Consider the following 57,671-nt stretch of genomic DNA (forward strand, 5'->3'; position numbering starts at 1 on the left):
CCAATATCGGCTGGCATCAAATTCACCGCTTGCATATACCGGGCGATAATTAGGGTAGTTATCTAGCGTTGTAATGCTTAGTGCGGGTAATAGCCGACGTTCTTCAAAATCGGCGAGCAGTACCTTTTTTTGATCTGCGCGCTGCAACTGCCAGAAACCAAGACTCACTAACACTGGCAGTATCAAGATAATAGCGAGGGCCGACTTCCAATCTAGCTGCCATTGAAATCTAGTCCGCTGCGCCACCATTTATGAAATCCTATTGTGTATAATTCGGCAAACACTTTAGAGGCTCACCAATATGTGGTTAAAGATTGTCATAATCGTGCTGTTTATCGCACTCGTCATCAGCCTATTTAGTGGGCTGTTCTTCTTAATACAAGATCGTGGTACTACCATGCGAACGTGGCAATCGCTAAAGGTTCGCTTGATTATCGCAGCACTGTTGATGAGTTTTCTGTTTTACGGCGTGTTTACTGGAAAACTCGGATCTAAGGCGCCTTGGGATCAACGTCATCTAGACTCAGGGGAAACTAGCCAGCAAACACCATAGCCTTTCAATAAAGAACTTGGCCGGTATCATCCACTTACAAAGTAAGCAGATGTACCGGCCAAATTTAGTGAGCTAATAGCTGTGTACGTTTAAATAATATAAACGAACAAGAACAAGAACACCCATACCACGTCGACAAAGTGCCAGTACCAAGATGATGCTTCAAAACCGAACTGATCTTCAGCAGAGAAGTGGCCCTTGGTTTTGGAACGCAACCACTGCACTAATAACATGAAGGTACCCATTGCCACGTGAAAGCCGTGGAAACCGGTCAACATGAAGAAAGTGGTGCCGTAAACACCGCTGTTCAGGCGAATACCATATTCAAAAAGCGCTTCGTGGTATTCCAAGTACTGTACGTACAAGAAGATACAACCTAGGGCTACAGTCACAAACAACCACAAATTGAATTTCTTGCGATCATTCTGCTTGATGCCCATGTGGGCAATATGACACGTGAAACTAGATGTCAGCAGAATGAGGGTATTGTACAAAGGTAACCAGTGGAAAATATTGGCAAAACCAGGGAAGGACAGACCATTTTCAGCACCAACAAACTCGCCGTTGTTCGCTAAATGTCCCGCTGCAGCCTGCGCCTTTACACCGCCAATCGCGTCTTGCGGTGTCTCTAAAAGGGGCCAAGTGTATTCAAAACCAGGCCACAATAACGCATTCATAGCGCCATCACCTTCACCGGCCAACCACGGCGCGGACAAATTACGGATATAGAACAAGGCACCAAAGAAGGCCGCAAAAAACATCACTTCGGAGAAAATAAACCACTGCATACCAATCACGTAGGATCGCTTAAGCTGGGCACTGTTCATGCCTGCACGGTTTTCACGAATCGCCGTGCTAAACCAAACCCACAGAGTCACTGCAAGCCACGCTAAACCAGCAAATAAAACAAAGCTGGAATTAGTCTCCTCGCCTGCGCGATAAGTGCTGTCATTAATGACACTTGCCGCACCATAAACGATGGTTGTCATGCCTATCGAAGCACTGATAGCAAGCTTACTACTGTCGGGCACATAGTATGTTTCGTGCCCTGTATTGCTTTGACCCGCCATTATTAAATCTCCATTTTCTCGGGAGAGAAAAATCTATTTTCTATTTCGATGACGACGCCACAGAATCCTGTTTTGCGGCCATCTCGGTTACGTCAAAAATTGTGTACGATAAGGTAATAACGTGGATATCTTCGGGTAAGTCACGATCTATTATAAATTGTAGCGGCAGATCGGCGTCTTTGCCCGCAGCCAAGGGCTGCTGATTAAAACAAAAACACTCCGTTTTATGAAAATACTGGGCCGCGCGAGAAGGAACAATACTTGGAATAGCCTGCGACACCATAAACCGGTTTTGCGTATTTTTCGCAAAAAAGGTGACATGGCTGGACGCGCCAGGATGGACTTCAACCTGGCTGGTATTCGGCGCAAATTCCCAAGGCATCTGCTCGTTGTTTTGCGCGACAAATTGCACTTTCACAATTCGGCTTGTATCGATCTGGCTATCTATAACGGTGTATTGATCACCAGTCGTCTTACCGTTAATGCCCAACACTTCACACAAAGCATCGTAAAGCGGGGGCATTACCCACATGGCGAACACAAACATAATAATAGCCAAGCCCAACAATTTAATGCTGAGTATCGTGGTCTTTTTATCTGCTTGATTCGCCATAATTACCTAACTCCTCACTTCAATTCTGGAGGCGTTGTAAAGGTGTGGTATGGCGCAGGCGTTGGCACTGTCCACTCCAAAGTTGTACCACCTTCCCAGACTTTCGGATCGCTGACCGGCTTGCCGTGAGTAATTGTTCTAACGATATTGAACAAGAACAACAGCTGGCTACCACCGTAAATAAACGCACCAATGGATGACATCATATTGAAGTCAGCAAACATCAGATTGTAATCAGGAATACGACGCGGCATACCTGCTAGACCCACAAAGTGCTGCGGGAAGAAAGTCAGGTTAAAACCAACGAACGAGATCCAGAAATGGGCTTTACCCATGGTCTCGTTGTACATTTTGCCAGTCCACTTTGGAATCCAGTAGTACACAGCAGCAGACAGCGCAAAGATCGCACCCGCAACCATGGTGTAGTGGAAATGGGCTACAACAAAGTAACTATCGTGGTATTGGAAATCCGCAGGCGCAATAGCAAGCATCAAGCCGGAGAAACCACCGATGGTGAACAAGAACACCTTAGCAATCGCAAATAGCATTGGCGTTTCCAAGGTAATAGAGCCCTTGAACATGGTGGTGATCCAGTTGAACACCTTGGCCGCCGTTGGCACTGCAATTAACATGGTGGCGTACATAAAGAACAGTTCGCCTGCAATCGGCATACCTACCGTGTACATATGGTGAGCCCATACGATAAACGACAAGAAAGCGATTGACGATGTTGCGTAAACCATTGAGTCGTAACCGAACAAAGGTTTGCGAGAGAAGGTTGGAATAACCTCTGACACGACCCCAAATGCTGGCAGAATGATGATATACACTTCTGGGTGACCAAAGAACCAGAACACGTGCTGGAACAATACTGGGTCGCCACCACCGGCAGCATTAAAGAAGCTGGTACCGAAGTGAATATCCATCAACATCATGGTTACTGCACCCGCCAGTACCGGCATTACCGCCACTAACAAGAACGCAGTAATCAACCAAGTCCATACAAACATCGGCATTTTCATGTAAGTCATGCCAGGCGCGCGCATGTTTACTACAGTAGCAATGATGTTAATCGAACCCATGATCGACGATATACCCATGGCGTGAACCGCAAATATAAAGAAGGTCACACTTGGTGGTGCATACGTTGTCGACAACGGTGCATAGAACGTCCAGCCAAAGTTTGGACCACCACCTTCCATAAAGAGGGTAGAAGCCAGCAACAAAAACGTTGGTGGCAGAATCCAGAATGACCAGTTGTTCATGCGCGGCAACGCCATATCAGGCGCGCCAATCATCAATGGAATCATCCAGTTAGCCAAGCCAACAAAGGCCGGCATAATGGCACCGAAAACCATGACTAAACCATGCATGGTCGTCATTTGGTTAAAGAACTCAGGCTGTACTATTTGTAAGCCTGGCTGAAACAATTCAGCGCGAATGATCATGGCGAACGAGCCGCCAAGCAAAAACATCGCAAAGCTGAACCACAGATACATCGTACCGATGTCTTTGTGGTTGGTGGTAAATAACCACCTAGTTAAACCTTTAGCAGGTCCGTGATGAGCACCCATGGTGTAATCCCCCTACTGACCTTTCTTGAAATTGTAAATATCAACCGGCTGCAACATGTCACCCATGTTGTTGCCGAACGCGTTGCGCTGGTAGGTAATAACCGCAGCTATATCCACTTCATTTAGCTGGCTACCAAATGCCGGCATCGCTGTGCCAGCTACACCGTTTACGATGCGGTCGATATGATCTTTTATTGGCCCAGTCGCAATAGCACTGCCAGCAATAGCATTACCTATGCCACCCTCACCATTCGCGCCATGACATGCCGCGCAAGCAGTGGTGTAAACCGACTTACCGCGCTCAACCAACTCATCCAAAGAGAAGTCTTTCGCCATCAATGCTTTAACCTCAGCTGAGGCCGCTTGCTTCTCGGCTAACCACGCTTTGTACTCAGGCTCTTCAACAACGTTAACCACAATGGGCATAAAGCCGTGGTTGCGACCGCAAAGCTCAGCACACTGACCGCGGAAAACGCCGGTTTCAGTCGCTTTAGTCCACGATTCGTTGATGAAACCAGGAATAGCATCGCGCTTCACAGCCAGTGCCGGCACCCACCAAGCGTGCAATACGTCGTTGGCTGTAACAAGAAAGCGTACTTTCTTGTTAACTGGAATAACGACGGGCTCATCAACTTCTAACAAATAGTTAGAGCCTTTGGCCTCTGTATTTGCAATTTCGGCGCCGTCGGTCGACAAGTTAGAAAAGAAACTTATATTGTCGCCTTCAGGATTGATATATTCATATTTCCACTTCCACTGGTAGCCGGTGATCAGGATGTCGAGATCAGCGTCATCGGTGTCGTAGATTTCGATCAGTGTTTTTGTAGCTGGAACAGCCATAAACAACAGGATCAGAAATGGAACTATGGTCCAAGCAATTTCCACGCGGGTATTTTCGTGAAAAGTTGCCGGCTCCTGGTGACGCTCTTTACGGTATGCAAATACCGAATAAAACATCACGCCAAAAACCACTATGCCTGTTACGACGCAAATGTAGAAAACCCACATATGCAAATCGTAAATTTGATGACCAACCTCGGTAATACCTGGGGTCATATTGGTTTGCCAACGCTCAACCTGCTCGGCCCATGCGCCGGTACTGAACAGACTTAGCAGCATTAGCACAGGACTAAGCGCCAGCTTAAGCAGCCGTTTCGCTTCTAAATACATCTCCCGTGTCTCCATTTACGTTAATAAAGCCCCAACACCACACAAAGACTGCCATGTACAAGTTTTCAATCTGCCTGGGGAACACAATCGTTAAATTGGACTCTTAGACAGATGCAAACAAACCCCGGTGCGAATTTATTTTAAATTCGCATTGAGATTTATTCGTAATTTGCACATCACAAACCCATAGACGCTGCTTTGGGTGCGACAAAACGCCGCAATTATAAACCCGTTGAATGCGCCAGCGCTACTCTGCTGCAGAGGAATAAGCAGTAACTTATACAATAAATTCAGCTCGTCCCGGCCGCCCACACTAATTAAAGTGTTGATCTAAATCAAAAACCACTAGATATAGGGTAAAATCTATTTTAATTCCGATATCCAGATCGGTTTAAATCCGCTCTAATTCTGTGCAGGCACACTACGCACTCAGCTATTTACGCGATATATTTGCGCAATGACCCCTATGCAACACGCCAGCCGCCGTATCCGAGCACTTTCCGGGCCAATGATCCTTGCGAATCTGTCTGTGCCACTACTGGGTATTGTAGATACGGCTATTCTTGGTCACCTGAATGATAGTCGCTATTTAAGCGCGGTCGCCATCAGTAGCAGCTTGCTTGCCTTTTTATACTGGGGCTTTGGGTTTTTACGAATGGGCACCACGGGTGCCAGCGCACAAGCACATAACCACAACGAGAGCGCTGGCCTGCTAATAAAGGCACTGGCGTTTAGCTGGGTAATCGCAATATTTATATTATTTGCGGGTCACTCGCTAAGCCATATCGGCCTGTCGCTAATGAACGCCAACGACTCCTTAATGCCCCTAGCTCAAAGCTATCTGCACATCCGCCTATACAGTGCACCCGCCGTTTTGGGAACCTATGTGGTGGTTGGCTGGCAAATCGGCCAGCAGCAAACTCGCTGGCCGCTGGCGATTGCACTCACCAGCAACATCATCAATATCGCCCTAGACTATGTCTTTGTCATCAAACTCAATCTCTACAGCGATGGCGCGGCAGTCGCCAGCGCCATCAGCGAATATTGTGGCTTTGGCTTGGCACTTTGGTCGGTGCGCTCGCCACTGAAACACATCAGCAAACTCGGCATTAGCCATGCATGGCTACAAGGCCCGAAGCTTAAACAGCTACTTACTAGCAATTTTCAACTTTTCATTCGCACCGCGGCTCTATTATTTAGCTTTGCTTTTTTCACGGCCCAAAGTGCAACACTGGGCCAGAATCAACTCGCCGCGAACGCGATACTGATCCAATTAATGATGATTAGCGCCTACGGCTTGGATGGCTTTGCCCACGCGGCAGAAGCCTTGGTAGGGGAGGCCTATAGACGACGTGATAGGGCACTACTAATCACCACCTGCCTGGCCTGCGCTAAGTACTGCGCAGTAACCGCGGTAATGGCAAGCGCTGCGCTATTCATATTCAAGTCTGCCATTATCGGCGTCATGACAGATTTGCCAGTCGTCGGCCAACTAGTGCGCCAGTATTATTACTGGATAATCTGGCTGCCATTACTATGCGCACCCAGCTACCTCCTAGACGGCATATATATCGGCTCGCTAAAAACCCAGACCATGCAATGGTGCATGTTATTTTGCGTCAGCGCGGTGTACCTGCCGCTTTGGGCTGCCACCCAGAACTGGGGCAACCAAGGGCTCTGGCTTGCCTTTAGCGCATTCAATTTAGCTCGCGGCCTAAGCTTAGCCCTGTTGTTTCCCTACAGTATTCTTAAAAATATACCATCTCGGTAATCCGACCACCGCTACTATACGTAACATCCTCGGTCTCAGAAAAATCGTTCTTAACAGCACCTAACTGTGACGCCGCTCTAGTTCCTTGATGATAGGCATTGATTAAGGCATACAGCTAGGTAACAATATTTGTGTATATCGGTATCAAAATTGATTGCCCTGTTTTTACACCCGATTTTCACGTCATTTTTTGAAGAGGTATGACCAATGAAAAAGTCCACATATTTACTCCTAGGCTTGTTACTTAGCCTGATAAGTAGCAGCGTATTTGCTCAGTGTGCTGCACGCGCCGTGTTCCGCGCTCCTGATATTCCTGAATTACGCGATACCAGCTTTGAACAGGTCGCTCAACTTGAAGAGGCGGTCAGAAACTATCTTGCGGACGCTGAACAGAAACTGGAAGAGTGTGGCAATAGAGTGTCCCCACTTAGCTATAACCTTGCCGTCGATCGCATGGAGCGAGTCGCCAAGGGTTACAACGAGCTAGCCGAATTTTATAACCGGACCAATGGTGTCACAGAAGTGAAGGTCGCGATTAACTAAGCTTTTCTCAAGGAGTGGCCTGTCTTAGAAGACAGTGCCTAAACCCACAGCCTAGCCAAAATACAGGTTGTGGGGCCTATCTTTTTTTGTACCTAAAACATGCAAACCGTTTGCTGCACCGACGCTACTATTCGGCCACGCTCAGCACGCCAAATTTTTAGCTGCCGTCTTTAATAACTGCTCACAGCGCAGCGCAGCGGAGCCCGCAATATCCCGATTTGGTATAATCAAAAACAAATCGGCATAGCGCTCCCCGCCTTCATTTAATGGCAAGGGCAGAATTTCTCCACTCTCCAATTCCGCCCGCACCGCTATTTCGGGCAGCCACGCAAACCCCAAACCACGCGCCACCGCGCTTATCGATATATCCATACGACTTACCGTTAGACGCTGGGCGGCGTCCAGCCAGCCCGAATCTCGCTTTTTGCGAACCCCAGAATCCATTACCACCACTTGTCGAAATGGCCGTAAATCCCGATAGTCTAAGCTGCGCTCCAGCATATGTAAGGCATGATGGCGGTGCGCCACCGCAATAAACTTCACTCTCAACAAGTGATCGCCAAGAAAACCCGGTGGCACGATACCAGTAATCGCAACATCGCAGCGCCTCTCAAGCAGAGCCTCTTCAGCACCACTCAACACCGTTTCAACGCATTCAATACGAGTATTCGGACAGCTTTCGCTGAGCTCATGCAAACAATCTAACATTGCATGACCGGGGAAAAGGGCATCACACACAATTCTTAGCTGAGGCTCCCAACCTGCCGCGACGGACTTGGCGGACTGCTCTAGACGCAGGGCTTCATCAATTAAGCCCCGCCCACGGCGGTAGAGCACTTGGCCAACTTCTGTCAGCTCAGACTTCCTGCCACGAATTTTAAAAACCTTAACACCTAGCTGCTCTTCCATTTTCTGGATGTTATACGTCACCGCAGACTGACTTTTGTGTAAAACCTCCGCAGCGCGGGCATAACTACCCTCATCCACCACCGCCAAAAAACAGTGCCACTGCTCAAGATTCGTTTTAGGGCCCAACATACATCAATTTTCCTGATCATTATTAGCAATAAATTGCGCTTTTTAAACAACTTTATCAATAGTTTAATGGGCCCAGCTAGTAACGTAAGACATTAATCCCGGAGCACCTTATGACTAACATTCTTCATATCAATAGCAGCGTATTTGGCCAAGGCGGCACATCCAGTCAAATGAGCCAAGAATTTATTCAGGCTTTGCGCAATAAACAGGACGACTCCACCCTGATTTTTCGCGACTTACACGAAAACCCACTGCCGCATTTAGACGGCGAGCGATTCACCGCCTTTGTCACACCGGCAGAACAACGAAGTCCTGCCCAGCACGCCATAGTCGCGGAATCAGATATCCTGATAAATGAACTGCGCGATGCCGACATTATTGTGCTCGGGATGCCACTCTACAATCTTGGCGTGCCATCCACATTTAAAGCCTATATCGACCATATTGCCCGCGCCGGTGAGACCTTTCGCTACACCGCTAATGGTCCACAGGGTCTATTAAGCGATAAAAAAGTATATGTTTTTGCAGCCCGCGGTGGCCAATACCTCGACACGCCAATGGATACGCAAACCCCGTATCTGCGGCATATTTTAGGCTTGATGGGTATCAGTGATATCGAATTTATTTACGCGGAAGGCTTAAATATGGGGCCCGAGCTTGCCAAGCAAGCATTGACTAACGCCCGCAAGCAACTGCTTGACAGTGTCGCCTGAAGCCACGCGCCAGAATACACTAGGGAGAATGATCATGACGATTCGCACAGTAACTCGTATTATTCCAGCCCGCGCCACCTCTGACGGTGCAGGCGTGAAATTAAAGCGCAGTATCGGGCAATCTAACGCCGCAAGGCACGATCCGTTTTTGATGCTTGACGAATTTTTTTCTGACGAGCCCGCCGACTATCTGGCAGGATTCCCCTCGCATCCCCACCGTGGCTTTGAGACCGTGACCTATATGCTAGAAGGTCATATGCTCCACGAAGATCATCTTGGTAACAAAGGCCATCTTCGTGACGGCGGCGTGCAATGGATGACGGCGGGGCGCGGTGTTATTCACTCGGAAATGCCGCAGCAAGAAGCAGGTCGGATGCGCGGTTTTCAACTGTGGATTAATTTGCCCGCCGCGGAGAAAATGCAAGCAGCAAGTTATCAGGACATCCCGGCTGCAAATATCCCTCAGTTAACACTCAGCGAACATAGCAAGGCCACCCTCATTGCCGGTCGCAGTAAAATCAACGGTATCGACGCCATCGGCTACATAAATGGCGAAGACGGCAAAGAACTAAGTACCGACCCTGTTTATATCGACTTGCGGCTCAGCGCGGGCGAGGGCGCAGACGTCATGCTAGCTAAAGCCCACAATGCATTTGTATATGTGTATGAGGGCAGTGTAATCATCGGCGATGAGCATATCGCCAACAATTGCAGCGCCTTGCTAAGCCCGGGCGAACAGCTAAAAGTCAGTTCACCTAAGGGGGCACGCCTTCTTATTCTAGCGGCTAAACCCATTGGCGAAGCCGTAGTGCAATACGGGCCATTTGTAATGAACTCCAGCGAAGAAATTGAGCAAGCCCTTCAAGATTACCGAGACGGGGTTCTCGCCATCGCCTAGCGCTACGTAGCAAAGCCGCCTATAACGTGGATACTGGAGAAAGTATCTGCGCAAGCGAATCCAGGCCGGAAATATCTCGCCTCTCCTTGTAATCGGCAACACCAAAAAGCACTAAGAAAAACAACTAAATAGCTAAAACTCATCGAAGCTAATTTTTTGCTGACTAAAACCTACGGGCACTATCAACAACATTGTATTTACGCTTTTGATTCAAGCGCGATATAGTAGGGGCTTGGCTCTAAAGGAGTATATTTTATGACGACATCAATGTTGGTACGCGACGTAATGACCTCACCGTCGCCAATGGTAAAACAAGGCAGTGACTTGGGCGAGGTCGTAAAAACCTTACTTAAACACGGCGTGTTTGGCCTTCCCGTCGTCAATGACCTTCATGAACTTGTCGGCTTTGTTTCGGAGCAAGATTGTATCCACTCGGTGTTAGTCAGTAGCTACCACTGCGAAGGCTCACCCAGCGTCGACGATGTAATGAGTCGCGAAGTATTGGCCGTAGAAGCGAACTCTTCTATTATCGACCTTGCCCAGCAAATGGGTAAAAACAAGCCCAAGTCCTACCCTGTAACCGAGGACGGCAAGTTAATAGGTCTTGTCACCCGCAGCGCTATCCTAGAATCACTCTGGGATAACCGCACCAGCTGTGACTTGCCCAACAGCAAACTTTAATTCCTCACGTCACCACAATTCGCTGCCAGCGACAATGCTGCAGCGATATCCTTGGAACGACGCTTTAAAGGAATAGCGGTATGAAAAGCCTACCTTGGCGCGCTTTGATTTTCAGCCTATTATTCTTTTGCACACTCTTCGCGACGACATCATTCGCAACGACACTGACTGACATTCCTTATGGCACCGCCAAGGAACAAAAACTCGATATCTATCTACCAGACAAGGCCGCAAATAGCCCCATTATATTTATGGTTCACGGCGGCGCATGGCGCTTCGGCGACAAACAAAATCGAGGCCTAGTAAAATCCAAGGTAGCGCGCTGGGTTAGTAGGGGATGGGCTTTCGTTTCTATAAATTATCGCATGCTGCCAAATACCGCCCCAGACCAACAGGCAGTTGATGTGGCAAAGGCCTTAGCTTATGTGCAGACCCACAGCGCAAAATGGGCCGCCGATAGCTCGAAAATAATTGTCATGGGACACTCAGCAGGCGCCCATCTAGTATCACTATTGGTAACGGATCCCAGCTTGTCAGACAGCAAGACCTTAGCGCCGATTCAAGGCGCCATTCTATTAGACACCGCAGCCTTAGATGTCAGCCGCCTCATGACTCAAAAACATGCTCGTCTCTACGACCGAGCTTTTGGTGACAATCCCATTTATTGGCGCAAAGTCTCCGCAATAGAACACCTCCATAACAAAGTAAAACCGGTGTTATTGGTCTGCTCAACACAGCGCGAAGACAGCTGTGAACAAGCTAATTATTTCGTCAACAAAGCACTTAAACTGGGCGTGAAAGCACAGCAATTACGCATCGACTTGTCCCATAGTAAAATCAATACCTCACTCGGTGATAACAACCTCTACACTGATCAAATTGAAGATTTTATTCGCACCTTAGATCCATACTTCAATGCCTATTTACAAACGCGCGCCAGGTGACCGAGACCATTTATGCAAGGAACGCTCAATATTATTCTACTTACCGCCGCCGCCGGTGCCTGCATTCCTATTGGCGGCCTGATAGCCAGTCAGACACGGATTCAACAGAAGTGGTTGGATGAAGAATTTCGCCACTCAGTCATCGCCCTAGGCGCAGGAATTTTACTTGGCGCCGTCGCCATCGTCTTAGTGCCAGACGCTTTGGAACACCTTAATCATTCTCCCTGGGCCATCGCATTGATGCTAAGTGGCGGCTTGATATTCTATTGGCTGGAAAAGTATCTGGATATTCACCGCCGCTCAGCACCGCAATTTACCGGCATGTTACTAGACTACGTCCCCGAGTCACTGGCTCTTGGCGGTATTGCCGCCAGTGGTGCAGACACGACTATGCTACTTGCGGTACTCATCGGCCTGCAGAATTTACCAGAGGGCTTCAACGCCTACAAAGAGCTCACTGACACCGGTCGATCATCGAATAAAGTTTTACTATTAATGCTAGCGCTGGTGCCACTTGGCCCACTCGTTGGCTTAGCCGGTTATGCAGCCCTTGGCGATCAACACGAAATTCTTGGCAGCATTATGCTGGTCGCCAGCGGGGGTATTCTCTATCTCATATTCCAAGACATTGCACCGCAAATACCAATCCGCAAACACCGAGGCCCACCGCTCGGTGCCGTTATCGGGTTTAGTATTGCCATGCTAGGTTTAGTTCTTAACCAATACTAGAGCGGGGTTTATTTACATACCACGGCGGTATACGCTCAGTGATACTTTACCTACCGCCGTTTATTCAAAGGGTTTTTATGCGACTTCTGCTCATGGTCACCATCTCAGTCTTACTCTGCGCTTGCGGGCTTTCATCCTATGATCAATCTCGCGAATGGCGCCTGCAAGAGTGCGAGAAAGTACTAGACAACACTGACCGCGCCAACTGTAAAACTAATACCCCGGACTATAAATAAAGAGGTACTTTGGCCCACTTTCGCCGATTTCTTAACACCCGTAAATACCACTTTATAAGCAATGGCTGCGGCCTACAGCTAGCTCAACATCCATGCAATCCAAAACCGCCAAAGTATCGTCGCAAGGGATACCCAGCATTCTCAGAATCAATGTTTACAGTGAATAAATAGTGTTAAGCTTCCGCGATATTAAATAATCATTGCTTAAAATTGTATGGCTGCCCAAGTCACAATTTCGGCTAAATAGGGGGAGACCTATGACACAACACAAATATGACATCGTTATTTTCGGCGCCAGCAGCTTTGTCGGCGAGATCCTGTGCCAGTACTTGAGCAAAAATCGAGAAGAGCCTGCTTTGCGCTGGGCGATTGCCGGTCGCTCCGCTGCAAAACTTGAGGCGGTTAAAGCCAAACTAGATAAAGCAGATTTAGATATCATTATCGCCGATGCGGCTGATGAAGAATCATTGCGGGCACTCTGCGCCCAAACAAGCGTTGTCACCACCACCGTCGGCCCCTACGCACTTTACGGCGAGCCCTTAGTGAAAGTCTGCGCAGAAACAGGCACCGACTACTGCGATCTAACCGGCGAAGCACAGTGGATACGCCAAATGGTAGAACGCTACGACGCAACGGCAAAGGCCTCTGGCGCACGCATTGTAAATTGCTGTGGTTTTGATTCTATTCCCTCTGATTTAGGCGTGTATTACACCCAGCAACAAAGCCAAAATCTATTTAAAGAAAATTGTAACGACATCAGCATGCGCGTAAAAGCGGCCAAAGGCGGATTATCTGGTGGCACCTTTGCCAGCCTAATAAATGTCATGAAGGAGGCATCGAATAACCCGGCTCTGCGCAAGGAACTGAGTGACCCGTATTCGCTCTGCGTCGACGACACCACCAAAACACGTCAAGTTAATACCGGGCTAGCGCAGTTCGATAAGCTCTCAGGCAGCTGGACAATTCCTTTCATCATGGCGGCCATCAATACTCGGGTCGTGCATCGCACTAATGCTTTGCTAAAAGAAGCTTATGCGAAGCCATTTTTATACGACGAGGCAATGATGGTCGGCAAAGGTTTTGGCGGGCGGCTGCGCGCGGGCGCTATGGGTGGCGGACTGGCCGGATTTGTGGCGGCTGCGAGCCTTAAGCCTGGACGCTGGATTCTTTCACGGGTGCTGCCTTCACCCGGCGAAGGTCCCAGCCCAACCGACCAAGAAAATGGCTTTTACGATTTGATTTTTTATGGCAAAACCGCATCGGGCAAAAAGCTACAATGTCGCGTAACCGGAGATAGAGACCCGGGTTATGGCTCAACCGCAAAAATGCTTGGCCAAGCCAGCATTTGCCTGGCCCGCGACATTGATAAAACCGAAGTTGGCGGCGGTTTGCTCACACCCGCGAGTTGCTTTGGAAACGCCTTGATTGAACGTTTAAAATCCTATTCAGGTCTCACCTTTAGCCTTATTAAATAGGTGTTTTAAAGACTGCCAGTAATCTCCGTGGTTACTGGCAGTCATCTTTTCAAAACAACAACGAAACTAACAAGCACTATGCAGACTAGCCACATCTAAAATGGCCTCATCAGCAATAAGGCTGCTATCCGAACGTCGCGACATCACGCTCGCTCACCCAAATTAAGGCCTCATCTTTTTGCAAAGGAATAAAGTGCTCAACTTCAATATTAGGAAAGGCACGTTTAATGAGCCTAGATCCCCGCGTAAACCAGCGCGCCTCACCAAGAATAGCTGTGCGTGTAAAACGATTTATATACTTAGCTAAAAACTGCATTTCTTTGAGCCAAGCTCGTATCGTAAAGCCGTCAAAATGATCAAGTTCGATAAAAATATTTAAATTATCTTCGTCAATCAGCTTGCGCTCAAGCTCCGTCAAAATAATTTCTATATCGGTATGATTAATCTTGCCAGAAACCCTAACACCTACAACGTGGGGGAAAGGAAGGGTTAACAACTCCAGCATGGAATTTCCTCCGCAAATATTTTATTAAAAGTATAGGCAAGTTCATCGCATTTGCGTTCCCTACAAACGCGAAATGCCTATTATTTTTCAATGATCGCTTCGATTTCTGCCGTCTCGAGGATCAATTAAAGTTACAATCCGAACTTCATCCTCATGAGCAAGCACCTCTTCGCCGGGTCGGGGCTGATTAACTCGTGTTGGTGGCTCTTCAATTTTACCCGTGTCATCGCGTATAGATTCTTTAAAGCCACAGCGGACGCACTCACGAATTTGCTCTAAATCAGAAACCCGATACATCACAGTTTTGTCCATCTCGGCGCACTTTGGGCAAACCGCACCTGCGATAAAACGACGTTGATTGAATACCGTAGCCATAACTATACTCCCTTTGCTACAGCGATACCGGCGTGTCGCAGCAAGGCGTCATTCGCTGGCGCGCGGCCACGAAAATTCCTAAACAACACATCCGCGTCTTCTGAACCACCGCGCTCAAGAATCTCTGTCCGGAATTTTTTGCCTACCTCAACATTCATAACGCCCTGTTCTTCAAATAGCGAAAATGCATCTGCCGACAAAACCTCGGCCCACTTATAACTGTAGTATCCCGCCGCGTAACCGCCAGCAAAAATATGCGAAAAACTATTTTGAAAACGATTAAATGCCGGCGGCTGAAATACCGACACTTGCTGACGCACGTCATTAATCAATGCATCAATATCAGCCTCGTCACTTATTTCGGATTGCATATGTAATTTAAAATCAAACAGGGAAAATTCAATTTGTCTGAGCATTTGCATGCCAGACTGAAAGTTCTTAGCGGCTAATAACTTATCAAGCAAGACTAGCGGCAATGGCTCTCCGGTTTGATAATGTGCCGATATATCTGGAATGACCGACTTTTCCCAACACCAATTTTCTAGAAACTGACTGGGTAACTCCACTGCGTCCCAGGCAACACCGCTAATACCCGCCACGCTTAAGCAATCTATCTTGGTAAGCATATGATGTAAGCCATGACCAAACTCATGGAATAAAGTGGTGACCTCGTTGTGCGTTAACAGCGAAGGGCGCTCGCTGGTTGGCGGTGAGAAATTACACACCAAAAAAGCCACCGGTTGCTGCACACCATCATCATCTAATATACGACGACCACGGGCATTGGCCATCCAAGCACCACCGCGTTTATTACTTCTAGCATATAAATCTAAATAGAAATGCGCGAGCACCTCACCGTGGCGTGATATGCGATAGCAATGCGCATCGTTATGCCAAAAATCGACATCATCAAGGGCGCTTATCTCGATATCAAACAACTGCCCCGTGATCTTGAACAAGCCACTCATTACCTTTTCAGCTGGGAAGTATGGCCGCAATTCCTCTTGGGAAAGCGTAAATGAGGCCTCTTTTAATTTTTCACTAAAGTAGGGCACATCCCATGCTTTTAATTCAGTAACACCATTTTCAGCAGCAAAAGCGCTCAACTCTGCAAACTCGCGAGTCGCTACCGGCTTGCTAGCTCGCGCTAACTCCTCAAGGAAGTCGATAACCTGCTTGCTAGTGTCGGCCATTTTGCTGGCGAGAGAATAGTCAGAGTAATGCTTAAATCCAAGCAGTTCTGACATTTCTTGACGAAGCTGCAAAATTTCGACCATCAGGGGGCCGTTATCCCACTGACCTGCCTGCGGCCCCTGTGCCGATGCACGCGTGGCGTACGCCGTGTAAATTTCTTGGCGCAATTTGCGGTTTTCAGCATACTGAATGATCGATAAATAGGTGGGAACGTCCAAGCTCAAACGGTAGCCGTCTAAGTCCTTGGTCTTAGCGGATTCACGCAAATTATCAAGCACCGTTGCGGGTACGCCCGCCAAGTCATCGGCACTTTCGATTATTTTTTCCCAAGCATCCGTGGCATCTAATACCTGATTTGAAAACTCAGTGGACAATGTACTAAGTCGCTGCTGAATAGCCGAAAAACGGCTTGCCTTGTTACCCTCTAGAGCAACGCCGGAAAGCGTAAAATCACGAAGCATATTGCTGATCGCTTTTTGGCGCGGGCCAGTTAAGCTTTTATACTCATCACTCGCGGCAAACATTTTAACCCGCTCAAACAGCGGGCGATTTTGCCCCATCTCACTGTTGTAGGCAGTTAGCATAGGCAGGCAGAGACTATAGGCGTCCCGCCATGCAGTACCGCTAAGCACACTATGCACATGACTCATTGGCGCCCAAAACCTTCCTATGCTGTCATCTATTTCTTCAAGTGGCGCCATTAAATTGGACCAATCCGGGCGGTGTTCATCGGCAACCAATGCCGCCACCTTTTGCCTAGCTTGCGCCAACAAGGTCTCGCATTCTTTAGGCATTGCCAGCGGATCGAGTGTCGAAAATATCGGTAAACTATTAGCCGTCATGTTACAAAAATCCCTATAATCTGGAAAACACCAATGCCCCCAGTGTATCAAATCTACAGGCCCGCCGAAGCCTGTTAATATGCTTTTAAATATCGCGCCGTCCAGTTCAGGCTAGGCGGTATAAAAGCACTAATACCCGCACCGGAGATAGGCCATGAGTTACCAGCCACAACACTATGTCAGGACATTCGAGGGCCATAGTCCAAATCTAGGTAAAAGAGTTTTTGTCGACCCCAGCGCGGTAGTCATCGGCGACGTAAGCATTGGCGATGACAGCTCAATTTGGCCCAACACCACGGTGCGCGGCGACATGCATCGCATTCAAATAGGCGCCCGCAGTAGTATTCAAGATAATAGCGTTTTGCATATTACCCACGCCGGCCCCTACAACCCCGACGGTTATCCGCTCACTATTGGCGATGAGGTCACGGTAGCCCATAGCGTCACCTTACACGGCTGCACGATTGGCAACCGGGTGCTAATAGGCATGGGAACGATTGTGATGGACGGCGCCGTAATTGCGGACAATGTGGTAGTGGGCGCCAATTCATTAGTGCCCCCAGGTAAACATCTGGCTAGTGGCTGGCTATATGTTGGAAGCCCAGCCAAAGCTATACGGGAATTGAGCGAAGGGGATCTCAGCTATTTCAGTTATAGCGCCAACAATTACGCCAAGCTGAAAGATCGGCATATCGCTGCGCTAGATGGCTAGTCGTAAATCCCCCATTGCAGCCGGGTTTAGTAAACCCCGGCGTCATGCAATAGATAGGCTAAATAGGCGAAGTAGAGTAGCAATAATCCACCGCCCTCTACTCTGGAAATTCGCCGCCCTTGGCGCGGCCCCCGCGCCACCAAAAAGAACAAACCGGTCAATACCAACATCACCGGATAGTCTCTAGTCAGCACCTCTGGATCAATCGCGCCAGGCGCAATAACACCGGGCAGGGCCATAACGCCCAATAGGTTAAATAGATTTGAGCCGACCACATTGCCAATCGCAATATCGTGTTCATTCTTACGAGCAGCCGCAACCGAAGCGGCTAACTCTGGCAAGCTGGTACCCACCGCGACAACCGTCAAACCAATGACTAACTCGCTAAGTCCAAAGAACTGGGCAATTTCGACAGCCGACCACACTAGAACCCGTGCAGAAGCGAGCAATAACACAAAACCAAATAGCAGCCAGCCCAAGGCAACCGACAAAGGCATGCCGCGCGGAATTTCGGCTTCAAACTCGGCTTCTATACTGTCGCCCTTGCTATGTTTAGCCTCCCAGATTTGTCTCAGCACGACGAGTAAAAACCCAAGCAGCAAGATACTGCCGTCCATTACGCCTAAGTCACCGTCGGACAAGAGATAGTAGCCCACCAGCATAACTAGAATAAGCATAGGGATTTCGCGGGTAACGAGCTTAGACTGAACCTTAAGGGGGATGAGCAGGGCGGTTAAGCCCAAAATCAAAGCGATATTGGTGATATTCGAGCCCAGCGCATTACCCACCGCCAAACCTGGCTGACCATCGACAGCGGCGATCGCAGACACCAGCATTTCTGGTGCAGACGTACCGATGCCAACCACCAAAATACCAATAACCAAGGGCGAGACACCCAGTATTGACGCTGTAGCAGACGCGCCAATGACAAAGCGATCCGCACTCCAAACCAGTAAAACCAGGCCCACAATGAGGGCCGCAACCGTTAACAACATATAAAAAATTCCAAGAATACCGCCGACATTGCTGTTATGCCGACAAAGATTGACGAACGAGATCCATAACAGGTTTGGTGTCTGGTCTCACGCCGCGCCAAATACAAAATGATTCCGCGGCCTGCTCTACTAACATTCCCAAACCGTCAGATACCGCCCAAGCTGTTTCGCCTGCAGCCCACCGCATAAAGGGGGTCGGTTCTGCGCCATACATCATATCGTAGGCACAACCGTCATTACTTAATATGTGATGTGGAAGCGGCGGTAAATCGCCGCGCATACTCGCGCTGGTACCATTAATAATTAGATCAAACTGACCACTGGTCAGCCCTTCGTAACTACAGCCGGCAACATGGCCCAAAGACTCAAAGTTCTTAGCCAGGCTTTGCGCTTTGGAGACGGTACGATTTGCCACCAAAACATGCGCCGGCCTCTGTTTTAGCAAAGGCCCAAGAATACCGCGCACTGCACCACCCGCACCCAAGACTAAAATTCGCCGACCACTTAACTCCCAACCAAGATTGCTATGAATATCTCGAACCAGGCCAATCCCGTCGGTGTTATCGCCGTATACGCTGCCATCTTCCTGCAGTGCGAGGGTATTTACTGCACCCGCGCGGCGTGCTCGACCGCTAAGTTGATCTGCGAATTCAAAGGCATCGAGCTTAAAAGGTACGGTAATATTTAAACCCTTACCGCCATGGCTGAAAAACTTAGTCGCGGCCTCAGCAAAGTGCTCCAACTCAATCTTGCGCGCACGATAATGCAGTTGCTGACCGGTTTGCTCAGCAAACGCCGCATGAATCTGTGGCGATTTACTGTGCTTAACCGGATTTCCATATACGGCATACTGATCTTTAGTTTCCATAAGCAAAAAATGCTGCCTTTATTTTTCGATTGAAAGCCAATCTCTAACCGGTAAAAACTCCTCGGTTAAAGCAGCTTCTGGGCTACCCGCTTCGGGCTGCCAATTATACTCCCACCTAACTAGGGGCGGCAGCGACATAAGGATTGATTCGGTGCGACCGCCACTTTGCAAACCAAATAGAGTGCCGCGATCATGTACTAAATTAAACTCAACGTAGCGGCCACGGCGATACAGCTGAAACTGGCGCTGACGATCGTCCCAAGACATCGTCTTGCGACGTTCAACTATCGGTATGTAAGCGTCAGTATAAGAATTTCCCACGGCCTGCATAAATTCAAAACAAGACTCGAAACCACCCTCATTCAGGTCGTCGAAAAATAGGCCACCAACCCCTCTCGCCTCGTCGCGATGACCCATATAGAAATAGTCATCGCACCATTTTTTATACTTGGGATAGATATCAGAGCCAAAGGGATCACAGGCATCTTTCGCAATTTGATGCCAATGCCGACAATCCTCTTCAAAACCGTAGTAGGGCGTGAGGTCATAGCCGCCGCCAAACCACCAAACAGGTTCTTCACCGGGTTTTTCGGCAACAAAAAATCTGACATTGGCATGGCTGGTGGGAACATACGGATTTTGCGGGTGCATTACCAGCGATACCCCCATAGCCTGATAGCTGCGACCGGCAAGCTCTGGTCGATGCGCGCTAGCGCTGCCAGGCATGGCGTCGCCCTGAACGTGAGAGAAATTAACTCCGCCTTTTTCAAAAACGGCGCCGTCGGTAATCACTCGACTCCGCCCCCGGCCCCAATCGTCTTCTACAAACTCAGCCTTACCATCAACAGCGGACAGCTGGTCGCAAATACGGTCTTGCAGAGCAAGTAAAAACCGCTTTACTGCGGCAATATCAATATTTTTCATACGGTCTCCACCTCCATGGCTGCAAAACTTGCGCCATAACTAACTTATGCGCCACGCAAATACTCGCCGCTCAGCGCATCGCGAATATCGGTCGGTTGCGCAAGATCACCAGTAGTACCCGGCAAATAATAATCAACTTGTGAACGAAAATAATGCTGCACTTCACACTGATTTCTGGCCGGTTCGCGGCCAGCCGGATTTGCCGATGTTGACACTAAGCAGGTGTTCGCTGCACGGCAAAGGGCAGAGGTAAGCGGGTGATCACTAACCCTAATAGCCACGCTATGGTGACTTCCGCGAATCCAAGACGGGGCCCATCCAGTATCTGGCACCACCCATGTATGTGGCCCAGGCCAGCTTACTGCTAGCGCTTCACGAATGGCCTCAGGTAAATTCGGCAATATCGCATCAAACCTCGCCACACAATCGGCCACCAACACCAGGCCTTTCGCTGGGTCGCGATTTTTCATCTTTAGAATGTGCCCCACTGCAGCACGATCCCAGGGCACGCATGCCAACCCCCACACAGCTTCAGTAGGGTGACTCACAACAGCGCCCGCCCGCAGCAATGCTGCCGCGCGGCGCAGACGATAAGAATCTGGCAAGGCCATAAAAATAGATCCGCATAGTGGTTAGCGAAAGCGACAAAATGCGGCCAAAGTATACCCGTTTTTACATCACGATGAGGTCTAAATTGCAGAATGAACCTTAGATCTAGGGACACTGCGTTGTAGATATGATGATCAACTTGGGGAGCTAGCACTCACCACGCAGTTGTTAGTTACTTTGATGCAAGGCTAGCGACTCCGCTGCCAGCCGCCTCGCTGCTGCTCCACCCAACCCTCCACTTCTAGCTGGCTAAGCTCGGCAAGAACAACGTCGACACTCTGGCCGCAATGCTTAAGGATCTCATCGACAGATTGCGGCTCGTAGCCCAGCGCATCGTATACCTGAGATACCACGCCCGGTTCAAGGGCTTGGCCCACAAGCGCTTCGATAACATCGCGACCGGCCCACTCGGAGAACTCCTCAACAATATCGGCCAAGGTTTCAACCAGCTTTGCACCTTGCTTGATGAGCGCATTACAGCCGCGACTTGCCGGATTATGAATCGATCCAGGAATAGCGAACACCTCTCGGTTTTGCTCCAGAGCCTGCCTAGCGGTAATTAATGACCCACTATGAATTGCCGCCTCTACCACCAGCACGCCTAAACTGAGGCCACTGATGATGCGGTTGCGGCGTGGAAATTGATGGCGCAGTGGCGGGCTACCCGGAGGAAACTCACTTAGCAGCAAACCCTCTAAGCCGATTTGCTGGTAGAGCCCGGCATTGCTGCGCGGATAGCACTGATCGACACCGGTGCCCAACACCGCGATGGTGGAAGAGGGTGTCGCTAAAGCGCCAATATGCGCCGCGGCATCAACCCCAAGGGCCATTCCACTCACGGTGGTGAACCCAGCTTGACCCAAAGCCGAAGCGAAGGCTTGCGCGTCACTGCGCCCCATCCGACTCGGGCGACGACTCCCCACCACCGCAAAGCTTAGCTGGCTCAGCAACTCTCGACGGCCGCGGAAATATAGTATTGGCGGAGGGTCGTGGATTTCTTTCAGAAGAGCGGGGTAATCGTCATCATGCAAACACAAGACCTCCGCGTTTGCGCGGCTAAGCTCATCATCGACACCATGATGGGGCATGGCCAACTGCTTTTCTAATTGCTGCCTATGCGACGCGCTGATGCCGAACCTAAACTGTAAGTCCGATGACATATGGAGTAGTGCTTCGGGAGTATCACAGAGGGCGAGTAAGCGACGAAAATTTGCCGGTGTGAGGCCTAAAATCTGCTGAACCTGAAGCCAGCGACGAGCAATTATTTCCACATTCGCGTCCTTGCGTATAGTGGTCTAGCCGCTTTTAGCGGCCCTGAAATTTCACTAGGGATTTTTAACTAAATCACCCACTTTTAATGGCTGCTCTGCCTTTAACACCAAGGCGTAACTAACGCGCTCAAAGCTGCGGAAAACCATCAACACACCAGATCGTACATCTGGCGCTTTTATGCGCTCGTTAGTTATGGGATCGGTCACCACTTCACCTCTCGAGTAAATGGCTAATACATCACCAGCTTCCAGTTTGTCGCGGTCACCTAAGTTTAAGGTAACCACATCCAAGCTACCTATCTGGGTCAATCCACCCTCTACGGCAATAATAAAGCCATTGCTGTTCTCTACCGGCGCCTTAGGTTCAAAGCTAGCATGGAGATGTCGCAGCTCCATAGGCAGAAATCTGTCGGCACGACGAATCTCCTGGGTGCTGCGATTCAAGGTCAGCGTGGCAACATCTTTCTCAGTGGCGAGTAGGTTGGCGGTGCCTATATCCGTTGCTTCAACACCTAGCACTTCGCCGCTAATAGGGTCCTTATAGACTTGGCCACGGCGATAAACACCGTAGGTTTCATTGCCACTAAAGTCGCCGCGGCCTAGCACCTGATCTCCGGCACCGGCAACAATATTACCGCGCTTACCAGCAAGTACATAGGGTGCTTGCTCCAGCTCGGCATCGCTGACGACACGACCGCGAGTTAAAAATGGCGCAATCACATCCAGCGGTATTGCTGGAATGGCATCATTGATATCAGAAATTCGCATCTGCGGCGTGAGCTTTACGACGCTATTATTAGCCCCATTTCTCACCAGCACGGGCTTGCCGTCCACCCACATCAACTTCAAAACGTCGCCAGGGTAGATTAAATGCGGATTTTCTACTTGCGGGTTGTAATACCAAAGTTCAGGCCAAAACCAGGGATCATTGAGGAACATGCCTGAAATGGCCCACAAGGTGTCGCCCTTTTTAACCACATAGGTTTGCGGATGACCGGCCTTCAAAGAGAGCACATCACCCGCTTGAGCGAACGCCATTATCAATCCGAGGCAAAGCCCCAAAACCGTGTTCTTCATAATTACGTCCTATTACTCTCTAAACTGGCCGCCAACAAATGGCAAGAATCAGGCATTTCTTATTCGCTCTCTGTATAATATAGAGGATACGCTGAAACAGGCGAATATTTGTAGATCAAAATATCTACTCAATCATTATCTTAGCAACACTTACACAACTTACACGATAAATGGTCAAGAACTCCTATGGCTGTATTAGAAATCCTTGAGTTTCCCGATTCAAGACTGCGAACGGTGGCAAAACCGGTAGAGACCGTCGATGAGCGCGTCCGCAATTTAATCGATGACATGTTCGAAACCATGTACGATGCGCCCGGAATTGGTTTAGCTGCAAGTCAAATCAACGTTCACGAACAAATTATCGTTATTGATGTGAGCGAAGACTCTAGCGAACCCTTAGTTTTTATCAATCCGGAAATCAACGTACTTGATGGAGAAACCTTCGAATACGACGAGGGCTGCCTATCGGTGCCTGGTTTTTATGAAACCGTTGTGCGCCCGCAGCATATTCACGTTAAAGCCCTAGACCGCAATGGGGAACCCTTTGAGATGACCCCACAGGGCCTGCTAGCGGTGTGCATCCAACATGAAAATGACCACCTCTTAGGCAAGCTGTTTGTCGATTATATTTCTCCGCTAAAGCGCAATCGTATTCGCGGCAAAATGGATAAGTTGCACAAGCAGAAATCGTCATGAGCGCTAGCCCACTGCGACTCGTATTTGCCGGCACGCCTGAATTCGCAGCCCAGCATCTGCAAGCGCTTATAGACGACGGGACTCACCAAATTGTCGCCGTCTACAGCCAGCCCGACCGCCCCGCAGGCCGTGGTAAAAAAACCCTGCCCAGCGCCGTCAAACAGTGCGCTGAAGCAGCGGGTATACCGGTTTATCAACCAGCAAATTTCAAAGACGCCAGTGATCGTGAACAATTAGCCAGCCATAACGCAGATTTGATGATCGTCGTCGCCTACGGTCTCTTGCTCCCCAAAAGCGTACTAGATATTCCGCGCCTGGCCTGCGTGAATGTGCATGGTTCACTATTGCCCCGCTGGCGAGGCGCAGCGCCAATCCAGCGTGCCATAGAAGCCGGCGATCAAGAAACCGGTGTTACTATTATGCAAATGGATGTCGGCCTAGATACCGGTGCCATGCTAAGTAAAGTAAGCTGCGATATTAAAGGCACCGACTCAGCCGCAGACCTGTTCCAGCGTCTGGCTGATATAGGTGGCCCTGCCTTACTCGAGAGTATCTCCGCCTTGTCGCAAGGTAGCGCAGTTTTTGAAACTCAAGACGATAGCCTAAGTAACTACGCCGCCAAAATTGGCAAATCTGAGGCAGAAATCGACTGGCGACTTGATGCCATCACCCTAGATCGTAAAATTCGTGCCTTTAATCCGTTCCCGATTTGTTACACGCGCTTTGCCGCCAATCAAAAAGACGAGCGCATAAAGATTTGGCGCGCCGAACCCTTGCCCGCAGTCGCCGCTAATACCACCGCCGGCGAAATTATCAGTGCTGACAAGTCCGGCATTACCATTGCCTGTGGTGACGGTGCTTTGCGCATTCTCGATTTACAAATGCCCGGAGGTAAAGTGCTAGCCGCTCGCGATATTCTCAACGCCCGCTCTGCACAATTTAGCCCCGGTACAATAATGAGTTCGCCATCAGGCACCCTATGATATGTCCCCGAGTTGCCGCAGCACGCTGTCTGGCAAGTATCGAACAAGAAGGTAGTTCGCTATCGCGTATTTTGCCGCGAGTTGAACAAGATGTAGATCCCTCGCAACGCTCACTTTATCGAGAGCTTTGCTACGGCACCTTGCGTTTTTACTGGAAATTAGACGCCGCCCTAAGTCCCTTTTTTAGCAAGCCACTCAAAGCCAAAGACAGTGACGTAAAAATGCTGATTTACGTGGGCGCCTACCAGCTGTTCTACACTCGTATCCCCCCACATGCGGCGATCAACAGCAGTGTTGAGGGTTGTCGCAGCCTAGGTAAAAAGTGGGCCGCGGGTATGGCGAATGCGATATTGCGACGCTGCCAGCGTGAGCAAGACAGCTTATTTAACGCCCTTAATCCCGCCGCAGAAGCCGCCTTTCCAGCATGGCTCTTCGACGCGCTGCAAAGCGCTTGGCCAGACCAACTTCAAGATATTGTCGACGCCACTAACGCCCACCCACCTTTTTGTCTGCGAGTTAACTCCCTCCGCCAAAGTCGCGATCGCTATTTAGAAGCCTTAACAAACAATGATATTGCCGCAGCGGCCTGTGAGTTTGCCACCAACGGTATAAGGCTAGAACAAGCCTGCAGTGTTGATAAATTACCCGATTTTCATGACGGCCACGCCAGCGTGCAAGATGAAGCCGCCCAGCTCTGTACTAGCCTGCTGGAGCTGAAGCCAGGTCTACGAGTACTCGATGCCTGCGCTGCCCCCGGCGGCAAGACCGGCGCCATTCTTGAGACCGAGCCGCAACTAGGCGAACTGATCGCCTTGGATATCGACGAGCAGCGACTCAGCCGCATTCAAGAGAATTTGGACCGCCTGCAACTCAATGCGACGCTCCTCAGTGCCGATGCCGCAGATACCAGTGCGTGGTGGGACGGCATACCTTTTGACCGTATTCTGCTCGACGCGCCGTGTTCAGCCACCGCCGTAATTCGACGCAACCCTGACATCAAGCTCAATCGCCGCGCATCAGATATAAAACCGCTGGTACAACTGCAGGCGACTTTGCTTGAGGCACTGTGGCAGTGCTTGAAGCCCGATGGTATTTTTATTTACGCAAGCTGCTCCTTACTGCCAGCGGAAAATGAGCAGCAAATAACCGCATTTATCGCCAGGCATGAAGACGCTGAGTTAGTCCCCATTACAGCCAATTGGGGAATCGACCGCAGTGGTTGCCGACAGATGTTTCCACAGATTAATGGTCACGATGGCTTCTTCTACGCGAAAATTCGTAAAAAACTCTGATCCCGGCTATTGAGTGCGACACTCCAGCGCCGCACAATGACGACCTTGGACACAGCTTCACCTTTTCCGCAGTGCTCGCCTTTTTACTTCGGTAGCAGGCAGCGACTAAAACATCAGGCACCAAACAATAACAGGCAGCGCAGGCGACTTCGAACAATGAAAATCATTATCCTCGGCGCAGGGCAAGTAGGTGGCACACTGGCGGCAAATCTCGCCAGTGAACACAATGACATTACCGTTGTAGATACAGACCCCGACCGCCTGCGGGAGCTTCAAGATCGTCTCGATATTGGGACCGTGACCGGCCATGCATCACACCCCGACGTACTTGGCCGCGCAGGCGCCGCCGATGCAGACTTGCTGGTTGCGGTCACCAATAGCGACGAAGTCAATATGATCGCCTGTCAGGTTGCCTACACCTTATTCCGCACCCCCACCAAGATTTCGCGGATACGATCCAACGCGTACACCAATGTAAAAAATCTCTTCGGCAACGAAGGCATACCTATTGATGTCTTTATCAGCCCAGAAGAATTAGTCACCCGTTATATTAAGCGTTTATTGCAATATCCAGGATCGCTGCAAGTCTTAGACTTTGCCGACGGAAAAGTACAACTAGTAGGGGTGAAGGCCTATTACGGCGGTCCATTAGTGGGCAATGAGCTAGCTGCAATCCGCGACCATATGCCGACGGTCGACACCCGTGTTGCCGCTATTTTCCGCCGTGGAAACGCCATTCTGCCCAGTGGCGACACGGTTGTTGAAGCCGGCGATGAAGTTTTTTTCATCGCCGCTAAAAAGAATATTATGCCGGTAATGAGCGAGCTGCGACGGCTGGATACACCTTATAAGCGCCTAGTAATTGCTGGCGGCGGCAATATTGGCGAGCGCCTTGCGCGGTCAGTTGAAAGTCGTTATCACGTTAAGATTATTGAGCGCAGCTACGAGCGATGCCGGGCTTTATCAGAGCAGTTATCAAAGGCCATTGTCTTGCATGGCAGCGCCTCTGACCACGATTTATTGGCACAGGAAAATATTGAAGAAACTGATGTTTTCCTCGCACTCACCAATGATGACGAAGCAAATATAATGTCGTCTTTACTCGCCAAACGAATGGGCGCAAAGAAGGTCATTACCCTCATCACCAATCCTGCTTACGTAGATTTGGTGCAGGGTGGTGACATCGACATCGCCATCTCGCCCCAGCAAATCACCATCGGCAGCTTGCTCACTCACGTTCGCCGCGGCGATATATATAACGTGCACTCTCTTCGCCGCGGCGCAGCCGAGGCCTTAGAAATTATTGCCCACGGCGATAATCGCTCATCGAAAGTAGTGGGCCGCAGATTAGATGAAATTGCGTTGCCCGAGGGTGTCAGCATTGGTGCTCTGGTGCGGGGCGAGGAAGTGATGATAGCGCACAGCCATTTATTAATTGAATCTGAAGATCATTTGATTTTATTCCTGGTGGATAAAAGCAAAATCAAAATGGTCGAGAAACTATTCCAAGTAGGGTTCACATTTTTCTAATGACCAATAACTTCCCCGCTGATTGGGGCGATCTTTTATGCACCTGAGAATCATCGCCCGAATCATCGGCCTGCTGCTGATGATCTTTAGCCTGACGATGGCGGTTCCCGCCGTTATCTCGACTTGGCTGAATGACGGTGCACTACAGGCCTTTATCACCGCGTTTGCCCTAACCTTTGGCAGTGGTCTAGCGCTCTGGTTAAGTAATTTGAGGCTGCGGGGGGAACTCAGTATTCGTGACGGCTTTCTTGTAGTGTCGCTATTCTGGACGGTCCTGGGGCTATTCGGGGCACTACCATTTTATCTTGCCGACGATCCCGGTTTATCGATTAGCAACGCTGTTTTTGAATCTATATCTGGCCTTACTACAACCGGCGCTACGGTGATCATCGGGCTAGACGAATTACCCATTTCTATATTGTTTTATCGTCAATTTCTGCAGTGGTTGGGTGGTATCGGTATTATCGTTATCGCGGTGGCCATTCTCCCCATTCTGGGGATTGGTGGCATGCAGCTTTACCGCGCTGAAACACCTGGACCAGTAAAAGACAATAAACTCACGCCGCGTATTACCGGCACCGCTAAAATACTCTTCCTCATGTATGTGGCGCTGACAGTGGTATGTACATTGGCCTATTGGCTGGCTGGCATGAGCTTTTTTGATGCCATTACCCACTCATTCTCCACCGTGGCAATTGGTGGATTTTCGACTCACGACGCCAGTATGGGCTACTTTGAAAGCCCATTGATATTAATGATTTGTAGTGGGTTTATGCTATTTGCGGCGCTGAGTTTTACCATCCACTTTCACGCTTGGCGATCTCGCTCTATACGCCACTATTTAAATGATGCAGAGACCCGCTTCTACTTGAGCGTAATTGGAGTTGCCACCCTTTCTATCTCTGTTTACCTCTATTTAAGCGGCACCTACGAGCTCCAAGACAGCTTCATTCACGGTATTTTCCACACCATTTCTATTGCCACGACCTCTGGCTTTGGGGCCGAAGACTTTTCTATTTGGCCAAGCTTTTTACCCGTCGCAGTGATTATGCTTTCTTTTATCGGTGGCTGTGCGGGATCAACCGGCGGCGGTATGAAAGCGGTCCGCGTGATGCTGGTGGCAAAGCAAGGTATTCGAGAGATGAAGCAACTCATTCACCCCAATGCCGTTATTCCATTAAAAATTGGCAGCCACCGTGTAGAAGCCAAGATCGTCAGTGCGGTGTGGAGCTTTGTTGGCGTTTACATGATTTCTTTTATCATCATCACCCTGGCAATGATGGCATGCGGCCTAGACGCACTCAGCGCATTTTCAGCAACCGCCGGCGCCATCAATAATATGGGGCCAGGGCTAGGCGAAGTAGCGGCAAGTTATCGCAGCGTGAGCGATCCGGGAAAATGGATACTGTGTTACGCGATGCTATTAGGCCGGCTGGAAATTTTCACCTTGCTGGTACTGCTAATGCCCTCTTTTTGGCGGCGCTGATCTATGCCGCCACACAGCGACAGCCGCGACAAGTGGAATAATCGCCACAGCAGCCAAGAGCTTAGCTTAGCTGCCTGTGAGGTGCTACAGAAGCATATTCATTTATTAGCAAAGCGTGGAACCGCTCTGGATCTGGCCTGCGGTTTGGGCAGAAACGCAATACAGCTTGCCCAGCATGGCTTACAGTGTGATGCTATAGACATCTCAGACGTCGCCATCGACCGCTTACAGAAATATGCCAATCACAATAATTTAAACATAAACGCCGAACGCGCAGATATCGAGCGCGACGGAATTGGCAGCAAGAAATACGACGTTATCGTGGTCAGTTACTTTCTATTTCGACCACTGTTACCTGCAATTGTCCGAGCGCTAAAACCCGGCGGCTTACTTTTTTATCAAACCTTTGTAAGGCCTATAACATCGGAAAATGGTGTGATTCTCAAGAGTCCGGCAAACGCGAGTTTTTACCTAGAGAAAAATGAACTTTGCGCACAGTTTAAGCAACTAGAAATACGCTATTATCAGGAGACAATTTTAGATAGAAATACGAGTACCGCACCGGTTGCAATGCTAGTCGCCAGAATGCCTAGCGGCGACAATCCGAAGCAGATCTCATGAATATACTAACAGCGGTGTTTCTACCACGCTGTAAAATTGAAAAGAGCTTTCCATGGCATACCTCGTTCTCGCCATAGCATTTATCGTATCAACTGCACTGTCCGCAGTAGCCTACTTCGTATTGACGACACCTTACGATCCCGCGCTACTAATGTTGGCAACGTTAGCGGCTTGCATCAGTCTTATTGCACTTGGCTTTAGCGGAGTATTAGAGCGTGAACGCCAACTCAAACGTAATCTCGAGCTTAAGAATGAACGACAGCGCCTCCTCTTGGAACATAGCTCTTCTGCTTTGCTATTGTTGGACGATCAACTCAATGTAGAGTTTCTCAATACCCACCACACATCTCTACGAAATATCAAAGCAGAATATGGCGACGATCCATCACTGGTCAACATATGGCGGGATCATATTTCTGAAGAAACCCGTCAGCATGTCCGCCAAGCCATTGCTGAAAAACGAGAGTGGCGTGGTGAATTATGCTTTGGGGGTTCAAAGAAGAATGAATACCTAGCTACCACTATCACCCCAATCCTGAATGATCGCGGTGATTTGTATCGAGTGGCCATTAGTGCAGAAGATATTTCTGAACACCGAGCCACCGCCGATCGGCTATTTATACGCGAACACTACAATATTCTTACCGGTTTACCCAATCGTCAGTTTGCTCTGAGGTCGCTGCAGTCGGCCATTAATGACATCGATAATGCTAAGCATGGCTTTATTTTACTGCATATTGATTTAGATAAAATTAGATATATAAACGACTCTCTAGGCCATCACGTTGTAGACAGTATTTTTACAGAGACTGCCGAACGCTTGCAGCGCAGCGTGCGCGACGATCAGGTACTTGCTCACTTAGGCGCAGACGAATTTCTTATTATTCTGGACACTGAAAACTGCATAGACGAAGCGGAGATCCTCGCAGAAACTATTCTTGATCGATGCCGCCAACCGTTCTATATCAATCATCATGAAGTGATTATTTCAGCCAGCGTCGGCCTATGTCGATTTCCTACCGACGGTGCTGACAGCACCTTACTTATGCGACGAGCAGAAGCGGCAATGTTCAACGCTAAAGAAAATGGTGGCGATAGATTCAGCTTTTACGAAGAGGGCATGAGCAGTGAAACTGAACTTCGCCTAGAAATGGAAAACCACCTGCGACATGCGATCGCCCGTGATGAGTTTAGGCTTCACTATCAACCGGTGATCCACCTAGAAAGCAATACTTTACGCGGCGTGGAGGTGTTGCTTCGCTGGGAGAATGCCGCACTAAATAATCCAGGCCCAGATCAGTTTATCGCTGTTGCCGAGAACAGTGGTTTAATCGTCGATATCGGTAGATGGGTGCTTGAGCAGGCATGTAAGCAAGTGGTGGCATGGTCTAACGCAGGTTTAAAACCTTTAAGCCTTGCGGTCAATATTTCGGCCAAGCAATTTATTAGTGGCGACCTGCTTGAAAACGTCCGCTATGCCTTATCGCAAAGTGGACTGGCTGCCTCACAATTAGAGCTGGAAATTACTGAGGGCTTGCTCATCAACGATACCTCAGAAATTCGCGACACTTTTAGTCAGCTGAAGAAGCTGGGCGTTAATTTATCCTTAGATGACTTTGGTACTGGCTATGCTTCGCTCAGTTATCTAAAACGCTACCCCTTCGACACCTTAAAAATTGATCGCAGTTTTGTGCACGATATTGATAGTTGCGAGGAAAGTGTCACCCTCACCAATGCGATTATCGCCATGGGCCACAGCTTCAATATGACAGTGATTGCAGAAGGCGTAGAAAATCTAAAGCAGCGCCGTATTTTGCGCGAGCGACACTGCGATATGGTGCAGGGCTTCCTCTACTCTCCGCCCTTACAAGCCGATCAGTTTGTTGCGTGGGCCAAACGCTATGCGGAGATGCAAATCAGCCAGCACATTTAATAATTAAATTGAAGGCAGCAGCGCTGGCTTATCCTTCCAAACCTGAGGGACTAGGCACTTAGGTAGCGGCTGAGCCCCTTCTTGCAGCCAAATCGGTGCTGAAAACGCGATAGGGCGGTCACCATCAAACACCCGAACAAAGACATACTTTAACGCTGGGCTCGACACCAAGGTAGTTTCCCAATGGCTGCCGCTACTTCTTGCTATCACCGAATTACCCGGCCCAACCAATTCGAAACGCGGCGCAATAACAGTGGCGCTATTGCTTGCCATGCTAAGCTTAACGTTTAGATCACTGCCAATCACGCGTCGCAGACGAGACCCCATCACCTGGCCATCAATGCGGAAATCGAGTCGAATATCATTGTAACTTTGAGCCACCGCATAAAAACGGCGGGCCAACATAGCCTCGCGCAAATCGTCTCGACTACGTGACCGCGAGATAAGAACGGTCTTTGGCAGGTCTGCATCACCCCAGCGCGTATCATGATGATCCTCTGAGCCCACCGGCCCTAAGTACCAACCTTTGTCCAAAGCATAACTTAACCAACTACCCAAGGGCCCATCACTGTCGTATTCGCTGCCTTTGCCAAATACCTCAATACCTACTGTGCGGTAGTCCGCCGCTTTAACATAGCGAAAATCATTGAATGTAAAGCCTGGATCTCCGCCAAAGCTTTCAGCAATACTTTCTATAGCATCTTCTCGCCCTGGATGATTGAAACTAAGCAAGCCATCAGAACCACCACCAAACTCAGCGGGATAGCTAAACCACTGCCAGAATCTTGCCATTGTGAGCGCGTAACCGGGCCCGGTTTTAGCATTTATTATATTTCTTGAAAAAAATACATTGGCATGGCCAAAACGATCGGAGGTCCACTCAAACCCACGAAAAGCTGTAAAATTCTCGTCACTTGCGGCCAGTGCTTGTTCTTGTGTCGCCCGCCATTTAAGGAATGCATCGCTGCGATTATTATCATCAACGAAGACTAAGCAGTCTAAGATCTGTTCCGGCGCGCAATCGCCTCGACCTGCCGATAGCGGGATGGCCATATTGTCAGAGTGATCAGAGCTCCCCGAAAAATCAAAACCTGCGGCCTTAACACTAGCAAAAACATCAGCGGGACGGCTTAAATACGTACCGTCGGAGTACGCCGTGTGCTCATGAAGCGCACCAATATAATGCTCAAAACTCCTTTCATCAAAGGCTGGATTGCACTGCCCGGCAGAATCCTCTTCGCCGAGCTGCTCTAAAACATAACTTGGATCAGCGACATTCGCCAAGGCAGCACCACAAGTTTGTGGCCCAGGAGCATCCACACATGCCAAGACGGCAGGGCCCGCAATCTTAGTAAAGATACACTCACTACTACTAGGGTCAGTAGCGCAGGCAATAAAATTATCTGGATTTAGAACTGATGCTAAAGGCGAGAGGGGACAACCCTGCTGCAGGGGCTGGGACAAGCAACTGAACAGATCCGGCTGCGGTTTTACATTTGCTATACCCTGCAAGCTGATGTCACGAGTTTCTATATCACGGCCATCGCTTACCGCGAGCTTTAACTTAAAATTATAGTTCCTTGTCAGGATCGGTAAGGTAGCGGCAGCTGTGGGGCTTTCATCGTCGGTAATCGTTAAGATTGCTTGATTCTCCTCAACAAGCTGGCTCCACTGATAATGTAAGGTATTGCCATCTGCATCTTGAGCATCGGCTAGCAGAGCAACGGTCTCACCGCTGTATGCAACGCCGGGATCAATATAAGCATGCCGGATCTGTGGGGGCTGATTCACTGCCGCGCGGATAAGGACAGAAACCGTATCACTACTGCTACCGCCTTTGTCATCAATTGCTGTAAAACGAATTTTCATCACTCTATCTACACTTACGTTTGGAGTGATTAGTGACGGCTTCAGCGTATCGGAATTTCTAATATTAAGCGCTTGGTCAGGTTCTAATGCCTCCCACAAAAGACTTACAAGCTCGCCATCGCTATCACTCGCGCTACCATCGAAATGGATTTCAGTATTCGCTTGTGCCTCTCTATCTATACCGGCATCAACGACCGGCAAGGCATTAACAAACGTATCGAGCACCCTCACTTCGATTTCATCGAAACCTGTGAAACCGCCACTATCATATGCAAAGACACCAAAAACTACTGGCGCAGAAGAATCAACCTGAGGGAGTTTTATCGTTAAAGTGTCTTGGTCTGCAGCACCAATAATCTCTGCTATCGGACCGGACTGCTGCTGCCATTCAATGGATCGGATGCTTCGCCCACCCTGAGCGGATGTCATCACTCGTAAAACAATAGTAGCGCCTTCTTCTGCATTGAGGTCACTACCAGCATTAACAGTCGGACGCTTGTTTTGGTCATCGGCAGGGTAGACTCGCACCAACTTATTGATCTTTTGAATTTCCTGCCCCGGCAAACGGCGCTCTGCCCAAAAAGATAGTATTGTTGCTTGGCTAACGGCAGGCGCTGTGTAGCTAATACTATCTCGGCCTATTAGCACAGCGTCTTGATCGAGCTGGCTATTATCAAACTGCCAATCCCAACTGCCCGTGTCACCATTAACATTGGACTCTACACGCAGCGTATTGAGGGTATTTGAGGCGACGTCCGTGTCTCCTATAATATAAAACACGACCGCCGCAGAATTATCCTTAGTGGATTTAGTGCCGGATACGCTACTGCCACCACAGGCACTTAGCAACGTGCTTAACAAAAACATCCAAATTAAATAAACGCCAGCCTTATACATAATCTATAGAACCCAAAATATTTGGACTAAAGGTATCTCAGGCGCGTGACAAAAATATTAACAGATAAGGTGAAGACGCATATAAAGATTGAGAGCTTGCACAAGACACTGTATTTATATACAGTTATCGCGTAATTAAATACCGTTCAATAATCAGACGAGGTGAAACATGGCGGTAGTAGCCAAGTGGATGTGTGACAGGGACAATAGTATGTTCGATAACAAAAAAGATGCTGATGCCTACGACAAGATGTTGGAGTTAGCGGAAGGTTTTAGTGCTTTGCTTCAACAACATATTCCCAACGTCGACGAATCCAAGGCCGAGGAATTTGGGATTTTCCTAGCCAAAAATAAAGATGCTGTTATGCAGGCCTGTAAGGGCAGGGTAGAGGCACTAGACGAAATTGACTCCCAGCCAGCGGACAATATTCGTCCTTTATCGGCCCAAGCCACCTAATTCTGGCTTGAGACCGTGCTAAGTCATTATTGATCAGGCGGCGCGATTTTTCTTAAGTAGATCGTATGCCGCCTGAATTTCTTGTGCTTTCTCAGTCGCTATTTTCATCATATCTTCTGGCACACCTTTGGCAATCAACTTATCAGGATGATGCTGGCTCATCAGCTTACGGTAGGCTCTCTTTAACTCTGCATCCGAAACCGACTCTTCAACACCTATCGCTTGATAGGCTTTCTTAAGCTCAGAACCGCTAGCGTCCTGTCCGTAGGCTCCGCTGCTGTTAAACCCGCGCTGAGCCATGACCATGTCTAGTAGGCGCTGAAAGTCCTTTGCTGACACTCCCAAATAGCCCGCTACTCGCGTGACAATATCGCGCTCCGCCGCCGCCATCTCTCCATCTGCGAGCGCCATCGTTAACAGCGCCTGAAGGAGCATTTGACGAAGCAGGGGCTGGCTCTTCGCCACTTCCATAAAATCAGCCATTTGTGGCTCTAGCTCAAAACTGTTTTCGCTGCCTTCTTTAAATCGATCGATGGCATCTTGCCTGCGCGAGCCCGTCAAACCCAGCTGGCTAATAATGGCCTCAGTTTGCGCGACCTCAGACTCACAGACACGCCCGTCGGCCTTGGCAATATGCCCCATGACACGAAATACGGTATCAAAAAAGACGCCTTGAATACGCTCGCGCCCGGTGCCGTAGTTAAAGCGCATCGCCTGACCAAGGCCACGATCAAAGAAAGTGCCCACAGCAAAGCCCAGAAGTGCTAATAGTGGACCACCCACTAAAAATCCCAATATCGCACCAATAAATTTTGCCATTCTGTCCTGTCTCCTTAATATCTGGACGTAGATAGTAACAAGTCCACCACTACTACGACCAGAAACAAGCTTAGTCTTAACGCACCTGCTGTCATATCTGTATAATTCACCTCTTTGTTTATTTAGTGGGGAACGCCGTGAGTAAGGCAGACGTGAGCACCTTTCAGGGGCTGATCTTGGCATTGCAACAATACTGGGCCGAACAAGGCTGCGTGCTATTGCAGCCGCTGGATATGGAGGTTGGTGCAGGCACCTTCCATCCTGCCACGTTCTTACGCGCTATCGGTCCCGAGACTTGGAATGCGGCTTACGTGCAACCGTGTCGCAGACCGACCGATGGCCGCTATGGCACCAACCCAAATCGCCTGCAGCACTACTATCAGTTTCAGGTCATCATGAAGCCCTCTCCCAGCAATATTCAGGATCTATATTTAGACTCGCTGAAAATGCTCGGTATTGACCCCGAGGTTCACGACATCCGCTTTGTTGAAGATAACTGGGAATCGCCAACGCTGGGCGCCTGGGGCCTAGGTTGGGAAGTGTGGTTAAACGGTATGGAAGTCACTCAGTTCACCTACTTCCAACAAGTCGGCGGTCTAGAATGCTTTCCGGTCAGTGGCGAAATCACCTATGGCTTAGAACGCATCGCCATGTATCTGCAAGGCGTTGACAGTATTTACGATTTAATCTGGACGAAAGGTCCCGCCGGCAATGTCACTTACGGTGACGTATTCCATCAAAATGAAGTTGAAATGTCGCACTTCAATTTTGAGGAGGCTGACGTTGACCAGTTGTTTTCCCAATTCGATCACTACGAAAAAGAAAGCAAGCGACTAGTAGAGAAGGGCCTGCCACTGCCGGCCTACGAAATGGTCATGAAAGCATCGCATGCCTTCAATTTACTAGACGCCCGCCACGCGATTTCTGTTACCGAAAGGCAGCGCTTTATTTTACGCGTTAGGAGCTTGTCCCGCGCCGTTGCCCAAGCGTATTTCGATGCTCGCGAAGCCTTGGGTTTTCCACTGGCACCAGAAAATTTACGCGTTGAGTTTGCCGCCGCCAAGGAGAGTAAATAATGACTGCGAATCGTGATTTACTGATAGAAATAGGCACAGAAGAGTTGCCGCCTAAAGCCCTAAAAACTTTGTCTTCGGCATTTACCAAAAGCATTACATCGCAGCTCACTGCTCAGTCTTTAGACTTTTCTGCTGTAAAAAGTTTTGCGACACCGCGACGTCTCGCGGTGCTGCTATCTAATCTTGCTGAAACATCCCCAGACAAAGAGCTCGAAATCTGGGGCCCACCGGTTAAGGTGGCCTTTGATGACGCTGGCAAGGCAAGCAACGCCGCCTTAGCGTTCGCGAAAAAGAACCAGCTTAGTGTTGATAGCCTGGACCAATATATCGCCAATGACGGCAAGCAAGATAAACTATGCTATCGCCATATTGCCAAAGGCGTTGCGACCGAGGATCTTATTGCCGGCATTATTGATACCGCGTTAACTTCACTTCCCGTCGCAAAGCGAATGCGTTGGGGCTCATCTCGCACAGAGTTCGTTCGGCCCATACAATGGATCGCGATTGTGTTCGGCGGTGAAGTTATACAAAAAAATATTTTTGAAATAACTTCATCGAATATTACTCGCGGCCACCGCTTTCACTGCAATCAAGAATTAACTATAACAGCCGCAAATCAATACGAATCTGTTCTCAAAGAACAGGGAAAAGTAGTTGCCGATTATCAATTGCGCAAAGACAGTATTCGCAAACAAATTACAGCCCTTGGCGAAACCCTAGGTGGCCACACAGTTATTGGCGATGACTTATTAGATGAAGTTTGCTCCCTGGTCGAATGGCCAGTCGCTCTTGCCGGTAGCTTTGAGGAGCGCTTTCTAAAGGTTCCTGCTGAAGCATTGATTTCTTCAATGAAGGAACATCAGAAATACTTTCACGTAGTCGATTCTAGCGGCAATCTTATGCCGTTTTTTATTACAGTTTCTAATATCGAAAGTCATGACCCGAAAAAAGTGATTGCTGGTAATGAACGTGTCATTCGGCCAAGACTTAGCGACGCTGCGTTCTTCTTTGAAACCGACTGTAAGACTAGCCTAGAGAATCGCAGGGAGCGGTTGCGCGCCATTGTTTTCCAAGACAAGCTCGGTAGCATCTATGACAAAACATGTCGGGTTGCCGAACTTAGTGTCGATATCGCCAAGCTATTAGACGCCAACCCAGACACCGCCGCACGCGCCGCAGCGCTGTCTAAAAGTGACCTCGTTACCGATATGGTACTTGAGTTCGATGACATGCAAGGTATTGCGGGCTATTACTACGCTAAAAATGATGGTGAAGCCGACGACGTCGCGCTCGCGATGAACGAGCAATATATGCCGCGCTTTGCTGGCGACAGTTTACCTACTACCAGCACTGGTACTATCCTAGCTTTAGCTGATCGCTTAGACACCATTAGCGGTATTTTTGGCATTGGACAAATACCCACAGGTTCAAAGGATCCCTTTGCTTTACGCCGAGCCTCTCTCGGCGTGTTGCGGATTATTGTCGAGAAAAAACTGACACTAGATCTCAGTACCTTGGTGGACCTTGCGATTACAAAGCACGATAAGTTCGCCAACGACGCCAAGCTCAAGGGAACCGTCCTTAGCTATATTATAGATCGCTTAAGAGCGGGCTACGAAGATCAAGGCATCTCCACAGAGGTGTTCTTATCTGTTAATGCCAAGCAGCTTAGTGCGCCACTAGATATTGATAACCGCATCAAAGCGGTACAAGCCTTTAATCAGCTGCCGGAGGCGGGGGCGCTAGCGGCGTCTAACAAACGGGTATCAAATATACTCGCAAAGATTACTGACGAAATAGCAGACACTGTCGATGACAAACTGCTGCAAGAACCCGCAGAAATCGCGCTCGCAGAGCAGCTTGCTCTGCAAAGAAAAGCTGTTGCGCCCTTATTTGCTATCGGTGATTACGAAGGTGGCTTAAAGTCTTTAGCGTCCTTGCAGCCAGCCGTTGACGCCTTCTTCGAGCATGTCATGGTTAATGTTGACGACGAGGCACTGCGCCGAAATCGTCAGTCTTTACTCAAAGAACTGCAGGGGCTTTTCTTAGAGGTCGCCGACATTTCTATGCTAGTTTTAGGTAAATAAATGCCGTGCGTATTTAAGTCGAAGATACACCGCGCTGACGATCTGCGGTAGGCGCTGACGTTTACCGCTGAATAAAAAGAGATCCTTGAATGGCCTTTATAAAAAATATCTTTTTAACAATCCGCTCAGGGCTTTTCTTCACGGGCTATGCCTTAATAACGATTTTTATAAGTGTTACTGGCTTGCTATTTACTTCGTTTTTACCATTTCATATCCGGGGTAAGTATTTTGTTCTCGGCAATGCCGCTATTATTTTTTGGCTCCGTGTTTGCTGTGGTGTTAAAACGGAAATTCGGGGATCACTGCCAAAAAACACACCCTATGTGGCGATGGCAAAACACCAAAGCCAATGGGAGACATTTTATCTTCAGTGGTTCCTCTTCCCGGTGGCAACAGTAGTAAAGCGCGAGCTATTTAAGGTGCCGTTCTTTGGCTGGGCTCTGATGATGATGAATGCCATTGGTATTGATCGAAGTAATCCCAGAGCCGCTATACGCCAAACAATGGAACAAGGGCTATCCAGGCTTAATAATAATTACAGCTTGCTGATATTCCCGGAAGGCACTCGAACTCCTGTCGGCGTCCGCGGAAAATACGCACGCAGCGGCGCGAATATCGCGATTGAAGGGGGTGTGCCCGTGGTTGCCATCGCTCACAATGGGGGCAAATTGTGGCCTGCGAAAAAGCTCCGAATTACGCCCGGCACGGTTGTTCTGGTTATTAGCGAGCCTATAGATACCCATGGCAGAGAAAGCCGAGAGCTCACCCTAGAGGTTGAGAATTGGATAGAGGCACAATGCGATCTCATTCAATAGAAAGAAAGTATCACATCCACCTGAGCACTCGATCTAGTGCACTACGTAAAATGGCTAGTATTTAGCCCGAAGCTTACGTGCTTATATCGGAATAAGCGCGGCGCGCAATGCTCTGCGCAAATCTGCATAGTCGCTGGTGTGCAACAAGCTGGGTGGGTGGCTACCTTCGGGAATGCTTCCCATTTCAATTAGGGCCCACTTAATAGGTAGTGCATTGGGTTCTTCCAAGATCACTTGCACCAATGGTAGTAGGCGAGCGTTGAGTAATTCCGCCTTCTTTTGATCGCCCGATGCAGCGGCGGAATACAGGCTGTGCACAAGCGCCGGTGCGATATTAGCCACTACTGAGACAATCCCCGCATAGCCGTTCAAGACCCGGTGGCAGCCACTTGCTACGTCACCAGAGTAAAGCGCGAACCCCGAGGGAAGTTCCGGTATATGGCCTTCAATCGGATTAGCTGAATAGTTTATGAAACCGGCAATCCCGGAGATTTGTGATAAAGCGGCGACATCAATCGATGGCAGTGAATTCGACGCTCTAAGGTCATCGCTAATAATTAAAGGCAAGCCGCCCAGCTCTAAGACTGCCCGCAAGTACTCGAACAGCTCATTTTGGGAGAGACCGATGGGGGAGGGCAGAGTTAGTAGTGCGGCGCTAGCGCCAAACTCATCTGCGGCACTAGCGAAATCAAAGACGGCTTCTTGCCGGCTGCTACTGAGGTCGGCAATAACATCAATGCGGCCATCTGATTGCCAGATCGCGCGTCGCAGTATTTCTGTGCGCTCGTCAATACTCATCTCTGAAGACTGATTCAAGGCACTTCCAACAATTAGTGCTGAGCTGCCACAATCCACGTGCCAGTCCACCAGGGTTTCCAGTACTTCGTAATCTGGCGAGCCGTCGCTGTGAGTGGGGGTGGTCAGGTTTACTATACTGCCCTTAATCATCGGATAGCCTTCTGAATAGTGTATTTACTCATTAGAATAGTATAAATATTGAAAGTGAACCAAGATATCGAGATAGAATTCTTAATGTCCTTTTTGGGCCTTAAAGATGATCATGCGATATCTAATAATTAACGTCAGCCTTTTTGAACGGCTAAGAACAATAGCTAGGTTTTTCGATATTTCAGGAATTTAGAAGCCGGATACTTAAAATGACACAAGGTGTGTTGGGAGATCAAAGGACTAAATTTAAAACTGCCTTTCTGAGGCCGGACTTAATATTGGCTCATGAGCCCGCGCTATTATTGTCTTATTATTTTAGCCGCCGATACTATCCGACACCCCATCTAAACCGTAATAGCCTTTATGGTAAGGAGGCTATTACGGTCGATTAGGTCAAATCCATTTAAGCTGTACGTCCATCGACGCTCAGATCAAATATCCAGGTTGGCAACCTTAAGCGCATTGGTTTCAATAAACTCTCGGCGCGGTTCAACATGGTCACCCATTAATGTGGTGAATATTTGATCTGCTGCCACCGCATCTTCAATGGTGACCTTCAACATCCGACGCTCTTCAGGGTCCATTGTGGTTTCCCACAGCTGCTCTGGATTCATCTCGCCCAGGCCTTTGTAGCGCTGCACATTAAAGCCACGCTCCGCCTGCTGCATAAGCCAGGTGATAACTTCAGAGAAGTCACTGACCTCTTGAACTCGCTCGCCACGCTTTATATACGCACCATCTTCTAGTAAACCTTGTAGACTTTGCCCCAAAGAAATAATCGTTTGGTAGTCTACCGACCTGAAGAAATCAAGCCCGAACTGATAGTGATCACTCACTCCGTGAGAAATAATATCGATCGCTGGTAGGAATATATGTAGCTCAGGATCTTCTACAATACGCACATCATAGCGATGCTGAGCGTCACGAAGCTCAAGTTCAACCGTCACTTCGGCGAGTCGCTCTGCCCACTTAGCGACAAGCGCTTTATCGGCTAAGTCATCTGCACTCAACACTGGCATATAGGTCAATTCACGTAAAACAGCAGCAGGGTAGAGACGGGCAAGGCGGCTGATAATACTTTCAACACGGCGATACTGAATAATTAACTCTTCTAAGCCAGCGCCACCAATTGGTGCGGCATCTGGATTCACATACAGACCGGCACCATCGAGCGCCGACTGGGTGAGGTAATTTGCTAGCGCCGGTTCGTCTTTCAAATATTGGTGGCTCTTGCCGCGACCAATTTTATAGAGGGGAGGCTGAGCGATGAATATATGACCATTTTCAATTAGCTCAGGCATTTGCCTGAAGAAAAAGGTCAGTAGCAAGGTACGAATATGCGAACCATCCACATCCGCATCGGTCATTATGATAATGCTATGGTAGCGCAATTTTTCAACGTTGAACTCGTCTTTACCAATGCCGCAACCCAGGGCCGTTACGATAGTACCAACCTCAACCGACGAAATCATTTTGTCAAAACGCGCCTTCTCAACGTTAAGTATTTTACCTTTCAATGGCAAAATCGCTTGCGTGCGACGATCACGACCCTGTTTTGCAGAGCCACCCGCCGAATCACCCTCGACTAGGTAGATTTCAGAAAGAGCGGGGTCTTTTTCCTGACAATCGGCGAGTTTACCCGGCAAGCCGGCAATATCGAGGGCGCCTTTACGGCGGGTCATGTCCCGCGCTTTGCGAGCCGCTTCGCGGGCGCGCGCTGCATCAAGCATTTTTTGCACAATTTGCTTCGCCTCGTTGGGGCTCTCCATTAGGAAATCACCAAATTTAGCTGTCATTGCCTGCTCTACAATAGTCTTCACTTCACTGGAAACCAACTTGTCTTTGGTTTGCGAAGAGAACTTAGGATCAGGAACTTTAACGGAAACCACAGCCGTAAGACCTTCACGAGCATCATCACCTGTTGTCGATATTTTGGCTTTTTTGGCCAAACCTTCTTTCTCAATATAGTTATTTAGATTCCGTGTTAATCCAGCCCGGAACCCCGCTAAATGGGTGCCGCCGTCCCGCTGTGGAATGTTATTGGTATAGCAATAAAGGTTCTCTTGAAACCCATCATTCCACTGCAAAGCGACCTCGACCACCACGCCGTCACCCTCGGTCGTAAAATGAAAGACCTTGTTAACAGGGGTTTTATTGGTGTTCAAGTACTCAACAAAAGCGCTCAATCCGCCCTCGTAGCAGAAGTTCTCTGTTTTACCGTCGCGCTCATCAATCAACTCAATATTAATACCCGAGTTCAAAAATGCTAATTCACGAATACGTTTAGCCAGGTAATCAAAGTGAAATTCGATGTTATTAAACGTTTGAGCCGAGGGCTTAAAGCGTATCTCAGTGCCACTACGCTCAGTATCACCGATAATTTTCAGTGGCGCTTGAGGAACACCGTGTTTATAGATTTGCTCATGGACATTACCGCCGCGACGTATCGTCAGCCGTAACTCTTCTGATAGCGCATTTACAACAGAAACACCCACACCGTGAAGGCCGCCAGAGACCTTGTAGGTATTATCGTCAAATTTACCGCCGGCATGGAGAACCGTCATAATAACTTCGGCAGCGGTTACACCTTCTTCATGCATCTCTGTTGGGATGCCTCGGCCATCATCCGACACAGATACCGATTCGTCAGCATGAATAACTACCTTAATCTTGCTGCAATGGCCAGCTAAGGCTTCATCTATAGAGTTATCAACGACCTCAAACACCATATGATGCAGGCCGGAGCCATCGTCTGTATCCCCAATATACATTCCAGGTCTTTTTCGAACCGCATCCAGCCCTTTCAGCACTTTAATGCTAGAGGAATCGTAAGCTCTATCTTCTGTCATCTCTATCTAACCTCTGTACCCGAATAACGGACAACTAACTTATTTTATGTTTTGCAGCAAAATACTGCCATACACCCACAACACGCCAGCAAGCTATATAGTGAATCTTCTAGCATTCTGAGACCACACCGTGTTCCACGTGAAACCTTTTTAACGGCTTACTCAAACACCAATCATCATTGAGGTCAGACCGCCTAACCGCACTGGCAAACACCTGAACATCTAACTCAATCAATTCTTTAAACACCGCACAGCAACGGCGCTCATCTAACTCTGCCGCCAAATCATCAACCAAGAACACCGTGGGGATCCCCTGATCTAACAGCACCTTCGACTGCGCCAATTTTAGGGCACAAACCAATGTTTTTATCTGCCCCCGGGATAGAACGTCACCAGCATCAAGCCTGCCTACGCGAAAGTCTATATCTGCTCGATGGGGGCCGCTTCTTGTGAACCCAGCCCGTAAATCACCTGCCAAATTATGTTTTAAACTTTCCGCAAAGCTGTACTCACCATCCTTCCAGCCCGAGGTCATGGACATACTTAGAGAAGGTACATCCAGGTCACCAATATCCGCAGAAGCGAGCAGCCGCCGATAGATCTCCTCGAAGGCTGCAGCCAGTAACTCAAAGTGAGAGCTGCGGGCATCCTGTATTAGCGCCCCCATAGCCTCCAACTCCCTATCCCAAGGCGCTATTAGCCCAGGGTCTATATTACCACGTCTAAGCAAGGAATTACGCTGCTGAAGCGCTTTCCTGTAGCGAGGCCAATACTCGAAAAAACCGGAATGTTTCACGTGGAACACCCCCCAATCCAAATACTGCCGCCTCACCGCCGGACCACCCTCCAACAAGGCGAAGCTGGCTGGATTAATCACCTGAACAGGCAACACGCCCGCCAACTGCCCAGCCGTGGAAAGTTTATCGCCATCCAACTTTACCAGTACCGGACCTTTCCTTGGCCTCCTCACACCTATAACCGCTGTCTCGACGCCGCCACTAAGACGCAACTCTCCACGCACGGTCAAATCATCCTTGCCGTATGAAATCACAGACTCCATTTTATGAGAGCGAAACGAGCGGGTGAGCGCTAAAGTATGAATAGCCTCTAGGATGCTGGTCTTGCCACTTCCGTTAATACCGTGAATGAAATTAAACGTGCATAGCGACTGCATATCCACGTATTGTAAATTCCTGAAATTATAGATGCCGAGTTTTTCTAAGCGCATAACGCGCACCATTCATCGCGCAGCGTTAGCTTATGTTTAAGAACAAATAATATATGGGGGAGGGGAGAACACATGAGGATGACACGCTCGTATTTCAAAAAAACATACCGTAAAAATAGAGCGCGCCCGAAAAACCCAACATTACAAACGCATTGGCATTACAACATACTGACAATTACTACCATCCGCCTCTTCTATTAAAGCCGAACTGTTAGCATCAGAAAGCGAGAACTTGGCAGACTCCCCATTAATAGCCGACAAAACATCAAGCAAATAGCTAACATTAAAGCCAATCTCAAGGCTATCTCCCTGATACTCCACAGCCACTGTTTCCTCTGCCTCTTCCTGCTCAGGGTTATTGGCCACAATACGAAGCTCACCGCTCGTTAACAACATCCGAATTCCGCGATACTTTTCATTCGACAAAATCGCGGTCCGCGCAAACGCTTGCTTAAGATCAGCTCTTGAGCCCAACACCACCTTAGTGCTATTGCGAGGCAAGACGCGCTCGTAATCAGGGAACTTGCCGTCGATGAGCTTAGATGTGAAGGTGAAATCAGTGGTGACTACCCGTATATGATTGCCACCAACAATGACTTCCGCGTCCTGGTCTTCGTTCATTAGCAAGCGTGCGAGCTCGACCACGCCTTTCCTTGGAACAATAACCTGCGCCACCTGATCCACATGGATATCACCTTCGAAGGTCGCCATAGCCAAACGGTGGCCATCAGTGGCTACCACGCGCAACTGACCCTCAGTCACTTCAAACAACATACCATTCAAGTAATAACGCACGTCTTGCTGCGCCATGGCAAAGCTAGTTCGTTCGATAAGACGCTTTAAATCACCTTGTTTTAAAGTGAAGGATTGCCCGCCCTTGGACTGCTCAACACTGGGGAAATCATTCGCCGCTAAGGTAGAAAGCTGAAAGCGGCTGCGCCCTGACTTCAAGATTAGCTTTTGCTCATCCAACTGAAAGCTAATAGTAGAGCCATCGGGTAGAGCCTTGCAGATATCAACCAACTTCCGCGCTGGCACTGTAATCTCACCAGACACACCAGCCTCATCATCAAGATGAACTCGACCAATCAGCTCGACTTCCAAATCGGTGCCGGTCAGCGCCAACTCCTGACCGTTTAATACAAGCTGCACATTCGCTAATATCGGTAAGGTCTGTCGGCGCTCAACTACACCCGCCACAAGGTTCAAGGGCTTGATCAACGCTTCCCGCGAAATCGAAAATTTCATGCGTTCGGTTCCTGTTCTTTTAAGTATCTGTTCAAAGGTTATGGAATACTAATAAGTCTACTTTAGTATATAAAGCCCAACTAAAACATCAGCTTGTCAGTAGTCGGATCAAATTTTGGTAATCTTCTCGTATATCACCATCACTTTCGCGTAATTCTTTTATTTTCCTGCAGCCGTGAAGCACTGTCGTATGATCACGACCTCCAAAACCTTCGCCGATCTCAGGCAAACTGTGATTCGTTAGCTCCTTAGATAAGGCCATCGCAACTTGACGCGGACGCGCCACCGACCGGCTGCGACGTTTTGACATAAGGTCGGCGATCTTTATTTTGTAGTATTCAGCAACCGTGCGTTGAATATTATCCAAACTCACCTGCTTATCCTGCAGTGCCAATAAGTCCTTCAGCGACTCTTTAATCAGGGGAATATCTATAGGCTTCGCCATAAATCGTGAGCTGGCTATTACTCGCTTTAATACCCCCTCTAATTCCCGTACATTCGACCGCACACGCTGCGCTATGAAAAAAGCGGCGTCAGAGGGAAGGGTAGCTTTTTCTTGCTCTGCTTTCTTTAAAAGAATCGCCACCCGCGTTTCCAATTCCGGCGGCTCTACGGCAACCGTCAAACCCCAGCCAAACCGCGACTTCAAACGTTCTTCTAAGCCCTTGATTTCCTTAGGGTACCTGTCGCAGGTTAGAATCATTTGCTGTCCGCCCTCAAGCAGGGCATTAAACGTATGGAAGAACTCTTCCTGGGAGCGATCTTTACCCGAGAAAAATTGAATATCATCGATAAGTAACGCATCAACAGAACGATAATAGCGCTTGAATTCGTTAATAGCATTTAGCTGAAGTGCTTTTACCATATCAGCAACAAAGCGCTCGGAGTGTAAATAAACCACCTTCGCATTTGGGTTTTGCTGCATCAAAGCATTACCTACCGCGTGCATTAAATGGGTTTTACCAAGCCCCACGCCCCCATAAAGGAAAAGCGGGTTATAGCCACGACCGGGATTACTTGCTACTTGACGCGCCGCTGCGCGCGCCAACTGGTTAGACTTACCCTCAACAAAGGTATCAAAAGTATACGACTCCATTAAAGAGCTCTGATGCCGGATACCCCCCTCAACCTCTACTTGCCGCTGACCGGTAATAATTTGCGGCGAATACGCCACCGGCGCAGATTGAGACGCTGGCTGACGCGATTGAGGGCGCGCAAAAGCATTATTATTTGATGGCGACGTTAGCACCGCCTGGGTGGAGCGTTCGCTGGGGGCTGGCGCCGCCATACCAGCGCCAGGGCCATTCGCTAGGCGATCAGCAATACCAAGCTCTACCTGTACTATTTTACCCGGCGGCGATAGCTCCGATACCAACTCGACAATACGTGAATAAAAACGGTCACCAACCCAGTCACGCACAAACCGATTCGGCGCAATCAACCGTATTAAGTCCCCGGCAAGCTCAACCCGCAGTGGTCTGATCCAAGTGTTAAATTGCTGAGAGGGCAACTCGTCTTGCAAATGCGCAATACATTTCTGCCACGTAACTTCCGGCAACACAATTCTCCACTTTTTGATAAATTTGAGCGTAAACCACCTACCAAAAACAAGCATTGGGCAGGTGGTTTTTAAATCCATTTAGCACACTATTCTACTCGCGAACAATGCGGTTATCCACAAAATTCAAAAACAATTCCAAGCTCAGAAAAAACGAAAATCCCTTTACTATCAATACGATAAACCTATATGTCGGGCATTGACAAAAAGTTCCAGAAAACCACTCACATGTTGATAACAACAATAAAAACCTGTGGGTAAGCTGTGCGCAAACTGTAACTTACGAGTGGACCACCTTTATAAAGGAAAACATGCAACTAAAGCCTACAAGTCATTGCTATTAGGCCTGATGTCCACTAAAATTCGCGATCCGATTTTTCACTGTCTCTGCAATAAAGTTGGAGGCAGTACCAGTAGCCCAGCTACTGGCTTATTTATGTTACGGACGAAATCATGAGTAAAAGAACATTCCAACCAAGTAATCTTAAAAAAGCACGCAACCATGGTTTCCGTGCTCGCATGGCAACTAAAAACGGCCGTGCTTTAATTAATCGCCGTCGTGCAAAAGGTCGTACAGTTCTATCTGCTTAATAACAATTAAGCGATAAGGTATGCTGGCTTAACGGTGGATTTTCAATTTGAGAAATCTTTACGCCTGTTGAATGCCAGCGAGTACCAAGCGGTATTCGACGAGTCACGTCTGAAAGTTTCAACCGCTGAACTACTGTTTCTAGCGCGCAAAAATAATCTCGGCCGTGGTCGTCTAGGCTTAGTAATAGCAAAGAAGAACGTAAAGCTCTCTGTGCAACGCAATCGCGTAAAACGCGTTGTAAGAGAGACGTTCCGGCTAAATCAACACAAGCTGAAAGGTATTGATGTCATTGTGTTAGCTAGGCGCGGTCTGGGCGATATCGATAACAAGCAGCTTCATGAAACCTGTAATCAGCTTTGGTACCAATTAGAAAAACGAGCTGAAAAACGCTTTCGTCAGCAAGAGGGCTAGTCAATATGCAGCGCTTGCTTATCGCCTGCATCCATTTTTACCGCCTGTTTATCAGTCCGCTGATGGCTCCGCATTGCCGTTTCTATCCCAGTTGCTCAAGCTACGCTGTAGAAGCCCTACAACAACACGGTGCTGTGCGCGGCAGCTGGCTTAGCCTAAAACGTATTTGCCGATGTCAGCCCCTAAGTGACGGCGGTTACGATCCTGTACCACCCTGCCATTGTCCTTCCACAGAAATCACACTTTCAAGGCATTCAAGCAATGATTGATTTTCAGCGCTATCTTCTCATCGCCTCCATCGCTGCACTATCACTGATGTTATTGGTGGAATGGCAAAAATTCGAGCCTAATACTCCCGTCATTACTAGCACTAATAGCAGCAACAGCAGTACAACTGCGGCGCCCACTACTAGCAATGACAGCGGTGATTTACCCGCTATTATTAGCAGCGATGACCTCACTACTATCAAAGCGAACGCCGGTGTCAGCACTAAGTACATCACTGTTGAAACCGACGTATTAGACTTGAAAATAGATTTACATGGCGGCGACATCGTTTACGCGGGTCTACCAGACTACACCATGAGCTTAGAATCTGATGATCCCTTTGTTATTCTTGAAAAAAATGATACCCGAAACTACATAGCTCAAAGCGGGTTAATCGGCAGCAATGCCACAGACACCTCAGAGGGTAGACCGCAGTTTGCAGCAACGAATGCTAATTACGTTCTGCAGGACGGGTCTGACACCTTAAATATAGATTTACATTATCAGTACAGCGACGCCATCACGATCATCAAACGCTTTCGCTTAAGCCGCGGCGAATACCTCATTAACGTTGAATATTTGGTCGATAACCAAAGCGATGCGCCATTCCAGGCAAGCTTTTTTGGCCAACTAAAGCGGGGCGATAGCGCTGATCCAAGCGTGAATGATGAGGGCGGTATGTTTGCTATGAAGCCTTTCATTGGCGTGGCATATGCTACCAATGAAGACTTGTACAACAAAACCACCTTCAGCAAGATGCAAGACAAACCTGTAAAAGCCAGCGTCAATGGCGGCTGGATTGGGGTAATACAGCATTATTTTGTCAGCGCCTGGGTACCACCAGTAGACAGCGTAAATGAACTAAGTACTATCGTGACCAAACAGGGCATGAACATAGCGCGTGTTACCAGCGCCGCAGTCACAATTGCACCGCGCAGCCAAGGTATAATAAGCGCCGATTTCTACACCGGTCCCAAAGATCAATACAGCCTACAAGAAATATCACCGGGATTAGAGCTCACCGTAGATTACGGCTGGCTGTGGTGGATCGCGCAACCTCTATTCTGGTTACTGACAAAAATACATTCCGTACTAGGTAACTGGGGTTTCTCAATCATCGCGGTGACTATTCTGGTAAAGGCCGCCTTTTTCCAGTTGAATCAAAAAGCCTTCACCTCTATGGCAAATATGCGCAAATTTCAGCCCAAGCTAGCTGAAATCAAGGAGCGCTACGCGGATGATCGTCAGAAACAATCTCAAGCCATGATGGATCTGTATAAGAAAGAAAAAATTAACCCTCTCGGCGGGTGCCTGCCAATGGTCGTTCAGATGCCGGTATTTATCTCTCTTTACTGGGTATTAATGGAAAGTATCGAGTTGCGCCACGCACCGTTTATCCTATGGATACATGATTTGTCAGCGATGGACCCTTACTTTGTGCTGCCGCTAATCATGGGTCTATCCATGTTCATACAGCAGCGTCTAAACCCAGCACCACCAGACCCAATGCAAGCTAAAATAATGCAGTGGATGCCAATCGTATTTACTTTTTTCTTCCTGTTTTTCCCAGCGGGCTTAGTATTGTATTGGGTCGTAAACAACACTTTATCTATTATTCAGCAATACATTATTACTAAGCGCATTGAAAAAAGCGGCTTGCCCTCCCGCTAAGCCACAGTGGATTACTCTACTGACACCATTGCCGCTATCGCCACGCCACCCGGAAAAGGTGGCGTTGGTATCGTCCGTATCTCTGGCCCCAAGTGTCAAGATATTGCCCGCGCAATGCTCGCTGTAAAACAATTAACTCCCCGCCATGCCCACTACGGTAACTTTCTAGAAACTACCCCAAGCGGCACCGCAACCATAGATCAAGGTATCGCCTTATTCTTCCCCGGACCGAACTCGTTTACGGGCGAAGATGTCCTAGAACTGCAAGGTCACGGTGGCCCAGTTATACTCGACTGCTTGTTGCGCACGGTGATAAACCAAGGCGCCAGAATGGCAAGGCCAGGTGAATTTTCAGAGCGTGCATTTCTAAACAACAAAATAGATCTGGCCCAGGCAGAAGCCATAGCGGACTTAATTGACAGCGCGTCTGAACAAGCGGCAAGACAAGCCCTACGCTCTTTGGAAGGAGCATTCAGTAAGGAAATAAATTCCCTAGTAGAAGCTATCACCATGCTAAGGATTTACGTCGAGGCCGCAATAGATTTCCCAGAGGAGGAAATCGATTTCATTAGCGATGGGCGAGTCGCCAGCGAACTCCAAAGTATTAAGCTCCATCTCGAAACCGTCTTTAACTCAGCAAAGCAAGGCAGCATACTCCGCGAGGGCATGACAGTCGTCATCGCAGGAAAACCCAATGCGGGGAAATCTAGCTTGCTGAACGCCTTAGCTGGACGAGAATCTGCCATTGTCACGGATATCGCGGGTACCACCAGAGATGTATTACGAGAAAACATTTTAATCGACGGTATGCCGCTACATATCATAGACACCGCCGGCTTGCGTGATAGCGAAGATCCCGTGGAAATAGAAGGTATAAAACGCGCCTGGACGGAAATAAGCCAAGCTGATCGTATACTGCTTGTCATCGACAGCAAAAATATAATGACCGACGAACCAATTATTCCGCCGGAATTTGATGTGTTTGTAAAACAAAAGAAAATAAGTCTGATCTACAATAAATGCGATTTAACAGGTCAAACAGCTGGATTACAGGACGATGCGATAAGCCGCGTTTACCTTTCAGCGAAGCACAATCAGGGCATTGATACCCTAAGAGAACATTTAAAATCTTGCGTCGGCTACGACGGCGGTGATACCCCCTTTATTGCCCGTCGCCGCCACATTGAAGCCTTAGAGCAAGGCCGCAGCCATATTCTAACCGGCGAACAACAGCTACTGACATACAACGCCGGAGAGCTTTTAGCAGAAGAACTACGCTTAGCACAAAATTCTCTTGCCGAGATTACCGGCGAATTTAGTTCAGACGATCTTCTCGGGCGTATTTTCTCCAGTTTCTGTATCGGAAAATAATGCCCCCACGATACACATCTTCAATAGCGAATAATGCGCAATAAAGGCTACACTTAAAGTCGTTACAGCATACCAAAGGATTGCCGATGCACCGACTTACCCTAACACGTAGCCTTACTATCTGCGCCGTTACCTTCTCGCTTTGCGCTCCCGTCACCGCGAGCTTATGGAATCCCGACGAACTTCCCGTCGTACTCACCCCCGCTAGGCTTAAACAGAACCGCAGCGAAGTCCCTGCCAGTGTGAGCGTCATTGACCGGGATATGATCACGGCTTCTGGCCTAAGGGATATCCCGGAACTATTTCGTCTGATACCTGGCACCTCTGTGGGCGCTAGAGACGGGTGGAATTATGTAGTGAGTTATCACGGCACGAATTACCGGGATTCCCGTCGCATGCAAGTCCTCATCGACGGACGATCTGTGTATCAGTCAGGATTAGCTACGGTTGACTGGAACGACATACCCATCACCATACAAGACATCGAGCGAATCGAGGTAGTGCGCGGGCCTTCCAGCGCAAGTTACGGTGCCAACGCCTTTCTAGGTGTCATTAATATTATTACTCGACATCCAAGCGATATAAACGAATATGAAGTTAATATTCTCAGAGGCACGGAAAATACCGAAAACTACCGACTCAGCCACGCTAATGAATTCCTGAACGGCACGCTCCGATTTACTATAGCCAGTAATCACGACGACGGCTTCGATGTAGACAGAAACGGTGACGAACGTTTAGATAGTAAATCGAACCAGCTTTTCAATACCCGTTACGAAACCCTTATTGATGATTACGCCATTAGCGTGGGTGTTGGATATAAGTCAGGTGAGATCACTGATGACCTTGCTGACGAAGACGTAACACAACCATATGCAGAAACCGACGATTACTATTTGTCAGCGCAAATAGAAAAAGGGTTCTCCGCTGTCCATCAATTAGCCCTGCAATATGATTTTTCGGCCCAAAAACAAATACGCCGTTGGACTGCAGAATTACCGCCTTCCTTCATCGGTCTAGACGATAACCCATCACTACTTGTACGCGGCGACGCCAATGAAGATTTACGCAGCAGTAGAACAGACGTCGATTTGCAAGACACCTATATATGGAGCGACAGCCTGAAGACAGTCGCCGGTGTCCACCTAAGAAGATCGCGGGTATCATCAGAAACTTACTATGGCAGGACAATCACGAGTAATAACTACCAGCTATTTTTTAATATTGAAAAAAATATAACGGATAAATTTACAATCAATACCGGCGGATCATACGAATATGAGCAAGACGTCGGCAAGAACTTTTCGCCTCGGATTGCTGCCCACTATCATGTAAATAAAAATAGTAGTTTTAGAGCTATTTATTCTGAAGCAATACGAACCCCGGATTTATTGGAAACATCCGCAAACTGGACATATACCGCACGGAATGTGAGGCCAGCATCAAACGGCGAAACAGAGGGTATACTTCTAATAACTGCAAAAGGTAACCCCAACGTCAAACCTGAAAAAATAGAATCAAGAGAAATAGGCTACTACGGAAACTTCAATAAATACCACCTACAATGGGATGTAAAAATATTTCATGATAAGTTGAATCAGCTAATATCAAATTCAATAGCCCTCGAAAGATTCAATCCCGTTAATAGCGGGAACTTGACCCAATCAGGCATTGAAACCGAAATTGACTATAGGCCAAATAGAAAATGGTTAGTCCACATTAGTTATGCTTACATAAAGAGTAAGGCATATAGCAACAGTGATCTTTCCTTTACACCAAGTACTGAAACCAGTTTTACACCAAAAAATTCAGGTAGCGCGCTCATAAGCTATCGCAGCAATAACAATATTCAAATCTCATTCCTACAATACTATGCGCGGTCAATAGGTACTTCCCAGAATAAATATTCTCGCAGTGATATACGACTATCTAAGATAGTAAATTTTTCAGATAGCGAAATAGAAATATCGTACTCGGGCCAATATAGACATGACGAAGACAGTGAGCTGCTCAGTAGCAATATATACACCAACGATCTTCGTCAATTTATTGGAATAAATTTTCGATACTAGTATCTACCAGGGTCAGGGATTAGCCTCTTGGTAAAACGACTTTACGGGCTAGCAATAACAGCGTTGATTTTGGTATCAACCTTGGCCTTTAGCGATGATGAAATTATCGTTGATCTCATACTGCCTGTAAAAAATAACACATTAAATGTTTTATCAAAAAACATCGCTAACAATCCCTACTTTACCGTTAACTCTTATATAAACACACCACCCGAAGATGATGCCAAAGGTGACATCTTAATCATCGTATCCGAGAAATTACTCCCGCTATTATCCGATAATCGTTATAAAGCAAAATTCGCACTTTACGTAAACTCACTTGAATATCTTGATAAAGATATTGAAAACACTGCTGCACTTTTTTCAGACCAACCTCTATTTAGACAAGTCTCTCTCATAGAAGCCATCTTTAATGGCAAGCCGATACAACTAGGAATTGCCTATCAAAATAAAAAATATGAAAAAATATTAGACGACCTTAGTAATACTTTCTCTTCCATGAAAATTAATATTAGAGAAATTGATAATGTAAATATTATTAGATCTATTAACAAGATAATACAGAAAAATGACGTACTCCTAAGCACCGCTGAAAATAACATATATAACTCAGACACTATTCGTTCTATTTTACTTAGCAGTTATCGACATCAAACACTCGTTATTGGACCGACTGAAGGTTTTGTTAATGCGGGCGCACTGGGAACGGTATTATCGACACCTGATCAATACACATTAGATATTATAAAAATGGTGAATCAATATATAACAACCAAAAAGTTGCCGCCCTCACAATACCCGAGTAACTTTTCAGTGAAAATAAATTACAGTGTTGCAGAATCCCTCGGTCTTAATATTCCGTCAGAAGAAGAATTAAGAATGCTCATACCCGACGGGGAAATACAATAATTATGCTTATTAAGTTAGGAAAAAACACTCTCTTTCGGCAAATACTAATTGCCGGAATTTCACCTGCTCTATTAGTCTTCTTTTCCTTGTTTACATATTCACTTGTCACGCGCCTTAACGATGCCGCCATCAACCAAAGAGAAATTACTACCAAAATAGCAGAAAATATTGCAGCCTCTAGCGAACTTGCCATTATTAGCGGCAACGAAGCACAGCTTAAATACATTATGAAATCGGCTTTGACAAAAGACATACTTGCTATAACCGTTTTTAATTCAATAACAAAAAAAACCATTAATTTAAAATATAATAATAAGCCATATAAACATATCAACATAATCACCGTACCCATATTTCAAAGTAGCATAAACATCAGTGACTCTTTTACTGGCGAAGGAAGTAACAGTGACAAATCACGAAAAGAGATTGGTTTTGTTACTATTGAAAATTCTAAAAAACAGTTATCTAAACTACAAAGTAGAATCATCCTAGTTTCTACCTCAATTGCTGCATTATCTATTTTCTTTTGTATTATTCTAGCTTGGATTATAAGTCGTCGGTTATCAAAGCCGCTGGCCGAAATTAATATTTTTACAAAAAATATAGCAGCCGGAAATCTTAGCAGCCGCCTTAATGTGGAGGGTGAAGGTGAGCTCGGTGAACTACAAAATCATATAAATGAAATGGCCAAGAGTTTAGATAGCCAACAAAAAGAACTCGAACACCGCTTCGCAGAACTACAGTCCGCAAAAACAGCTGCAGACGAAGCTAATAAAGCGAAAAGTCTTTTTCTGGCAACAATGACGCATGAACTAAGAACACCAATGAACGGCGCCCTGGGAATGCTGCAACTGTTATCAACGACAGACATAAACTCAGAACAAAGTAATTATATCGACATTGCTATAAATTCAAGTGAGCATCTTCTAAATATTGTTAATGATATTCTTGATTTTTCCAAAATTGAAAAAGGCGATCTTGAACTAGAAAAGCGCCTTTGTTCACCAGCTTCATTATTTGATGTAATACTCACGCCGCTTGAATATGAAGCCAAGAAGAGCGGCATCGACTTCAATTACAGTATTACCCCAGAGTTAGAATCAGTAAAAGTTTACCTCGACGATGTACGTGTTCGACAAATCATCCTAAATCTGGTTTCCAACGCTGTTAAATTCACTCACAGTGGAAGCGTCACCATTACCTTGTCTAGCGAAAAGCGTGACCAAGAGCATTTATGTTTAACACTCTGTGTTACTGACACCGGCATCGGTATTGCCGCTTCGGATCAAGCTATTATTTTCGACAGCTTCAGACAAGCTGATGGATCAAATCAACGGCGCTACGGTGGATCCGGTTTAGGTCTCGCTATTGTAAAGCGCCTATGTGAGCTAATGAATGCAGATTTGACGATGAATAGTAAACTTGGCGAGGGCACACAATTTACTATCCATTTGGAATGTCAGTACGAATCACAACAAATTGAAGACTCTATCGTCACCCCTCAAAATATTCTTCTCGGTAAAAGAGTCCTTATTGTCGAAGACAACCCCGTCAACCAAATGCTAGTAGCCAACATCGTAAAGCGTTGGAATATGACCGCAATCACTGCAAACAATGGCAAGGAGTGCTTGATCGAATTACAGCGCCAACCAATCGATATCGTCTTAATGGACCTACAAATGCCTGTAATGGACGGCTATGAGGCCAGCAGACAAATACGTCTACTAACAGGTTTCAAGTCTCTGCCTATTATTGCGCTCACCGCAAATAACGTCCAAGAAGACAAAGAGCGCTGCTTCTCTATTGGAATGAATGACTTCTTAAGCAAGCCTGTATCACTGAGTCTTTTAAAGGAAAAAGTCAGTTATTGGCTAAGCCACGTAGAGTAGGTAAACATTAGCTAAGGATGTGGATAAACACTCTTAATATAGACACTTACCCACAGGTAAAAAAAACACGCTAAGTTATCCACATTCCATCCACCGTCCCTACCCATGATTTTGACACCTTATATGTGGATAAAAGACCTACTTATCATTGAGATAAAACCCTATTAATCATACATTTAACTAAGTTATCAACAAAATACCGTTTCTTAATAACTATATTTAATATAAGTAACTAAGATATAAAAACTATATATGTATATACATAATTAGATAAACATACTTGATTAAAAATTCACCAATTCATTGCAGGACTGATAGATCCACGTATAATTTCGCGTCTTCATTCAAACTCATTCTCAGGTGTTTCGTGGATTATCCGCAAAGCTACGATGTTATTGTTATCGGCGGTGGTCATGCCGGTACGGAAGCTGCGCTTGCCGCCGCACGCATGGGTTGTGCCACGCTATTACTCACCCACAATATTGAAACTCTAGGGCAAATGTCCTGTAACCCTGCTATTGGGGGGATTGGTAAGAGTCACCTAGTTAAAGAAATAGATGCTTTAGGCGGCGCCATGGCAAAAGCCACCGACCTTGGTGGCATTCAATTTAGAATATTAAATGCTCGCAAAGGGCCCGCTGTCAGAGCCACGCGCGCTCAAGCAGACCGAGTACTTTACAAAGCAGCTATACGCACAATCCTAGAGAATCAGGAAAA

The 57,671-nt window shown here is 47.9% G+C and carries 52 protein-coding genes (2 of these 52 cut by a window edge); 30 read left to right on the top strand and 22 right to left on the bottom strand.

Annotated elements, in window-relative coordinates; all coding sequences use genetic code 11:
• Positions 1 to 249 carry the start of an SURF1 family protein gene (locus AB4875_RS01510; RefSeq protein ID WP_368374266.1) on the bottom strand. Its footprint begins 498 nt before the window's first position, so only the first 249 of its 747 coding nucleotides appear in the window; the start codon lies at positions 247 to 249; the stop codon falls past the left edge of the window.
• Positions 250 to 301: 52 nt separating this feature from the next.
• On the opposite strand from AB4875_RS01510, the gene AB4875_RS01515 reads away from it, so the two are divergent.
• Positions 302 to 553 carry a DUF2909 domain-containing protein gene (locus AB4875_RS01515; RefSeq protein ID WP_368374267.1) on the top strand — a complete coding sequence of 84 codons (252 nt, stop codon included), beginning with the start codon at positions 302 to 304 and terminating at the stop codon, positions 551 to 553.
• Between the two features lie 89 nt (positions 554 to 642).
• On the opposite strand, the gene AB4875_RS01520 is transcribed toward AB4875_RS01515, so the two are convergent.
• From AB4875_RS01520 to coxB, 4 genes are read right to left on the bottom strand one after another with little or no spacing between them, the layout of a single operon-like run.
• On the bottom strand, positions 643 to 1,623 hold the full coding sequence (locus AB4875_RS01520; RefSeq protein WP_368374268.1) for a cytochrome c oxidase subunit 3: 981 nt from the start codon (positions 1,621 to 1,623) through the stop codon (positions 643 to 645).
• A 40-nt stretch (positions 1,624 to 1,663) separates the two neighbouring features.
• Positions 1,664 to 2,236, bottom strand: coding sequence for a cytochrome c oxidase assembly protein (locus AB4875_RS01525; RefSeq protein WP_368374269.1), 573 nt, complete (start codon positions 2,234 to 2,236; stop codon positions 1,664 to 1,666).
• Positions 2,237 to 2,250: 14 nt separating this feature from the next.
• Positions 2,251 to 3,810, bottom strand: a complete 1,560-nt coding sequence (gene ctaD / locus AB4875_RS01530; RefSeq protein WP_368374270.1) for a cytochrome c oxidase subunit I — start codon at positions 3,808 to 3,810, stop codon at positions 2,251 to 2,253.
• Between the two features lie 12 nt (positions 3,811 to 3,822).
• Positions 3,823 to 4,980 carry a cytochrome c oxidase subunit II gene (gene coxB / locus AB4875_RS01535; RefSeq protein ID WP_368374271.1) on the bottom strand — a complete coding sequence of 386 codons (1,158 nt, stop codon included), beginning with the start codon at positions 4,978 to 4,980 and terminating at the stop codon, positions 3,823 to 3,825.
• Positions 4,981 to 5,446: 466 nt separating this feature from the next.
• Here coxB and AB4875_RS01540 point away from each other — a divergent pair, with 466 nt between their 5' ends.
• Both AB4875_RS01540 and AB4875_RS01545 read left to right on the top strand, forming a co-directional pair.
• Entirely contained in the window at positions 5,447 to 6,751 is a 1,305-nt protein-coding gene (locus AB4875_RS01540; RefSeq protein ID WP_368374272.1) for an MATE family efflux transporter, read from the top strand.
• Between the two features lie 207 nt (positions 6,752 to 6,958).
• Positions 6,959 to 7,294 (top strand): hypothetical protein, encoded by a 336-nt coding sequence (locus AB4875_RS01545; protein WP_368374273.1) that lies wholly within the window; start codon positions 6,959 to 6,961, stop codon positions 7,292 to 7,294.
• A gap of 141 nt (positions 7,295 to 7,435) precedes the next feature.
• On the opposite strand, the gene AB4875_RS01550 is transcribed toward AB4875_RS01545, so the two are convergent.
• Positions 7,436 to 8,332: a LysR family transcriptional regulator gene (locus AB4875_RS01550; RefSeq protein ID WP_368374274.1), complete on the bottom strand. Its 897-nt coding sequence runs from the start codon at positions 8,330 to 8,332 to the stop codon at positions 7,436 to 7,438.
• 110 nt (positions 8,333 to 8,442) lie between these two features.
• Here AB4875_RS01550 and AB4875_RS01555 point away from each other — a divergent pair, with 110 nt between their 5' ends.
• The 6 genes from AB4875_RS01555 to AB4875_RS01580 all read left to right on the top strand — a co-directional run bounded on the left by AB4875_RS01555 (position 8,443) and on the right by AB4875_RS01580 (position 14,008).
• Positions 8,443 to 9,045: an FMN-dependent NADH-azoreductase gene (locus AB4875_RS01555; protein ID WP_368374275.1), complete on the top strand. Its 603-nt coding sequence runs from the start codon at positions 8,443 to 8,445 to the stop codon at positions 9,043 to 9,045.
• Positions 9,046 to 9,079: 34 nt separating this feature from the next.
• Positions 9,080 to 9,943, top strand: coding sequence for a pirin family protein (locus AB4875_RS01560; protein WP_368374276.1), 864 nt, complete (start codon positions 9,080 to 9,082; stop codon positions 9,941 to 9,943).
• A gap of 255 nt (positions 9,944 to 10,198) precedes the next feature.
• Complete coding sequence (locus tag AB4875_RS01565) at positions 10,199 to 10,624, top strand: CBS domain-containing protein (protein ID WP_368374277.1); 426 nt, start codon at positions 10,199 to 10,201, stop codon at positions 10,622 to 10,624.
• An 80-nt stretch (positions 10,625 to 10,704) separates the two neighbouring features.
• The gene (locus AB4875_RS01570; RefSeq protein WP_368374278.1) at positions 10,705 to 11,568 is read left to right on the top strand and encodes an alpha/beta hydrolase; all 864 of its coding nucleotides are present in this window, start codon (positions 10,705 to 10,707) and stop codon (positions 11,566 to 11,568) included.
• 12 nt (positions 11,569 to 11,580) lie between these two features.
• The gene (locus AB4875_RS01575) at positions 11,581 to 12,297 is read left to right on the top strand and encodes a ZIP family metal transporter (protein ID WP_368374279.1); all 717 of its coding nucleotides are present in this window, start codon (positions 11,581 to 11,583) and stop codon (positions 12,295 to 12,297) included.
• A 493-nt stretch (positions 12,298 to 12,790) separates the two neighbouring features.
• On the top strand, positions 12,791 to 14,008 hold the full coding sequence (locus AB4875_RS01580) for a saccharopine dehydrogenase family protein (RefSeq protein ID WP_368374280.1): 1,218 nt from the start codon (positions 12,791 to 12,793) through the stop codon (positions 14,006 to 14,008).
• A 124-nt stretch (positions 14,009 to 14,132) separates the two neighbouring features.
• Here AB4875_RS01580 and AB4875_RS01585 read toward each other — a convergent pair whose 3' ends face one another.
• The 3 genes from AB4875_RS01585 to AB4875_RS01595 all read right to left on the bottom strand — a co-directional run bounded on the left by AB4875_RS01585 (position 14,133) and on the right by AB4875_RS01595 (position 16,924).
• Positions 14,133 to 14,513, bottom strand: a complete 381-nt coding sequence (locus AB4875_RS01585; RefSeq protein WP_368374281.1) for a SpoIIAA family protein — start codon at positions 14,511 to 14,513, stop codon at positions 14,133 to 14,135.
• Positions 14,514 to 14,600: 87 nt separating this feature from the next.
• Positions 14,601 to 14,888, bottom strand: coding sequence for a YheV family putative zinc ribbon protein (locus AB4875_RS01590; protein ID WP_368374282.1), 288 nt, complete (start codon positions 14,886 to 14,888; stop codon positions 14,601 to 14,603).
• Between the two features lie 2 nt (positions 14,889 to 14,890).
• A complete protein-coding gene (locus AB4875_RS01595) occupies positions 14,891 to 16,924 on the bottom strand; it encodes a M3 family metallopeptidase (protein ID WP_368374283.1) in 2,034 nt (677 codons plus the stop codon).
• 154 nt (positions 16,925 to 17,078) lie between these two features.
• Between AB4875_RS01595 and AB4875_RS01600 the strand changes: the two genes are divergently transcribed.
• On the top strand, positions 17,079 to 17,636 hold the full coding sequence (locus tag AB4875_RS01600) for a gamma carbonic anhydrase family protein (RefSeq protein WP_368374284.1): 558 nt from the start codon (positions 17,079 to 17,081) through the stop codon (positions 17,634 to 17,636).
• Between the two features lie 26 nt (positions 17,637 to 17,662).
• Here AB4875_RS01600 and AB4875_RS01605 read toward each other — a convergent pair whose 3' ends face one another.
• The 6 genes from AB4875_RS01605 to AB4875_RS01630 form a co-directional block, all read right to left on the bottom strand.
• Positions 17,663 to 18,631 (bottom strand): calcium/sodium antiporter, encoded by a 969-nt coding sequence (locus AB4875_RS01605; protein WP_368374285.1) that lies wholly within the window; start codon positions 18,629 to 18,631, stop codon positions 17,663 to 17,665.
• 34 nt (positions 18,632 to 18,665) lie between these two features.
• On the bottom strand, positions 18,666 to 19,499 hold the full coding sequence (gene aroE, locus AB4875_RS01610; RefSeq protein ID WP_368374286.1) for a shikimate dehydrogenase: 834 nt from the start codon (positions 19,497 to 19,499) through the stop codon (positions 18,666 to 18,668).
• Positions 19,500 to 19,517: 18 nt separating this feature from the next.
• Positions 19,518 to 20,423: an oxygen-dependent coproporphyrinogen oxidase gene (gene hemF, locus AB4875_RS01615; RefSeq protein ID WP_368374287.1), complete on the bottom strand. Its 906-nt coding sequence runs from the start codon at positions 20,421 to 20,423 to the stop codon at positions 19,518 to 19,520.
• A 44-nt stretch (positions 20,424 to 20,467) separates the two neighbouring features.
• A complete protein-coding gene (locus tag AB4875_RS01620) occupies positions 20,468 to 21,034 on the bottom strand; it encodes an L-threonylcarbamoyladenylate synthase (RefSeq protein WP_368374288.1) in 567 nt (188 codons plus the stop codon).
• Positions 21,035 to 21,220: 186 nt separating this feature from the next.
• The gene (gene dprA, locus AB4875_RS01625; RefSeq protein WP_368374289.1) at positions 21,221 to 22,303 is read right to left on the bottom strand and encodes a DNA-processing protein DprA; all 1,083 of its coding nucleotides are present in this window, start codon (positions 22,301 to 22,303) and stop codon (positions 21,221 to 21,223) included.
• A gap of 54 nt (positions 22,304 to 22,357) precedes the next feature.
• Positions 22,358 to 23,380, bottom strand: a complete 1,023-nt coding sequence (locus AB4875_RS01630; RefSeq protein ID WP_368374290.1) for a LysM peptidoglycan-binding domain-containing protein — start codon at positions 23,378 to 23,380, stop codon at positions 22,358 to 22,360.
• A 186-nt stretch (positions 23,381 to 23,566) separates the two neighbouring features.
• Between AB4875_RS01630 and def the strand changes: the two genes are divergently transcribed.
• The 7 genes from def (at position 23,567) to AB4875_RS01665 (ending at position 31,921) form a co-directional block, all read left to right on the top strand.
• Positions 23,567 to 24,076 (top strand): peptide deformylase, encoded by a 510-nt coding sequence (gene def / locus AB4875_RS01635; RefSeq protein WP_368374291.1) that lies wholly within the window; start codon positions 23,567 to 23,569, stop codon positions 24,074 to 24,076.
• Positions 24,073 to 25,059 (top strand): methionyl-tRNA formyltransferase, encoded by a 987-nt coding sequence (fmt, locus tag AB4875_RS01640; RefSeq protein WP_368374292.1) that lies wholly within the window; start codon positions 24,073 to 24,075, stop codon positions 25,057 to 25,059. Before def ends, fmt begins: the two co-directional genes overlap by 4 nt.
• Positions 25,056 to 26,351 (top strand): 16S rRNA (cytosine(967)-C(5))-methyltransferase RsmB, encoded by a 1,296-nt coding sequence (gene rsmB, locus AB4875_RS01645; protein ID WP_368374293.1) that lies wholly within the window; start codon positions 25,056 to 25,058, stop codon positions 26,349 to 26,351. Before fmt ends, rsmB begins: the two co-directional genes overlap by 4 nt.
• Before the next feature lie 156 nt (positions 26,352 to 26,507).
• The gene (gene trkA, locus AB4875_RS01650) at positions 26,508 to 27,881 is read left to right on the top strand and encodes a Trk system potassium transporter TrkA (RefSeq protein ID WP_368374294.1); all 1,374 of its coding nucleotides are present in this window, start codon (positions 26,508 to 26,510) and stop codon (positions 27,879 to 27,881) included.
• A 37-nt stretch (positions 27,882 to 27,918) separates the two neighbouring features.
• Positions 27,919 to 29,367 (top strand): TrkH family potassium uptake protein, encoded by a 1,449-nt coding sequence (locus AB4875_RS01655; protein WP_368374295.1) that lies wholly within the window; start codon positions 27,919 to 27,921, stop codon positions 29,365 to 29,367.
• A gap of 3 nt (positions 29,368 to 29,370) precedes the next feature.
• A complete protein-coding gene (locus AB4875_RS01660; protein WP_368374296.1) occupies positions 29,371 to 29,988 on the top strand; it encodes a class I SAM-dependent methyltransferase in 618 nt (205 codons plus the stop codon).
• A gap of 52 nt (positions 29,989 to 30,040) precedes the next feature.
• On the top strand, positions 30,041 to 31,921 hold the full coding sequence (locus tag AB4875_RS01665) for a putative bifunctional diguanylate cyclase/phosphodiesterase (RefSeq protein WP_368374297.1): 1,881 nt from the start codon (positions 30,041 to 30,043) through the stop codon (positions 31,919 to 31,921).
• Between the two features lie 3 nt (positions 31,922 to 31,924).
• Here AB4875_RS01665 and AB4875_RS01670 read toward each other — a convergent pair whose 3' ends face one another.
• On the bottom strand, positions 31,925 to 34,651 hold the full coding sequence (locus tag AB4875_RS01670; RefSeq protein WP_368374298.1) for a PKD domain-containing protein: 2,727 nt from the start codon (positions 34,649 to 34,651) through the stop codon (positions 31,925 to 31,927).
• 205 nt (positions 34,652 to 34,856) lie between these two features.
• Here AB4875_RS01670 and AB4875_RS01675 point away from each other — a divergent pair, with 205 nt between their 5' ends.
• On the top strand, positions 34,857 to 35,144 hold the full coding sequence (locus tag AB4875_RS01675) for a YebG family protein (RefSeq protein WP_368374299.1): 288 nt from the start codon (positions 34,857 to 34,859) through the stop codon (positions 35,142 to 35,144).
• Between the two features lie 33 nt (positions 35,145 to 35,177).
• On the opposite strand, the gene djlA is transcribed toward AB4875_RS01675, so the two are convergent.
• Positions 35,178 to 35,963, bottom strand: coding sequence for a co-chaperone DjlA (gene djlA / locus AB4875_RS01680; protein WP_368374300.1), 786 nt, complete (start codon positions 35,961 to 35,963; stop codon positions 35,178 to 35,180).
• Between the two features lie 137 nt (positions 35,964 to 36,100).
• Between djlA and glyQ the strand changes: the two genes are divergently transcribed.
• The 3 genes from glyQ (at position 36,101) to AB4875_RS01695 (ending at position 39,941) form a co-directional block, all read left to right on the top strand.
• Positions 36,101 to 37,039, top strand: coding sequence for a glycine--tRNA ligase subunit alpha (gene glyQ, locus AB4875_RS01685; RefSeq protein WP_368374301.1), 939 nt, complete (start codon positions 36,101 to 36,103; stop codon positions 37,037 to 37,039).
• Complete coding sequence (gene glyS, locus AB4875_RS01690; protein WP_368374302.1) at positions 37,039 to 39,126, top strand: glycine--tRNA ligase subunit beta; 2,088 nt, start codon at positions 37,039 to 37,041, stop codon at positions 39,124 to 39,126. Before glyQ ends, glyS begins: the two co-directional genes overlap by 1 nt.
• 89 nt (positions 39,127 to 39,215) lie before the next feature.
• Entirely contained in the window at positions 39,216 to 39,941 is a 726-nt protein-coding gene (locus AB4875_RS01695; RefSeq protein ID WP_368374303.1) for a lysophospholipid acyltransferase family protein, read from the top strand.
• Between the two features lie 81 nt (positions 39,942 to 40,022).
• Here AB4875_RS01695 and AB4875_RS01700 read toward each other — a convergent pair whose 3' ends face one another.
• The 5 genes from AB4875_RS01700 to dnaA all read right to left on the bottom strand — a co-directional run bounded on the left by AB4875_RS01700 (position 40,023) and on the right by dnaA (position 47,772).
• On the bottom strand, positions 40,023 to 40,889 hold the full coding sequence (locus tag AB4875_RS01700; protein ID WP_368374304.1) for a dihydrodipicolinate synthase family protein: 867 nt from the start codon (positions 40,887 to 40,889) through the stop codon (positions 40,023 to 40,025).
• 431 nt (positions 40,890 to 41,320) lie between these two features.
• Positions 41,321 to 43,738, bottom strand: a complete 2,418-nt coding sequence (gene gyrB / locus AB4875_RS01705) for a DNA topoisomerase (ATP-hydrolyzing) subunit B (RefSeq protein ID WP_368374305.1) — start codon at positions 43,736 to 43,738, stop codon at positions 41,321 to 41,323.
• A 109-nt stretch (positions 43,739 to 43,847) separates the two neighbouring features.
• Positions 43,848 to 44,966, bottom strand: coding sequence for a DNA replication/repair protein RecF (recF, locus tag AB4875_RS01710; RefSeq protein ID WP_368374306.1), 1,119 nt, complete (start codon positions 44,964 to 44,966; stop codon positions 43,848 to 43,850).
• Between the two features lie 141 nt (positions 44,967 to 45,107).
• Positions 45,108 to 46,214: a DNA polymerase III subunit beta gene (gene dnaN, locus AB4875_RS01715; protein ID WP_368374307.1), complete on the bottom strand. Its 1,107-nt coding sequence runs from the start codon at positions 46,212 to 46,214 to the stop codon at positions 45,108 to 45,110.
• An 88-nt stretch (positions 46,215 to 46,302) separates the two neighbouring features.
• Positions 46,303 to 47,772 carry a chromosomal replication initiator protein DnaA gene (gene dnaA / locus AB4875_RS01720; protein ID WP_368374308.1) on the bottom strand — a complete coding sequence of 490 codons (1,470 nt, stop codon included), beginning with the start codon at positions 47,770 to 47,772 and terminating at the stop codon, positions 46,303 to 46,305.
• A 453-nt stretch (positions 47,773 to 48,225) separates the two neighbouring features.
• Between dnaA and rpmH the strand changes: the two genes are divergently transcribed.
• The 9 genes from rpmH to mnmG form a co-directional block, all read left to right on the top strand.
• Positions 48,226 to 48,363, top strand: coding sequence for a 50S ribosomal protein L34 (gene rpmH, locus AB4875_RS01725; protein ID WP_368374309.1), 138 nt, complete (start codon positions 48,226 to 48,228; stop codon positions 48,361 to 48,363).
• 34 nt (positions 48,364 to 48,397) lie between these two features.
• A complete protein-coding gene (gene rnpA, locus AB4875_RS01730) occupies positions 48,398 to 48,775 on the top strand; it encodes a ribonuclease P protein component (protein WP_368374310.1) in 378 nt (125 codons plus the stop codon).
• A gap of 5 nt (positions 48,776 to 48,780) precedes the next feature.
• On the top strand, positions 48,781 to 49,044 hold the full coding sequence (gene yidD / locus AB4875_RS01735) for a membrane protein insertion efficiency factor YidD (protein ID WP_368374311.1): 264 nt from the start codon (positions 48,781 to 48,783) through the stop codon (positions 49,042 to 49,044).
• A complete protein-coding gene (gene yidC / locus AB4875_RS01740) occupies positions 49,037 to 50,713 on the top strand; it encodes a membrane protein insertase YidC (RefSeq protein WP_368374312.1) in 1,677 nt (558 codons plus the stop codon). The genes yidD and yidC overlap by 8 nt, the downstream gene beginning before the upstream one ends.
• A gap of 6 nt (positions 50,714 to 50,719) precedes the next feature.
• Entirely contained in the window at positions 50,720 to 52,084 is a 1,365-nt protein-coding gene (gene mnmE, locus AB4875_RS01745; RefSeq protein WP_368374313.1) for a tRNA uridine-5-carboxymethylaminomethyl(34) synthesis GTPase MnmE, read from the top strand.
• 86 nt (positions 52,085 to 52,170) lie between these two features.
• On the top strand, positions 52,171 to 54,156 hold the full coding sequence (locus AB4875_RS01750; protein ID WP_368374314.1) for a TonB-dependent receptor plug domain-containing protein: 1,986 nt from the start codon (positions 52,171 to 52,173) through the stop codon (positions 54,154 to 54,156).
• A gap of 27 nt (positions 54,157 to 54,183) precedes the next feature.
• The gene (locus AB4875_RS01755) at positions 54,184 to 55,065 is read left to right on the top strand and encodes a hypothetical protein (protein WP_368374315.1); all 882 of its coding nucleotides are present in this window, start codon (positions 54,184 to 54,186) and stop codon (positions 55,063 to 55,065) included.
• Positions 55,066 to 55,067: 2 nt separating this feature from the next.
• Positions 55,068 to 56,954, top strand: a complete 1,887-nt coding sequence (locus AB4875_RS01760) for an ATP-binding protein (RefSeq protein ID WP_368374316.1) — start codon at positions 55,068 to 55,070, stop codon at positions 56,952 to 56,954.
• A 367-nt stretch (positions 56,955 to 57,321) separates the two neighbouring features.
• Positions 57,322 to 57,671: the 5' portion of a tRNA uridine-5-carboxymethylaminomethyl(34) synthesis enzyme MnmG gene (gene mnmG, locus AB4875_RS01765; protein ID WP_368374317.1), read on the top strand. The gene runs 1,543 nt beyond the window's last position; 350 of the gene's 1,893 nt are visible here — the first part of the coding sequence; its start codon is at positions 57,322 to 57,324; its stop codon lies beyond the right edge, outside the window.

The organism is Zhongshania sp. R06B22 (genome assembly GCF_040892595.1).
Lineage (GTDB): Bacteria > Pseudomonadota > Gammaproteobacteria > Pseudomonadales > Spongiibacteraceae > Spongiibacter > Spongiibacter arctica.

What these genes read in the sequence shown, in the direction of transcription:
- AB4875_RS01515 (WP_368374267.1), top strand. Translation starts at nt 302, where the DNA reads ATGTGGTTAAAGATTGTCATAATCGTGCTGTTTATCGCACTCGTCATC.
- AB4875_RS01520 (WP_368374268.1), bottom strand. Translation starts at nt 1,623, where the DNA reads ATGGCGGGTCAAAGCAATACAGGGCACGAAACATACTATGTGCCCGAC.
- AB4875_RS01525 (WP_368374269.1), bottom strand. Translation starts at nt 2,236, where the DNA reads ATGGCGAATCAAGCAGATAAAAAGACCACGATACTCAGCATTAAATTG.
- ctaD (WP_368374270.1), bottom strand. Translation starts at nt 3,810, where the DNA reads ATGGGTGCTCATCACGGACCTGCTAAAGGTTTAACTAGGTGGTTATTT.
- coxB (WP_368374271.1), bottom strand. Translation starts at nt 4,980, where the DNA reads ATGTATTTAGAAGCGAAACGGCTGCTTAAGCTGGCGCTTAGTCCTGTG.
- AB4875_RS01540 (WP_368374272.1), top strand. Translation starts at nt 5,447, where the DNA reads ATGCAACACGCCAGCCGCCGTATCCGAGCACTTTCCGGGCCAATGATC.
- AB4875_RS01545 (WP_368374273.1), top strand. Translation starts at nt 6,959, where the DNA reads ATGAAAAAGTCCACATATTTACTCCTAGGCTTGTTACTTAGCCTGATA.
- AB4875_RS01550 (WP_368374274.1), bottom strand. Translation starts at nt 8,332, where the DNA reads ATGTTGGGCCCTAAAACGAATCTTGAGCAGTGGCACTGTTTTTTGGCG.
- AB4875_RS01555 (WP_368374275.1), top strand. Translation starts at nt 8,443, where the DNA reads ATGACTAACATTCTTCATATCAATAGCAGCGTATTTGGCCAAGGCGGC.
- AB4875_RS01560 (WP_368374276.1), top strand. Translation starts at nt 9,080, where the DNA reads ATGACGATTCGCACAGTAACTCGTATTATTCCAGCCCGCGCCACCTCT.
- AB4875_RS01565 (WP_368374277.1), top strand. Translation starts at nt 10,199, where the DNA reads ATGACGACATCAATGTTGGTACGCGACGTAATGACCTCACCGTCGCCA.
- AB4875_RS01570 (WP_368374278.1), top strand. Translation starts at nt 10,705, where the DNA reads ATGAAAAGCCTACCTTGGCGCGCTTTGATTTTCAGCCTATTATTCTTT.
- AB4875_RS01575 (WP_368374279.1), top strand. Translation starts at nt 11,581, where the DNA reads ATGCAAGGAACGCTCAATATTATTCTACTTACCGCCGCCGCCGGTGCC.
- AB4875_RS01580 (WP_368374280.1), top strand. Translation starts at nt 12,791, where the DNA reads ATGACACAACACAAATATGACATCGTTATTTTCGGCGCCAGCAGCTTT.
- AB4875_RS01585 (WP_368374281.1), bottom strand. Translation starts at nt 14,513, where the DNA reads ATGCTGGAGTTGTTAACCCTTCCTTTCCCCCACGTTGTAGGTGTTAGG.
- AB4875_RS01590 (WP_368374282.1), bottom strand. Translation starts at nt 14,888, where the DNA reads ATGGCTACGGTATTCAATCAACGTCGTTTTATCGCAGGTGCGGTTTGC.
- AB4875_RS01595 (WP_368374283.1), bottom strand. Translation starts at nt 16,924, where the DNA reads ATGACGGCTAATAGTTTACCGATATTTTCGACACTCGATCCGCTGGCA.
- AB4875_RS01600 (WP_368374284.1), top strand. Translation starts at nt 17,079, where the DNA reads ATGAGTTACCAGCCACAACACTATGTCAGGACATTCGAGGGCCATAGT.
- AB4875_RS01605 (WP_368374285.1), bottom strand. Translation starts at nt 18,631, where the DNA reads ATGTTGTTAACGGTTGCGGCCCTCATTGTGGGCCTGGTTTTACTGGTT.
- aroE (WP_368374286.1), bottom strand. Translation starts at nt 19,499, where the DNA reads ATGGAAACTAAAGATCAGTATGCCGTATATGGAAATCCGGTTAAGCAC.
- hemF (WP_368374287.1), bottom strand. Translation starts at nt 20,423, where the DNA reads ATGAAAAATATTGATATTGCCGCAGTAAAGCGGTTTTTACTTGCTCTG.
- AB4875_RS01620 (WP_368374288.1), bottom strand. Translation starts at nt 21,034, where the DNA reads ATGGCCTTGCCAGATTCTTATCGTCTGCGCCGCGCGGCAGCATTGCTG.
- AB4875_RS01630 (WP_368374290.1), bottom strand. Translation starts at nt 23,380, where the DNA reads ATGAAGAACACGGTTTTGGGGCTTTGCCTCGGATTGATAATGGCGTTC.
- def (WP_368374291.1), top strand. Translation starts at nt 23,567, where the DNA reads ATGGCTGTATTAGAAATCCTTGAGTTTCCCGATTCAAGACTGCGAACG.
- fmt (WP_368374292.1), top strand. Translation starts at nt 24,073, where the DNA reads ATGAGCGCTAGCCCACTGCGACTCGTATTTGCCGGCACGCCTGAATTC.
- rsmB (WP_368374293.1), top strand. Translation starts at nt 25,056, where the DNA reads ATGATATGTCCCCGAGTTGCCGCAGCACGCTGTCTGGCAAGTATCGAA.
- trkA (WP_368374294.1), top strand. Translation starts at nt 26,508, where the DNA reads ATGAAAATCATTATCCTCGGCGCAGGGCAAGTAGGTGGCACACTGGCG.
- AB4875_RS01655 (WP_368374295.1), top strand. Translation starts at nt 27,919, where the DNA reads ATGCACCTGAGAATCATCGCCCGAATCATCGGCCTGCTGCTGATGATC.
- AB4875_RS01660 (WP_368374296.1), top strand. Translation starts at nt 29,371, where the DNA reads ATGCCGCCACACAGCGACAGCCGCGACAAGTGGAATAATCGCCACAGC.
- AB4875_RS01665 (WP_368374297.1), top strand. Translation starts at nt 30,041, where the DNA reads ATGGCATACCTCGTTCTCGCCATAGCATTTATCGTATCAACTGCACTG.
- AB4875_RS01675 (WP_368374299.1), top strand. Translation starts at nt 34,857, where the DNA reads ATGGCGGTAGTAGCCAAGTGGATGTGTGACAGGGACAATAGTATGTTC.
- djlA (WP_368374300.1), bottom strand. Translation starts at nt 35,963, where the DNA reads ATGGCAAAATTTATTGGTGCGATATTGGGATTTTTAGTGGGTGGTCCA.
- glyS (WP_368374302.1), top strand. Translation starts at nt 37,039, where the DNA reads ATGACTGCGAATCGTGATTTACTGATAGAAATAGGCACAGAAGAGTTG.
- AB4875_RS01695 (WP_368374303.1), top strand. Translation starts at nt 39,216, where the DNA reads ATGGCCTTTATAAAAAATATCTTTTTAACAATCCGCTCAGGGCTTTTC.
- AB4875_RS01700 (WP_368374304.1), bottom strand. Translation starts at nt 40,889, where the DNA reads ATGATTAAGGGCAGTATAGTAAACCTGACCACCCCCACTCACAGCGAC.
- gyrB (WP_368374305.1), bottom strand. Translation starts at nt 43,738, where the DNA reads ATGACAGAAGATAGAGCTTACGATTCCTCTAGCATTAAAGTGCTGAAA.
- recF (WP_368374306.1), bottom strand. Translation starts at nt 44,966, where the DNA reads ATGCGCTTAGAAAAACTCGGCATCTATAATTTCAGGAATTTACAATAC.
- dnaN (WP_368374307.1), bottom strand. Translation starts at nt 46,214, where the DNA reads ATGAAATTTTCGATTTCGCGGGAAGCGTTGATCAAGCCCTTGAACCTT.
- rpmH (WP_368374309.1), top strand. Translation starts at nt 48,226, where the DNA reads ATGAGTAAAAGAACATTCCAACCAAGTAATCTTAAAAAAGCACGCAAC.
- yidD (WP_368374311.1), top strand. Translation starts at nt 48,781, where the DNA reads ATGCAGCGCTTGCTTATCGCCTGCATCCATTTTTACCGCCTGTTTATC.
- yidC (WP_368374312.1), top strand. Translation starts at nt 49,037, where the DNA reads ATGATTGATTTTCAGCGCTATCTTCTCATCGCCTCCATCGCTGCACTA.
- AB4875_RS01750 (WP_368374314.1), top strand. Translation starts at nt 52,171, where the DNA reads ATGCACCGACTTACCCTAACACGTAGCCTTACTATCTGCGCCGTTACC.
- AB4875_RS01760 (WP_368374316.1), top strand. Translation starts at nt 55,068, where the DNA reads ATGCTTATTAAGTTAGGAAAAAACACTCTCTTTCGGCAAATACTAATT.